This window comes from Streptomyces sp. NBC_00647 (genome assembly GCF_045207245.1).
Lineage (GTDB): Bacteria > Actinomycetota > Actinomycetes > Streptomycetales > Streptomycetaceae > Streptomyces.
The window spans coordinates 4,012,744-4,070,414 of sequence record NZ_CP109040.1 but is presented as its reverse complement, the minus strand read 5'-3'; the positions used below and the strand labels follow the sequence as shown (position 1 = coordinate 4,070,414).

The 57,671-nt window shown below is 71.8% G+C and carries 47 protein-coding genes, 1 tRNA gene and 1 pseudogene (2 of these 49 only partly in view); 22 read left to right on the top strand and 27 right to left on the bottom strand.

Annotated elements, in window-relative coordinates; all coding sequences use genetic code 11:
- The 8 genes from OG788_RS17810 to OG788_RS17775 all read right to left on the bottom strand — a co-directional run.
- Positions 1–205, bottom strand: partial view of a lipopolysaccharide biosynthesis protein gene (locus OG788_RS17810; RefSeq protein ID WP_406371946.1) — the 5' portion only. 452 nt of this gene lie to the left of the window's left edge; the window shows 205 of its 657 coding nt (coding positions 1–205); it begins with the start codon at positions 203–205; its stop codon lies beyond the left edge, outside the window.
- A gap of 16 nt (positions 206–221) precedes the next feature.
- Positions 222–1,334 (bottom strand): glycosyltransferase, encoded by a 1,113-nt coding sequence (locus tag OG788_RS17805; RefSeq protein WP_406371944.1) that lies wholly within the window; start codon positions 1,332–1,334, stop codon positions 222–224.
- Positions 1,334–2,026 carry a polysaccharide deacetylase family protein gene (locus tag OG788_RS17800; protein ID WP_406376781.1) on the bottom strand — a complete coding sequence of 231 codons (693 nt, stop codon included), beginning with the start codon at positions 2,024–2,026 and terminating at the stop codon, positions 1,334–1,336. The genes OG788_RS17805 and OG788_RS17800 overlap by 1 nt, the downstream gene beginning before the upstream one ends.
- 52 nt (positions 2,027–2,078) lie before the next feature.
- Positions 2,079–3,797, bottom strand: a complete 1,719-nt coding sequence (locus OG788_RS17795; RefSeq protein ID WP_406371942.1) for a lipid II flippase MurJ — start codon at positions 3,795–3,797, stop codon at positions 2,079–2,081.
- A 434-nt stretch (positions 3,798–4,231) separates the two neighbouring features.
- Positions 4,232–5,644, bottom strand: coding sequence for an O-antigen ligase family protein (locus tag OG788_RS17790; RefSeq protein ID WP_406371940.1), 1,413 nt, complete (start codon positions 5,642–5,644; stop codon positions 4,232–4,234).
- A gap of 4 nt (positions 5,645–5,648) precedes the next feature.
- Positions 5,649–7,085 (bottom strand): exopolysaccharide biosynthesis polyprenyl glycosylphosphotransferase, encoded by a 1,437-nt coding sequence (locus OG788_RS17785; protein ID WP_406371938.1) that lies wholly within the window; start codon positions 7,083–7,085, stop codon positions 5,649–5,651.
- Positions 7,082–8,281, bottom strand: coding sequence for a glycosyltransferase (locus OG788_RS17780; protein WP_406371937.1), 1,200 nt, complete (start codon positions 8,279–8,281; stop codon positions 7,082–7,084). The genes OG788_RS17785 and OG788_RS17780 overlap by 4 nt, the downstream gene beginning before the upstream one ends.
- Before the next feature lie 40 nt (positions 8,282–8,321).
- Positions 8,322–9,491, bottom strand: coding sequence for a DUF3344 domain-containing protein (locus OG788_RS17775; RefSeq protein WP_406371935.1), 1,170 nt, complete (start codon positions 9,489–9,491; stop codon positions 8,322–8,324).
- Between the two features lie 315 nt (positions 9,492–9,806).
- Between OG788_RS17775 and chpG the strand changes: the two genes are divergently transcribed.
- The 8 genes and pseudogenes from chpG to OG788_RS17735 all read left to right on the top strand — a co-directional run bounded on the left by chpG (position 9,807) and on the right by OG788_RS17735 (position 14,469).
- The gene (chpG, locus tag OG788_RS17770; protein ID WP_356469027.1) at positions 9,807–10,046 is read left to right on the top strand and encodes a chaplin ChpG; all 240 of its coding nucleotides are present in this window, start codon (positions 9,807–9,809) and stop codon (positions 10,044–10,046) included.
- 269 nt (positions 10,047–10,315) lie between these two features.
- Complete coding sequence (locus OG788_RS17765) at positions 10,316–10,618, top strand: hypothetical protein (RefSeq protein WP_356755356.1); 303 nt, start codon at positions 10,316–10,318, stop codon at positions 10,616–10,618.
- An 85-nt stretch (positions 10,619–10,703) separates the two neighbouring features.
- Positions 10,704–10,943, top strand: a complete 240-nt coding sequence (locus OG788_RS17760; protein WP_406371933.1) for a chaplin — start codon at positions 10,704–10,706, stop codon at positions 10,941–10,943.
- Positions 10,944–11,106: 163 nt separating this feature from the next.
- Entirely contained in the window at positions 11,107–11,604 is a 498-nt protein-coding gene (locus OG788_RS17755; protein ID WP_406371931.1) for a DUF5949 family protein, read from the top strand.
- Positions 11,604–12,233 carry a vitamin K epoxide reductase family protein gene (locus OG788_RS17750; protein WP_406371929.1) on the top strand — a complete coding sequence of 210 codons (630 nt, stop codon included), beginning with the start codon at positions 11,604–11,606 and terminating at the stop codon, positions 12,231–12,233. The genes OG788_RS17755 and OG788_RS17750 overlap by 1 nt, the downstream gene beginning before the upstream one ends.
- Positions 12,234–12,351: 118 nt before the next feature.
- Positions 12,352–12,870, top strand: a complete 519-nt coding sequence (locus tag OG788_RS17745; RefSeq protein ID WP_351546821.1) for a hypothetical protein — start codon at positions 12,352–12,354, stop codon at positions 12,868–12,870.
- A gap of 236 nt (positions 12,871–13,106) precedes the next feature.
- Positions 13,107–13,493 (top strand): annotated as a pseudogene (locus OG788_RS17740) (tyrosinase family oxidase copper chaperone); the annotation flags it as partial.
- Between the two features lie 109 nt (positions 13,494–13,602).
- On the top strand, positions 13,603–14,469 hold the full coding sequence (locus OG788_RS17735; RefSeq protein ID WP_406371927.1) for a tyrosinase family protein: 867 nt from the start codon (positions 13,603–13,605) through the stop codon (positions 14,467–14,469).
- Between the two features lie 82 nt (positions 14,470–14,551).
- Here the strand turns inward: OG788_RS17735 and OG788_RS17730 are convergent, their stop codons facing one another.
- A complete protein-coding gene (locus OG788_RS17730; RefSeq protein ID WP_356755346.1) occupies positions 14,552–14,827 on the bottom strand; it encodes a chaplin in 276 nt (91 codons plus the stop codon).
- 258 nt (positions 14,828–15,085) lie between these two features.
- The gene (locus OG788_RS17725) at positions 15,086–16,045 is read right to left on the bottom strand and encodes a D-2-hydroxyacid dehydrogenase family protein (protein ID WP_406371925.1); all 960 of its coding nucleotides are present in this window, start codon (positions 16,043–16,045) and stop codon (positions 15,086–15,088) included.
- A gap of 128 nt (positions 16,046–16,173) precedes the next feature.
- On the opposite strand from OG788_RS17725, the gene OG788_RS17720 reads away from it, so the two are divergent.
- Positions 16,174–16,761 (top strand): hypothetical protein, encoded by a 588-nt coding sequence (locus OG788_RS17720; RefSeq protein WP_406371923.1) that lies wholly within the window; start codon positions 16,174–16,176, stop codon positions 16,759–16,761.
- Between the two features lie 31 nt (positions 16,762–16,792).
- Positions 16,793–17,545 (top strand): YcnI family protein, encoded by a 753-nt coding sequence (locus OG788_RS17715; protein ID WP_406371922.1) that lies wholly within the window; start codon positions 16,793–16,795, stop codon positions 17,543–17,545.
- A gap of 207 nt (positions 17,546–17,752) precedes the next feature.
- Here OG788_RS17715 and OG788_RS17710 read toward each other — a convergent pair whose 3' ends face one another.
- From OG788_RS17710 to OG788_RS17695, 4 genes are all read right to left on the bottom strand, one after another.
- Positions 17,753–19,159 carry a Cys-Gln thioester bond-forming surface protein gene (locus tag OG788_RS17710; protein ID WP_406371920.1) on the bottom strand — a complete coding sequence of 469 codons (1,407 nt, stop codon included), beginning with the start codon at positions 19,157–19,159 and terminating at the stop codon, positions 17,753–17,755.
- A 257-nt stretch (positions 19,160–19,416) separates the two neighbouring features.
- The gene (locus OG788_RS17705) at positions 19,417–19,884 is read right to left on the bottom strand and encodes a single-stranded DNA-binding protein (RefSeq protein ID WP_351546841.1); all 468 of its coding nucleotides are present in this window, start codon (positions 19,882–19,884) and stop codon (positions 19,417–19,419) included.
- Positions 19,885–20,016: 132 nt separating this feature from the next.
- Entirely contained in the window at positions 20,017–22,089 is a 2,073-nt protein-coding gene (locus tag OG788_RS17700; protein WP_406371918.1) for a GTPase, read from the bottom strand.
- 5 nt (positions 22,090–22,094) lie between these two features.
- The gene (locus OG788_RS17695; RefSeq protein ID WP_406371916.1) at positions 22,095–23,702 is read right to left on the bottom strand and encodes a dynamin family protein; all 1,608 of its coding nucleotides are present in this window, start codon (positions 23,700–23,702) and stop codon (positions 22,095–22,097) included.
- Positions 23,703–24,012: 310 nt separating this feature from the next.
- Between OG788_RS17695 and OG788_RS17690 the strand changes: the two genes are divergently transcribed.
- From OG788_RS17690 to OG788_RS17680, 3 genes are all read left to right on the top strand, one after another.
- Positions 24,013–24,088: transfer RNA gene (locus OG788_RS17690), tRNA-Arg, on the top strand.
- Positions 24,089–24,880: 792 nt separating this feature from the next.
- A complete protein-coding gene (locus OG788_RS17685) occupies positions 24,881–25,033 on the top strand; it encodes a hypothetical protein (RefSeq protein WP_406371914.1) in 153 nt (50 codons plus the stop codon).
- Positions 25,034–25,505: 472 nt separating this feature from the next.
- Positions 25,506–25,991, top strand: coding sequence for a hypothetical protein (locus OG788_RS17680; protein WP_406371912.1), 486 nt, complete (start codon positions 25,506–25,508; stop codon positions 25,989–25,991).
- Positions 25,992–26,196: 205 nt separating this feature from the next.
- Here the strand turns inward: OG788_RS17680 and OG788_RS17675 are convergent, their stop codons facing one another.
- Together OG788_RS17675 and OG788_RS17670 are read right to left on the bottom strand one after the other, a co-directional pair.
- A complete protein-coding gene (locus tag OG788_RS17675; RefSeq protein WP_351546855.1) occupies positions 26,197–26,601 on the bottom strand; it encodes a hypothetical protein in 405 nt (134 codons plus the stop codon).
- A 257-nt stretch (positions 26,602–26,858) separates the two neighbouring features.
- Positions 26,859–27,143 (bottom strand): DUF1876 domain-containing protein, encoded by a 285-nt coding sequence (locus tag OG788_RS17670; RefSeq protein ID WP_266758884.1) that lies wholly within the window; start codon positions 27,141–27,143, stop codon positions 26,859–26,861.
- A 328-nt stretch (positions 27,144–27,471) separates the two neighbouring features.
- Between OG788_RS17670 and OG788_RS17665 the strand changes: the two genes are divergently transcribed.
- From OG788_RS17665 to OG788_RS17650, 4 genes are all read left to right on the top strand, one after another.
- Positions 27,472–31,206: a S8 family peptidase gene (locus tag OG788_RS17665; RefSeq protein WP_406371910.1), complete on the top strand. Its 3,735-nt coding sequence runs from the start codon at positions 27,472–27,474 to the stop codon at positions 31,204–31,206.
- 137 nt (positions 31,207–31,343) lie between these two features.
- The gene (locus tag OG788_RS17660) at positions 31,344–32,348 is read left to right on the top strand and encodes a winged helix-turn-helix transcriptional regulator (protein WP_406371908.1); all 1,005 of its coding nucleotides are present in this window, start codon (positions 31,344–31,346) and stop codon (positions 32,346–32,348) included.
- 244 nt (positions 32,349–32,592) lie between these two features.
- Positions 32,593–32,841: a hypothetical protein gene (locus OG788_RS17655; protein WP_406376780.1), complete on the top strand. Its 249-nt coding sequence runs from the start codon at positions 32,593–32,595 to the stop codon at positions 32,839–32,841.
- A gap of 720 nt (positions 32,842–33,561) precedes the next feature.
- A complete protein-coding gene (locus OG788_RS17650; RefSeq protein ID WP_406371906.1) occupies positions 33,562–34,803 on the top strand; it encodes a calcium-binding protein in 1,242 nt (413 codons plus the stop codon).
- Between the two features lie 960 nt (positions 34,804–35,763).
- Here OG788_RS17650 and OG788_RS17645 read toward each other — a convergent pair.
- The gene (locus OG788_RS17645; RefSeq protein ID WP_406371904.1) at positions 35,764–36,261 is read right to left on the bottom strand and encodes a hypothetical protein; all 498 of its coding nucleotides are present in this window, start codon (positions 36,259–36,261) and stop codon (positions 35,764–35,766) included.
- Positions 36,262–36,864: 603 nt separating this feature from the next.
- On the opposite strand from OG788_RS17645, the gene OG788_RS17640 reads away from it, so the two are divergent.
- The gene (locus OG788_RS17640; RefSeq protein ID WP_406371903.1) at positions 36,865–37,089 is read left to right on the top strand and encodes a hypothetical protein; all 225 of its coding nucleotides are present in this window, start codon (positions 36,865–36,867) and stop codon (positions 37,087–37,089) included.
- Positions 37,090–37,388: 299 nt separating this feature from the next.
- Here OG788_RS17640 and OG788_RS17635 read toward each other — a convergent pair whose 3' ends face one another.
- A complete protein-coding gene (locus OG788_RS17635; RefSeq protein ID WP_406371901.1) occupies positions 37,389–38,039 on the bottom strand; it encodes a DUF6928 family protein in 651 nt (216 codons plus the stop codon).
- Positions 38,040–38,367: 328 nt separating this feature from the next.
- On the opposite strand from OG788_RS17635, the gene ettA reads away from it, so the two are divergent.
- The 3 genes from ettA to OG788_RS17620 are packed head-to-tail and all read left to right on the top strand — an operon-like array spanning position 38,368 to position 41,159.
- Positions 38,368–40,032, top strand: a complete 1,665-nt coding sequence (gene ettA, locus OG788_RS17630) for an energy-dependent translational throttle protein EttA (protein WP_351546881.1) — start codon at positions 38,368–38,370, stop codon at positions 40,030–40,032.
- A 6-nt stretch (positions 40,033–40,038) separates the two neighbouring features.
- Positions 40,039–40,449, top strand: a complete 411-nt coding sequence (locus OG788_RS17625; RefSeq protein ID WP_351546884.1) for a thioesterase family protein — start codon at positions 40,039–40,041, stop codon at positions 40,447–40,449.
- A complete protein-coding gene (locus OG788_RS17620) occupies positions 40,446–41,159 on the top strand; it encodes a hypothetical protein (protein ID WP_406371899.1) in 714 nt (237 codons plus the stop codon). The genes OG788_RS17625 and OG788_RS17620 overlap by 4 nt, the downstream gene beginning before the upstream one ends.
- A 131-nt stretch (positions 41,160–41,290) precedes the next feature.
- On the opposite strand, the gene OG788_RS17615 is transcribed toward OG788_RS17620, so the two are convergent.
- The 4 genes from OG788_RS17615 to OG788_RS17600 all read right to left on the bottom strand — a co-directional run bounded on the left by OG788_RS17615 (position 41,291) and on the right by OG788_RS17600 (position 49,560).
- A complete protein-coding gene (locus OG788_RS17615; RefSeq protein WP_406371897.1) occupies positions 41,291–42,286 on the bottom strand; it encodes an ABC transporter ATP-binding protein in 996 nt (331 codons plus the stop codon).
- 551 nt (positions 42,287–42,837) lie between these two features.
- Entirely contained in the window at positions 42,838–45,708 is a 2,871-nt protein-coding gene (locus OG788_RS17610) for an ABC transporter permease (RefSeq protein ID WP_406371895.1), read from the bottom strand.
- Position 45,709: 1 nt separating this feature from the next.
- On the bottom strand, positions 45,710–48,970 hold the full coding sequence (locus OG788_RS17605) for an FtsX-like permease family protein (protein WP_406371893.1): 3,261 nt from the start codon (positions 48,968–48,970) through the stop codon (positions 45,710–45,712).
- 185 nt (positions 48,971–49,155) lie between these two features.
- Entirely contained in the window at positions 49,156–49,560 is a 405-nt protein-coding gene (locus OG788_RS17600; RefSeq protein ID WP_351546899.1) for a globin, read from the bottom strand.
- A gap of 132 nt (positions 49,561–49,692) precedes the next feature.
- Here OG788_RS17600 and OG788_RS17595 point away from each other — a divergent pair, with 132 nt between their 5' ends.
- A complete protein-coding gene (locus tag OG788_RS17595) occupies positions 49,693–50,670 on the top strand; it encodes a methyltransferase domain-containing protein (RefSeq protein WP_406371891.1) in 978 nt (325 codons plus the stop codon).
- Between the two features lie 44 nt (positions 50,671–50,714).
- On the opposite strand, the gene OG788_RS17590 is transcribed toward OG788_RS17595, so the two are convergent.
- The 5 genes from OG788_RS17590 to OG788_RS17570 form a co-directional block, all read right to left on the bottom strand.
- A complete protein-coding gene (locus OG788_RS17590; protein ID WP_406371889.1) occupies positions 50,715–52,010 on the bottom strand; it encodes an FHA domain-containing protein in 1,296 nt (431 codons plus the stop codon).
- A 73-nt stretch (positions 52,011–52,083) separates the two neighbouring features.
- Positions 52,084–53,430, bottom strand: a complete 1,347-nt coding sequence (locus tag OG788_RS17585) for a VWA domain-containing protein (protein ID WP_351546906.1) — start codon at positions 53,428–53,430, stop codon at positions 52,084–52,086.
- Between the two features lie 100 nt (positions 53,431–53,530).
- Positions 53,531–54,967, bottom strand: a complete 1,437-nt coding sequence (locus OG788_RS17580; RefSeq protein ID WP_351546909.1) for a protein phosphatase 2C domain-containing protein — start codon at positions 54,965–54,967, stop codon at positions 53,531–53,533.
- A 3-nt stretch (positions 54,968–54,970) separates the two neighbouring features.
- Positions 54,971–57,457: a tetratricopeptide repeat protein gene (locus tag OG788_RS17575; RefSeq protein ID WP_406376779.1), complete on the bottom strand. Its 2,487-nt coding sequence runs from the start codon at positions 57,455–57,457 to the stop codon at positions 54,971–54,973.
- Positions 57,458–57,545: 88 nt separating this feature from the next.
- A protein-coding gene (locus OG788_RS17570; protein WP_351546913.1) for a hypothetical protein crosses the window boundary here: on the bottom strand, positions 57,546–57,671 show its final stretch. Its footprint extends 1,209 nt past the window's final position; only the last 126 of its 1,335 coding nucleotides appear in the window; its start codon lies beyond the right edge, outside the window; its stop codon occupies positions 57,546–57,548.

Here is a 57,671-nt window from a genome sequence, read left to right as displayed (position 1 = left end):
CGGCCGACGGGTCGCCCTTGTCGGTCGGTACGGCGATGACGTAGCTCGTGGCCGTGTAGGTCGGGGTCTTCACCACGCCGTACGCGCCGCCGAGCAGGCCGCCGAGCACGACCCCGGCGGCGAGCACCGACCACGGCCGCAGGGTCTTCGCCCCGGCGAGGGTCGTTCCCGGGGAGCGGTGGCCCCTGGTGAGGTTTTCGGACATGAGGAACTCACTCCAGTCAGGTGCGCGAGACAGCGGCCGCGTACACGTCCATGAGCTGTGCGGCGCTGCGGGTGATGCAGTAGTGGTGGGCGGCCTCCGCGGCCGAACGGGGGGCCGGAGCCTGCGCTCGGACGCCGGACAGGGCGCGCGCGAACGAGTCGGCGCCGCCCTGGATCCGGACGGCACCGCGGGCCGCCTCGGGCGGCAGGTCCTCGACGGCCGGGCAGGAGACGTACAGCACCGGAAGCCCGGCCGCCAACGCCTCCACGACGGCCAGTCCGAACGCCTCTTCGGGGCTGGGCGAGGCGAGGACGTCCATGGCTCCTATGAGCGACGGCAGATCGGCGCCGGGAGCGCCGCCGGTGGGGCGCTCGCCGGTGAACAGCACCCGGTCCGCGACACCGGCGTCGTGCGCCGCGCGCCGCAGCACGCTCTCCTCGATACCGCCGCCGACCAGCAACAGCCAGCAGTCGAGAGGCAGTTCGGCCAGCGCGCGGATCAGGACGTCGAACCGCTTGCCCGCCGCGAGCCGGCCGACGCCGCCGATCACGTACGCGCCCTCCGGCAGCCCGAGCCTGCGGCGGGTGCGTTCGCGCAGCACCGGGTCGAAGCGGAAGCGGGCGAGGTCGACGCCGTTCGGCACGATCTCGATGCGCGGTCCGGGCACACCCCAGCGGCGCAGCCGTTCGGCCACCGTGGGCGAGACGGCGACGGTGGAGCGGCCGAGCCGCTCGCTGGCCAGATACAGGGCGCGCACGCCCGAGCTGAGCCGGCGGCCCTCCATCTGCGAGTCGCCGAGGGAGTGCTCGGTGGCCACGACGGCCTTCACCCCGGCCAGCCGGGCGGCGAGCCTGCCGTACACGCAGGCCCGGTAGAGGTGGGTGTGCACGAGGTCGTAGCGGCCCGCGCGGATCACCTTCACCAGGCGGGGGAGCGCGGCGAGGTCGCGGTTGCCCCTCATGCCGAGATGGATGACGCGCACACCGTCGTCGGTGAGCCCGTCGGCGACCGAGCCCGGGTTGGTGAGCGTCACGACGTCGCATTCCACGGGCAGGTGCCGCAGCAGCAGCCGCAGTTGCTGCTCGGCGCCGCCGACGCCGAGACCGGTGATGATGTGCAGCGCCTTCATCAGACACCCACGACCGGGCGCCGGCGCAGGCGGTGCAGCTTGTGCTTCAGGAACAGGCGTACGGGGGTGTCGTTCTCGCCGATGTGCAGGCGGGGGAGGGCGTACGGGCCGGTCAGCGGGCCGGGGTCGATCGCGCAGCCGTAGCTGTATCCGGCGTCGCGGACGGCGTCGACGACCCGGCGGTCGATGGTTCCGTACGGGTAGCAGAAGCCGTCGACGTCGGCGCCGATCAGCTCGGAGAGCACCGCTCTGCTCTCCGCGACCTCGGTGTGCAGCACGGTGTCGTCGGCCTTGGTCAGATCGACATGGGTGAGTCCGTGCGAGCCGACCTCGATGCCCTCGGAGGCGGCGGCGAGCCGGATGCCCTGTTTGCTCAGCAGCGGCTTGCGGGGGCCCAGCGGATCCCAGGCGTTGTCGCCGCCGAGCCGTCCGGGCAGGACGAACAGGGTGGCGCCGAAGCCGTGGCGGTGCAGGAGGGGCAGGGCGGTCTCGACGAAGTCGGCGTACCCGTCGTCGAAGGTCAGGCCCACCAGATCCCGCCCCTGGCCGCGGGCGCGGGCCGCGAGCAGTTCCGTCATACGGACCCCGCGCAGACCGCGCCGTCGCAGCCAGCCCAGCTGCTGGTCGAGGCGGTCCGGCGAGACCGTGATGCGGTACGGGTCGTCGGAACAGTCCCCGACGGAGTGGTACATCGCCACCCAGGGCGGCGCGTCGAGGGAGCTCGTGCCGGTACGTCTGCTGCTGTCAGCGGAAACGGGCATGCGAAACCCTTCGTGTGACGGAACGGAGTGCGGATGCGAACCCCTCGACCCGGAAGACCCAGGCCAGCAGGGCGAAGACGACGGTCACGACCGTGCCGCCGACGACGAGTCCGAGCAGCGGGGAGTCCACGCGGCTCGCGCACAGACCCCCGGCCGCCGCGGCGACCAGCGCGGCCCGCAGGGGTTTGCCGATCTCGGCCACCACCCGGCGGGTGCGGATCGGCACACTGCGCGGCCCCATGCCGTACAGCAGGAGCACCGCGCTGATGGTGATGCCGGTCGCGTTGGCGACGGCGATCCCGCACACCCCCCAGGGACCGACGGCCAGGACGCCGATCCAGGAGGTCGCGATGATCCCGGCGGTCATCGCGAACAGCGGGTACCAGGTGGGCCGGCCCGAGCAGAAGTAGGAGCGCACGAGCGCGCCGACCAGGGTGTGGCCCAGCAGTCCGAGGGCGTACACGCGCATGACCGTCGCCGTGGCGGCCGTGTCCCCGGCGGTGAACGCGCCCCGCTGGAACAGGAGCTGGATGATCTGCGGGGCACACGCGACGACCGCGGCCGTGCCCAGGAGCACCGTGCAGGAGACGAGCGTCAGATCGCGCTCCACCCGGTCGCGGGCCCGCTCGGTGTCACCCTCGGCGATGGCCTGCGCGACCACCGGGAAGGTGACCGTGCACAGCATCAGCGAGAGCACCATCGGCATCTGGGCCACTTTCTGGGCGTAGTTCAGATGCGAGATGGCTCCGGAGGGGAGCGAGGAGGCCAGGAAGCGTTCGACGAGGACCTGGGACTGCCGGCACAGCGCGAAGAGCAGGACCGTACTGACGAGGGTCAGATCCATCGGGCGGGCCGGCTCGTCGTCCAGGCCGTCGCTCGTCGACCGCCCGCGCCGGAGCTGCCGCCACAGCGAGGGCCACTGGGCCACCACCATGAGCGCGCCGCCGACCGCGACACCGAGGGCCGCCGAGCGCACGCCCCAGCGGCCACCGAGGACGAACATCGCCGTGATGATGCCGGTGTTGTACGCCACGTAGATCGCCGCCGGCGCCACGAAGCGCCGGTGCGCCCGCAGGGCCGCGCTGCAGTATCCGGCGAGTCCGAAGGAGAACACACAGGTCGCGGTCAGCCGTGTGCAGTCCACCGCGAGGCGGGGATCGGGCAGTCCGGGCGCGAGCGCCTCGACCAGGTACGGCGCCCCCGCGATCAGCAGCGCGCCGACGGCCGCGAAGGCGAGCGTCAGCCGGGGCAGGGTGGCGGCGACCAGGGCACGTACGGGATCACCGGCGGCTCCCCGCGCGCGCCGCGTCACGGCCATGCTGAACGCCGGGATCAGCACGAAGGCCAGCCCGTCCTCGATCAGCAGCGTCGCCGCGAACTCCGGCACCGTCCAGGCGACGAGGAACGCGTCCGTGTCCGACCCGGCCCCGAACAGATGCGCCAGTGCCTGATCCCGGCCGAGTCCCAGCAGGGCTCCGGCGATGGAGAGCGCGACGGTGACGAGAGCGGCCTTGGCGAGGAACCGGTTGGAGGCCGCCTCGGGCCGGCCCGCTCCCTTCCGGGGGGCATGGTGCCCTCCCCGGGGACCGGGAGGTTCGGCGGCGCCGGAGGGAGCGGTGCGAGCGGAGGGCAGAGGGAGGGAAGGGAGGGAGGCATCGGTGCCGACCCCGGTCCCGCTGCCGACCCCGGTCGCGGTATGCACGCCGGTCCCGGGATGGACACCGCCGCCGGCCGCGGTCCCGAAGCCGGTTGCGGCCCCGTCGGCTGCCGCCCCGAAGCCGGCCGCGGTCCCGAAGCCGGTTGCGGTTGTGCTGTCCGGTCCGGGTCCGGGTCCGGTGGGGATGTCCGGCGCATGGCCGATCCGGGGTGCGGAATCCGTGCCGGCCGCTGGGCCGATGGCCGTCGGGGGTCCGAAGGCTGCCGCCGTGCCGGTGCCCGCTGTGGTTGCGGAGGGGTGGGCGGGTTCGTCTCCGGGGCCCGGCCCGCTGCCCGTGACCTGCCGTGCGGTCCCACCCGTGTCCGTGTCGGGCCGAGTGTCCGAGTCCGCGTCCGCGTCCGTGTTCTGGTCCGGGCCCGTTCCGGTGTCTGTCCCCGTGGCCGTGTCCGGGCCTTCCCCCGCCCTGGGAGGCGTCACCGTCATCGCGCCGCGGCCTCTTCCGGTACGGAGGAGGCCGGCGCCGTCGCGTCCACGTCGGCCGGCGTCGACGGATCCATCAGCGCCCACCAGCCGATGAGGCCGAAGACCACGGCCGTCAGGACCGTCGAGGGGCCGCCGATGTCCGCGTAGACGAAGTCGACCAGCTGCCAGACGAGCAGCCCGCACGCGACGAGCGCGCAGTCCGTGCCGGGCGGGGTCCGGCCCGAGGGGAGGCGGGGACCCGCGGTGTCCGGTGGCGTGCGGCGCACACGGACGAGCCCGCGCAGCGTGCGGACCAGGAGCGCGAGCCAGCTGCCCACGAGGGCGAGCAGCCCGATCAGGCCCTGTTCGCCGAGGACGAGGAGGTACATGTTGTGGGGGGAGAGCAGCGGCTGCTTGTGGTAGGCGGCGCCCGCGCCCGCGATGTCGCTGCCCGAGGAGAGGGCGAGCGAGGCGTGACCGTCCCGGTTGTCGGGGAATCCCTTCAACCCGACACCCGTCAGCGGGTGTTCGCGCCACATGTCGACGGCCGCCGCCCACATCGTGTACCGGTCGACCACCGACTGGTCCGGCGCGTCGGCGACCTGCGTGATGCTGGTGATGCGCTCCTGGAGCATCGCCGTGCCGACCCCCAGCCCGCCCACGAGGATCACTCCGGCCGCGGCCACCACCGCGCCCACCTTCACCGCGCGCCGCAGTCCCGCCAGCACCAGTTGCGCGCCGCAGGCCACGGCCGTGGCGATCCACGCGCCGCGGCTGAACGACAGCGCGAGCGGCGGCAGCAACGCCAGCGCGCACAGCACGGCGACCGCGCGCTGCCGCGCGGCACAGGTCCCCAGCGCCAGCGCCACCGCGCACACCAGCCCGAACGCGACCACCGACGCCATTCCCATCACGTCGGTCGGCCCGAACGTGCCGACCGCCCGGACGTCCTCGCCCTGGTACGAGGCGCCGGTCCCGGTGACGTACTGGTGCACCCCGATCGCCCCCTGCCACAGCGCCAGGGCGATGAACGACCAGGCCAGCAGCCGGAAGTCACGCCGGTCGCGCACGAGCAGCAGGACCGCGGCCGGCACCAGCACGAAGATCTGGAGGTAGCGGGCCAGGCCGGTGATCCCGGCCGCGGGGTCCGCCGCCCCGGCCGCAGCGACCGCGATGCCGATCACCGGGAGCCCGATGACCAGCGCGGCGGTCGTGGACAGGGGGCGCCGGCGGGCCCGTACGAGATGGATCGCGCAGCAGACCACCACGAGACCGGACATCGCGTCCGCGAAGTTCGCGCCGCCCTCGTCGGTCGGAGCGATCGGCAGCCCGAGCAGCGCGATCACCGCGACGACGGGCAGCACCGGCAGCGCGCGCCGGAGAGCGGCGGTCAGGGTGTCCAGGGGAGTGACCGGCAGGGCGTGGCTCATCGGCTCAGCTTCCCGTCGGGCGGACGAGCGCGGCGACCGTGCGCAGCAGGATGCAGATGTCCTGCCACAGAGACCAGTTGTCGATGTACGCGTTGTCGAAGCGGCAACGGTCCTCGATCGAGGTGTCGCCGCGCAGCCCGTGCACCTGGGCGAGTCCGGTGATCCCGGTCTGCATCCGGTGACGGGCCGCGTAGCCGGGATAGGTCTGGCTGAACTTGGCCACGAAGTAGGGCCGTTCGGGGCGCGGTCCGACCAGGCTCATGTCGCCCCAGAGGACGTTCAGGAGCTGGAGCAGCTCATCGAGCGAGGTACGCCGGAGGAACTGGCAGAAGCGGCTCATCTCCTGTTCGTTGGCCACGCTCCAGCGGGTCGCGGCCTCGTGCGCGTCGACCGGGCGGTGGGTGCGGAACTTCAGCAGGGTGAACGGCTGTCCGTCCTTGCCGATGCGCTCCTGCCGGAACACCACGCCGGGTCCGTCGGTCAGTCGCAGGACCGCCGCGCACACCAGCAGCAGCGGACTGACCAGCAGCAACAGCGTCCCGGAGACGGCGACATCGAGGAATCGCTTGCCGACGCCGGTGCGCCGCCGGAGGATCGACAGCCGTCGGCAGGAGAAACCGGCCAGCGTGTGCCGGCCCTCCCGGTCGTACGAAGGGGAGTCCGCGTCGACCGCCCACAGCTCGCACCCCGCCTCGGCCAACGCCCGCAGCATCGGTCCGCGTTCACCGCGTGGCTCCACCACGAGCACGGTCCGCACACTGTTCTGGATGAGCGCCCGCTGCACCTCCTCGCCGGTGGTGAGGACCGGCAGTCCGTCGAAACCGGTCGGCTGGTCCGCGACGACACCGACCGGCCGTACCCCGCAGCTCGGATGGCGCAGAAAGGCCGCGGCCACCCGCTGGGCCGTCCCCGCGGGACCGATCACGAGGGCGGCGCGGGGGCGCAGCACGAGGACCCGGCGACGCCGCCACTGCACCGTGCCGCGGCCCGCGCAGCTGATCGCCGACTGCGCGGCGCACCCCAGGATCAGCGTCCGGGCCGACAGTGTGCCGTCCGGGGCGAACGCGGCGATCACGGCGGCCAGCGCGCACCAGGCGGTCGCGATCCGCGCGCAGACGGCGGGCAGTTCGTCGAGTAAGGCGGGCACGGGTGCGGGCCGGTACAGCGACGCCCGCGCGTTCAGGGCGACCACGCCGAAGAGCAGCGCGACGACGAACAGGGGGTGCCGCTGGATCTCCGCGAACGCCTGTCCGGTCGCGAGCACCGCGACGGCGTCCGCGGCGGCGGGCGGCAGCCAGGAGGCGCGCCGGGCGGCGGTCCGCTGCCCGGCCGGGAATCTGAAACCGCCGCCGGCCTCGCGCGGAGGGATGACCGAGACGGGCGAGAATCCGTACTCCCGGGGCTGTCCGCCGGGGGAGGGAACGGTGCTTTCCGCAGTCACGAGTGGATGGACTCCCTGCACTCGGTGTGGTCCCCGCACATGACGCCCCCGGCGTGCCGTGCCGTCCGTCCGGCCAGCAGTTCGCGGTACACCCCCGCGACCGCGTCGGCCGTGAGGCGCACGTCGTGCGTGGTCAGTACGTGGCGGCGCCCCTGGTGGCCGAGCGATTCACGCAGCAGCGGATCGGACAGCAGCGCGCCGATCGCGTCGGCCAGCGGCTCCGGCTCCCGCGAGGGCACCAGGCAGCGGGCGTCGTGATCCCGCGGCAGGCTCTCGCGGGCGCCGTCCACGTCCGTCATCACGACCGGGCGACCGCAGGCCATGGCCTCCAGCGGAGCCAGTGCCATGCCCTCCCAACGGGACGGCAGCACCACCAGATCGGCGGACTGGTACCAGGGCACGGCATCGGCGGCGGCCCCGGCGAACAGCACGTCACGCGGTGCCCCGGCGCGCAGCCGGGTGGCGTCCGGACCGTCCCCGACCAGCACGAGCCGGGCTCCGGGCACCCGCCGCAGCACCGAGGGCCACGCCTCCAGCAGTACGTCCTGCCCCTTCTGCCGGCACAGCCGCCCCACGCACACCACCAGCGGAGCCGCCGGATCGACCCCTTCGAGCAGCGGAATCCCGGCTCGTACGGTGTCCACCGACGCGGGGTGGAAGCGCTCCGGGTCGACGCCGTTGGGGATCACCCGCCAGGGGGCGCGGATTCCGGCGCGTACACCGGTCGCGCGCTCCGCCTCACTCACACACACCAGCCGGGACGCCCAACGCGCCCCCCATCGCTCCCACCGCAGCGCGAGCGCGGCGGCGGCACCGTCGACGGCCTCGAACGACCAGGCGTGCGGCTGGAACACCGTCGGCACCCGTCCGCGCAGCGCCAGCCGGGCCGCCAGCCCCGCCTTGGCGCTGTGCGCGTGCACCACGTCGGGCCGCACCCGTGCCACGACCCGGCCGAGCCGCCGTACCTCCTGAGCCAGCTGCGGCCCCGGAGCCCGCGTCGCGTGCCAGGGCCGTACGTCCGCGCCGAGCGCCCGCACCTCGCGGGCGAAGTCGTTGCCGTCCGGGCAGGCGAGGGTCACCCGCGTTCCGGCGGCGAGTTGGGCCCTGATGAGGTCGGTGACCACCCGGGCGACGCCCCCGTCGATCGGCTGCGTGACATGAAGGACCCGCGGCGGAGGGTCTGTTGGCAGATGCATGCGCGGTTCCTTGCTCACGGGCGGCGCGCCGGGGCGCGCGTCACTGCTTCGCGTCGACGGCGGCGAACAGTGCTCCGATCCAGGCCGCGTCCCGCTGCGAAACGATCCGGAAGGCCAACTGGTCACCCCCGCGGCGGATCCCCTTGCCAAATTCGAGGACGTCCGAGTCGTAACCGAGCGTGTTCGAGTACGCGGGCACCCGTTCGATCGCGGCGGGGCCGGATCCGCCGATGGTCGAATTCAGCACGTCGTCCCGGGGGTTGGCGGAGTCGCCCAGCACGGTCGGCGCGCCGGGGCCCGTCGAGACGGCCAGCGAGTCGCCCTTGCTTCCGCGGTCGCCGTTGTACGCGACCAGGCCCACCCGGCCCTTCACGCTCTCGGGGAGGGACATCGGGCCGAGCGGGACGACCTGCGCCTCACGCGGGCCGAGCGCCTCGAAGCCGTCCCAGATCGCCAGATGCCTGAGCGGCTCGGCCTTCTTCTCGTACGCCACCATCAGCGTCCAGCCGCCCCACGCCCCGGCGGCCGACCGGCCCTTGGCCACATTGACCTGGGCCACCGTGTAGAGCCCCGAACGGCTCGCCCGCACCAGCTTGGTGACGTCCGCCGAGGCCTGGAACGCGTCGGCCCCGTGCGCCACCCGGTGCCCGACCACTCTGTCCGCGTGCAGATCCTTGTACGCGCCGCCGGGCTCGGCGATCAGCACCCGTCCGTTGCCCTTCGGCGGCTTCTGCTCGCCGACGCGGAGGTTGCCGCCCCAGTACAGCCGTGCGTACGTGACGCGCGCGCTCTTGGGCAGACGGACCTCCGCGCGGCTGGAGTTGTAGGTGTTCGGGTCCTTGTCGACGTCGATGTAGAGCATGTCGAAGTCGCCGTTCGCGGCCGGTCCGCCCGCGCGCGCCCCGGGGCACGTGAGTGCCGTGGCGCGGGCGGTCCCGGCCGTTCTCACGGGGCCGTGGGGCTGGGTGGACGTCGAGGAACCCCGGCAGCTGATCGAGGAGTTCGCGGCCCGCACGATTCCGCCGTGCTGGAGGGCGCGGTACCGCTGCGTGAACGCCAGCCTCTCCGCCTCCGCGGCGGGTGCCTTCGCGGCGGGCGGCGCCGTGTCGGGCGCCGCCGCGGTCGCGGGGACGCCCGGCGCCCAGAGGGTCGCGAGGGCGGAACAGCCCACGATCGCACGGCGCAGCAGCAGGACCGGGGAAATACGCATGACCGGCGGTGCCCTTTCGGGGGAAAAGGTTCTGGACCAACGGACGGACGGAGATCTGCGGATCGGATGGTGTGCGCCGGCTCCCCGTCCGCTTCCGACGCCGGTCGGCGCCTGCTTCCAGGCGCCTTGGAGGTGCCCGACTCTAGCGGCTGTCCATATTTATGCGCGAAAGTTGTGATGTGTGTCGGAATCGTGAAGCTCGACCACGCGCGAGATCACCCCTTTGGAGGCACAACCCGCGTGGGCGCCGCGCGTTGAATCCAGAGCCGGGCATCCCGCCCGGATGTTTGGTCGACTTCCAAGGAGCACTTCTCCATGTCGCGTATCGCGAAGGGCCTGGCCCTGACCTCCGTTGCCGCTGCCGCTGTGGCCGGCACCGCCGGCATCGCCGCCGCCGACAGCGACGCGCACGGCGCGGCCGCCCACTCCCCGGGCGTCCTGTCGGGCAACGTCCTGCAGGTTCCCGTTCACGTTCCGGTCAACGTCTGCGGCAACACCGTGAACGTCATCGGTCTGCTGAACCCCGCGTTCGGCAACACCTGCGTCAACGACTGACGTCAGCGCGGACCCTTCTGCCGGCCGTCCTCCCGAAAAGGGAAGGCGGCCGGTTCGCATTTCCCCGAGCGGGGGACCCGACGCGGACAACGGCCGGCTCCCCGCCGATCGGACGGCACGGCTCGGTCGGTCCGTCACCCTCCCCCGCGTTCATTCGGGTGGGGTGCAGGAAATTTCTGCACGCGGAGTTTCCGTCGCGTTCGGGGCTCGTTAGGCAGCGCAAAGAGAAATTCCCTCGGGTGACATGAGTCGCCGAAGAAAGGAACACGATGAAGTCTCTCAAGGCCGCCGCTGTAGTCGCAGGGTCCCTGGTCGTCGCCGGTGCCGCCGCGCCCGCGTTCGCCGCCGGAGCCTCCGACCTCACGCCCTCCAGCCTCAACGGCGCCCTGGAGACCCTCACCAGCCAGCGTTCGCTCAGCGCGCAGGACGTGATGCCCCTGCAGCACCAGTCGAACGCGCTCGACACCGAGAACAAGAGCTCCCTGCTCGGCACCGTGAGCGGCGCGACGAAGACGCTCAACGCGTCCGGCGGCCCCGCACAGCTTCTCGGCGGGCTTCCCCTTCAGGGCTAGTCGTTTTCTTTCGGTGCGTGTCTTTCCGCATCGCTTGCGGGCATTTCCATAGGCTCTGGATAAACCTCCGATGAAAGGGCTGACAATGAACACTGCCAAGAAGGCCGCGCTGATTTTCGCCACCGCCGGAATGGCCGCTGGTGCCGCCGCTGGCAGCGCCGTCGCGGACTCCGGTGCCGAGGGTGCCGCGGTCAAGTCCCCGGGTGTCGCCTCCGGAAACGTGATTCAGGTCCCCGTGCACGTTCCGGTCAATCTCTGCGGCAACACGGTCTCCGTCATCGGCGCGCTCAACCCGGCATTCGGCAACGCCTGCTTCAACGACTGACGTCGTACGCCGATGCGGCGAACGGGCCGATTCCGCACCCGTGGAATCGGCCCTTCGCGCTGTTCGAGCCGGGTCCCTCGTTCGTGTGGTCACCCGTCCGGTCATCGCCCGTGCGGGTGAGATCGGGGCCGGACCCGAACGGGTGCGTCGATAAGGTTCCGCGGTGACCTCAACCTCAAGCGAAATGCGCCCTCTTCGGGCTGCCGACCTCGGCACGCTCGCCGTCATGGCTTTCAGCGGTGAAGCCCCCGACGGCGACATGCCCTATCTCCTCGCCTATTCCCTGGGTGACGGCGAAGGCGGCCCGGAAGGATCGGCGGCCGCCATCCGGCAGCTGCTGATCGACAACGGACTGCCCGTGGGCGACACGCTCATCGACGCCTCCCGGCAGCCGAGCCTGCCGCTCACCCTGCTCGTCGAGGCCGGCCAGGCCGTCGTCACGATGCCGCACCTCAACGCCCAGTGCATCGCCCCGCCGGAGTGGCTCGCCGCGGTGGGTGAACGCGGATACGCCTACTTCCTGTTCGCCACCCGCGCCTGGCCCGTGGCCGAGCCCGGCAAGCCCGTCGCGCCGGAGAGCCTGACGGCCTTCGCGGGCGACGAGGAGACCCTGCTCAGCGCGTCGCACGTGCTGCTGCCCGCGCGCAGGCTGCGCGGCTGATGACGGCCGCCGCGGGGCGGGGGGCGGGCGGTGGCAGCGATGCGCACGGGCGCACCGTCGGCGGCAGCCGTGCCCTCGCCCTGCTGCTGGTGATCACAGGGGCGGCCGGTCTCCTGGCCGCGTGGGTCATCACGATCGACAAGTTCAAGCTGCTGGAGAACCCGAACTTCGTCCCGGGATGCAGCCTGAACCCGGTCGTCTCCTGCGGCAACATCATGAAGAGCGACCAGGCCTCGGCCTTCGGGTTCCCGAACCCCATGCTGGGTCTCGTCGCCTACGGCATCGTCATCTGCGTCGGTATGAGCCTGCTCGCCCGGGCCACCTTCCCGTGCTGGTACTGGCTGACCTTCAACGCGGGAACGCTCTTCGGCGTCGGATTCTGCACCTGGCTCCAGTTCCAGTCGTTCTACCGGATCAACTCCCTGTGCCTGTGGTGCTGTCTGGCCTGGGTCGCCACCATCATCATGTTCTGGTACGTCACATCGTTCAACGTGCGGAATGATTTTCTGCCTGCGCCGGAATGGCTGAAGGGATTCCTCGAGGAATTCACCTGGGTCATTCCGGTTCTGCATATCGGTGTCATCGGGATGCTGATCCTGACCCGCTGGTGGGATTTCTGGACGAGCTGATTCTCCATATCGGACGACTAATGAGTCCGTCGGGGGAATCTTGAGCTGATGGCGTTCCCGGAATCGTTACGCGGTACGGACGCTGAGCCCCCGAATCCTGAAAGGGACCGTACCTGAGATGAAGCCGACCACACGAGGAACTCTTGCCGCCGTCATGACCGGTGTGGCGGCGGCGGTGGGTGCCGCCGCCGCGACCCCCGCCGTCGCGGCCGAAACGGTCCCCATCCCCGTGCCGCTGAACGGAGTCGAGCAGGCCCTCGGCCTGAAGGCACCCAGCATCGCGGGTGAACTGCCGGTTCCCCTCCCGGGCGGGCTCGAGGGGCCCCGGTACGTCGAGGGCCGGATGATCCCCGAACGGGCGGTTCCGCAAGTGCCGGTCAGCGGCGGGCTGCCCGGGGCGGACGTCCGTGCGCCCCTCCCGCACGTCCTCGGCGACGGTTTCGACCACCTCGGTCTCGCCGCACCGGCGGCCGGCCTGCGGACGCTGACCCCCGGACTGTCCCTGGACTCCCCGCTCGGCGCGCCGAACCCCGACCACCTCGGCCTTCCCGGCCTGAAGCTGCCTCAGGCCGCCGTGCTCGCACCGCTGCTGAAGACCGTGCCGGGGGCGAACCTGGAGATGGGCTCGGGGGCCTAGCCCTTCCGGGGGAGCAGGCCCGGGTGTCCGGACCGGGCCTGCCGACCGAACCATCGGGGCCCGCCGTCGTTGAACCCTGCTGAAGCCCGCCGAATCCGCCTGAATCCGTCGAGGAGAGAAGCATGTTCGTCAGCTGGGTGTCGAGCAGAGTGCCGAGGCGTGAGCCAGATGTCCGGGGACGCGGCCGCGGGGCGGCGCGTGTGGCGGTCGGAGCGGCGGTGACCCGGCGCGGCGCGATGCGAGGACTGCTCGTGTCGGCCGTCGGCGTGGCGCTGGCCCCGGTCGTCGCGGCCTCGCGGCCGCCGCACCCGCTCCGGTCCGAGGACCTCTCCTTCGACGAGGTGTACCGCGGCCGGCACATCCTCGGCACGAAGAGCGGTTCGGACGGCACGGCCGCGTTCTCCGGCGGCGAGTGGCAGGTCACGGTCGACGGCAGGCCGCTGCATCTGATGCGCCGCGCGGACGGCAGCTATCTGAGCATGGTGGACCACTACGAGTCGTATCCGACTGCGCTGGCGGCGGCGCGTGCCGCCGTCGACGAGCTGGGCCCCGCCGAGCGTCTCCGGGCCACGGAGGACGAGGAGGCCGGCGCGGACGCGGGCGGCGCGCGGGGGAGCGAGGCGGAGGAACCAGGCCTCGGCGGACCGGGCGTCGGCGGACCGGGCGTCGGCGGACCGGGCGTCGGCGGAAGTGGCGCGCGGGAGAACGGTACGGAGGGGAGCGGCCACCACCATGGTGTACACGCGTAAGAACGTCAGCACCCTCACGAGCGCGGAGCGGCGCCGCTTCGTCACCGCGATGCTGGAGATCAAACGCCGCGGAGAGTACGACGAGTTCGTCCGGATGCACATCGAGTACTACGTCTCGGACGGAGACGGCGGACTGCGCTCGGCTCACATGGCGCCCTCCTTCCTGCCCTGGCACCGGCGGTTCCTGCTGGACCTCGAGCGGTCGCTGCGCCGCGTGGACTCCGGGGTGAGCGTCCCCTATTGGGACTGGACGCGGGACCGTACGACGAAGTCCGTGCCGTGGACCAAGGACCTGCTCGGCGGTGACGGGCGGCGCTCGGACCGGCGGGTCATGACCGGACCCTTCGCCTACGCGCAGGGCAACTGGACGATCAAGGAGGGGGTGACCGACGGTGAGTTCCTCACGCGCGAGTTCGGCCGCCCGCGGCAGCCGCTCCAACTGCCCACGCGGCGTGACCTGAACACCGCCCTGGAGGACCCCGTCTACGACACGGCTCCCTGGAACTCGACATCCACGCGGGGCTTCCGGAACCGGCTGGAGGGATGGGGGCGCGGGTCGGGCAACTCCGCCTGGGGCAACCACAACCGCGTCCACCGCTGGGTCGGCGGCCACATGCTGGGCGGAGCCTCCGTCAACGACCCCGTCTTCTGGCTGCACCACGCCTTCGTCGACCTCCAGTGGTCCCGCTGGCAGAAGCGGCACGCGGGCGCGCGCTATCTGCCCGAGCGGCCCCCGGGTCTCGGCAACTCCCAGCACGGCCGCATCGTCGCCCGGCACGAGAAGATGCCCCCATGGGGCGTGACGCCGGACTCGATGGAGGACCACAGCCGCATCTACCGGTACGCGTGAGCCACATCCACCGGCAGGCGTAACGGCCACGACGAGGCCCCCGGCAGCGACTTCCCGCCGGGGGCCTCTCGCGTACCGGGGCTCAGTTGCCGTAGCCGCCGTGGTCCTTGTGGTGGCCACCGTCGTTCACGCAGGTGTTGCCGAACGCCGGGTTCAGCAGACCGACGATGTCGATGGTGTTGCCGCACACGTTGACCGGCACGTGGATCGGGGCCTGGATGGTGTTGCCCGAAAGGACACCGGGCGAGCCGACGGCCTCGCCCTGAGCGCCGGCGTCAGCCATGGCCAGACCGGCCCCGCTGAGCGCCACGGCACCCGTGCCCACGGCGACTGCGGCGGCCTTCGCGATGCGAGACATCACTTCTCCTTTGACTCGATGAGTGCGGTGGCCCGAAACGCGACCGCACTCCCCCTTCAACGCGTCCACCCACGGCTGGTCACGGGCGTTCACCGGGGGATCACCCTTCAACCGGGAGCGGACGGGCGGCCGTACACGCGCTCGAGCCCGTGCCGCCCAGCCGACCGGCCTGCCGGGCAGAGCGGCCGAACAATCGGCCTGCGGGGCAAACCCGCAGACCGGGCGCCCCTTCGACCGGGAACCCTTCGACCGGGCCGGTCAGCCGAGGCGGCGCAGCGGTGTGCCTGCCAGGAACGCCTGGATGTTCTCGACCGCCGCGCCGTAGTACGTCTCGTAGTTGGAACGCGACACATAGCCGAGGTGCGGGGTGGCCAGCAGGCGGGGAGCCGAGCGCATCGGGTGGTCGGCGGGCAGGGGCTCGACGTCGAACACGTCGAGGCCCGCTCCGGCGATCCGCCCCGCGTGCAGCGCGGCCAGCAGCGCGTCCTGGTCGACGATCGCCGAGCGCGAGGTGTTGACGAGAAAGGCGGTCGGCTTGAGGAGGGCCAGTTCGGCGGCGCCGACGAGGCCCCGGGTGCGGTCGCCGAGCGCGAGGTGGACGGAGACGAAGTCGCTGTCCGCCAGCAGCTCTTCCTTGGAGGGGGCGAGCTCCACCCCCACCTCCTCGGCGCGCTCCGCGGTGAGGTTCTGGCTCCACGCGCTGACCCGCATGCCGAAGGCGAGGCCCACCGCCGCCACCCGGCCGCCGATCTTGCCCAGACCGAGCAGGCCGAGCCGGCGGCCGTGCAGATCGGCTCCGACGGTGCTCTGCCAGGGGCCGCCCGCCCGCAACCCGTCGTGCTCCGCGACGATCCCGCGCGCGAGGCCGAGCAGCAGCGCCCAGGTCAGCTCCACCGGGGGCGTCGAGGAACTCGGGGTGCCGCACACGGTCACCCCGTGCGCCTCGGCGGCCGCGTAGTCGATCACCGTGTTGCGCATCCCGGAGGCGATCAACAGCTTCAGCCTGGGCAGCCGGGCCAGCAGAGAGGCCGGGAAGGGGACGCGTTCGCGCAGGGTGACGACGATGTCGAAGTCCGCCAGCGCGGCGGCCAGCGCGTCCTCGTCGGCGAAGTGGCGGTCGAACGCGGTGACTTCCACGGTTTCCGCGACGGGTGACCAGTCGGCGATCTCGGTCGCGACGCTCTGATAGTCGTCCAGCACAGCACAGCGAAGTCGCATGTCAGGTCCCTCCCGGACTCAGCCGGACCCTACCCGAGCGGTGACCCGGGAGGCCGGGCGGTCCGTGACCGACGCCTCGGGGGGAAGCCGCGACGGTCACTCGCTCCCCATGGCAGTATCTGGGCTTCATGAGGGCGTCCCTGGCGGTACGGAGCTTGCGCGCGGCGGTCTTCGCCGCGCTGTGCGTACTGCTGGCCGCAGGGGGGCATGTGCTCGCCACCGGACAGGCGCCGCCGCGCTGGGCGGACGGTGCGGGACTTCTCGCCGTCTTCGCCGTCGGCTGTCCGCTGGGCGGCCGGGAACGGTCCCTTTTCGGGATAGGCGGCGCCATGCTGGCCGCGCAGGCCGGACTCCACCTCGGGTTCGAGGCCGCACGGCCGCGCATGGCGATGACCATGCACGGGTCGTACATGACGCATCCGCACGCCCACGCCCTGACCCCCCATGCCACGGCCGCGCATGTCGCCGCCGCCCTGCTGGCGACCTGGTGGCTGCGGCGCGGCGAGGCCGCCCTGTGGTCCCTGCTGCGCCGCGCGGTCGCGTTGGTGCCGGGGCTCGCCGCCTGGTGGAGGGTGCGGAGGGGGCTGTCTCCCGTCCGGCCGCCGGAGGACGCCGCGGGCCGGACACCGGCCGAGCCGTGGTCGCTTCGGCAGGCAATGCTGCGGCACGCCGTCTCCCGTCGGGGACCGCCGGCAGTGCTCGCGTACACGCCCTGACCACGTTCCCCTTCCGTACGGAGTTCCCCAGATGTCCCCGATGAGCACCACCCTGCGCCGGACCGGCACGCTCGCCGCCCTCACCACCGCGGGTGTCCTGGCCGCCGCCGGCGCGGCCTTCGCGCATGTGACGGTCCACCCCGAGAGCTACGCCAAGGGAGCCACGGACGGTGTCCTGAGCTTCCGTGTCCCCAACGAGGAGGACACCGCCAGCACCACCAAGGTGCAGGTCTTCCTGCCCACCGATCACCCGGTCCTGGGTGTCCTGGTCACCCCGCAGGCGGGCTGGACCGCGAAGGTGACGACCATCAAGCTGAAGAAGCCGATCAAGACGGACGACGGTACGATCACCGACGCCGTCTCCGAGATCACCTGGACCGGCGGCAGGATTCGCCACGGCGAGTTCCAGGACTTCGACGTCGCCTTCGGCCAACTGCCGGACGACACCGGCCAGCTGACCTTCAAGACGCTCCAGACCTACTCGGACGGCAATGTCGCCCGCTGGATCGAGGAGGCGAAGAAGGGCGGCGAGGAGCCGGAGAGCCCCGCTCCGGTACTGACCCTCACCGACAAGGGCGCGGCCGAGGAGAGCTCGGACGGGGCGGCCGGATCCGAAGCGGCCTCCTCGTCCTCGTCCTCCTCTGAGGGCGAGGAATCGACCGCGAGCGACAAGAGCGGTGACTCCACCGCGCGCGCTCTGGGCACGGCGGGCCTCGTCGTCGGCGTCCTCGGGCTGATCGCGGCCGGTTTCGCCGTCGTGCGCGGCCGGAGCGCCCGCTCCTAGCACCTGTCCGGTGCGCGGCCGCGGCCCTGCCGGTGTCAACTCCCGTCGGCGGGGCGGCGGCCCTCACGGTCACGCTCCGGTACCTCGCGGATCACCGCAGCAGACGCCGTGCCGTGGCCGGAACCCTGCCGCGTGACCGCGTGACCGCGTGACCGCGTGACCGCGTGACCGCGTGACCGGTCGGCTGGGGCCTGGGGCCCGGGCGGTTCAGTCCTGCGGCGGGGTCTGCTTCCTGCGGAGGAGCACCACCACTGCCCCGCCGATCACGACGAGGGCGATGGCCACGCCCGCGATGACCGGAGTCGCGTCGGAACCGCCGGTCTCGGCGAGGTCGGTGCCCCCGCCGGACCCGCCGACCGACGCCGGGCTCGGCTCGCTGAGCGTCTGGGTCGAGATGTCGCTCGTCCCTCCATGGGTCTTGCAGTCCAGTACACCCTTGAAGCGCTTCTCGACGCCGTTCGGGCCGGCGATCGTGAAGTCGTACGCCTGGTCCTCCTGCAGCGGGATGGTGATCCGCTGGGACACGCCCGCCTCGATGGTGTGCTCGATCCCCATCAGCTCGAACGTGAAGGGCTCGTCGCCCTTGTTGGCGGCCGTGATGTCCACGCCGCCCTTGGCGCAGTTCTTCTGGGCGGAGAGGGCGGGTATCGCGCCCTTCTCCGCCCAGTCGGCGACCGCGGTGGCGGAGACGGTGGACTCGCTGGAGCCCGCGAGGATCTGCGTCTGGCTACGGGTCTCCGAGGTGAAGGCGCGGCCGACCGGCACGGTCGTGGAGGCCTGCACGGTGAGGGACGCGGAACCGTCGGGGCTGTCCTTCGGGACGTCGAAGAAGAACTTGCTGCCATTGGCGGCGGAGGTGACCGCCTTGCCGTCCTTGTCGACGACCTTCACGCCGCTGGCGGCGGCGTCCGCGGGCGGCGTCACCGTCACGCTGCCCGCGTTGGTGTGCACCGTGACCGGGCCGAGCAGCTCGCCCGCGTGGCCGGAGACCGCGGCCGGGTCGAGCGTCAGCGAGGCCGCGGGCTCAGGAAGGCTCCGCGCGTTCTTCTGCAGATAGTCCGCGAGCTTCTCCGCCTGCGGGTCCGCCGCGTCCACGTCGGCGCCGTCCGAGTACCGCCAGATGGCCACCTGGGTGCCGGCCGCCGCGTCCTGCTCGGTGAGGCCGGTGACACCGGCCTTCTCGGCCAGCGCCGCCAGGTCGTTCACCTGCGGGTAGGAGTTCTGCAGGATCCAGCGGATCCTGCCCGCGTCCTTGTTGCCGTTCAGCGATGTGCCGCTCCAGGAGGTCTCCTGGTACTTGGCGTCCCGCTGTGTCGGGTTGTGGAGGTCGACGCAGTAGGTCTGCAGCATGCCGCCGTCGTCGACGGACATCTCGAACAGTCCGGCCGAGACCCAGGAGTCCTCGCCGTTGTCGTGCACGACCGCGGAGCCGTAGGTCTTCAGCTCGCCCAGGGTGGCGGTCGCTCCCCCCGGGCTCTGCGGTGTCCCGTCGGCGACGGCCGTACCGGCGCAGACGATCGTCCCCGCGGCGGCGAGCCCCCACACCAACGTCGCGGCGGCGAGGCGGGCCGCCCCTCGCCCGCGCGTGGACGACACCGAGAACGCAGAAGACACAGAATTCCCCTTCAGGCAGGACTCTTTGCCATGGGGGACGGTCCCGCCAGCAGAATCAGAAGCCCCGAGAGCTGTGTTGGGCATCCTAAAGAAGCGCCGCATCGCACTCCCCGGTCATGTCGTCCGATAACCGATCCGACTCGGAATCGTTATCGCGAGCACGCCCTTGAGCTGCGCCTATCGACAAATCCACGAGAATCGGCGGAGCGTATTTGTCGATAAGCCGCAGTTCGGTCAGATCGTGGCTGTCTCTGACATCACGTCACCCCGGCCGGTTCGGGACGGTGTTGGGGCGCGTCGTCCGGCCGAGCGTCCGGCGCCGATTCCCAACTGGGTTCAGGCCGCTGCGCCGAAGCCGGCTCGCTCTCCCTGGCCGGACGCCGGAAGGCCGACGTACCGCGGGAGAGGTCGTGGCCGATCGCTACCGCGTCGATGTCCGCCGACGTCCAGCTCTGCCCGTCGCGCGTCTCGGTGCGCACCTTCAGCCTGCCCTGCACGATGACGGGATCGCCCACCGACACCGAGGCCCCCACGTTCGTGGCGAGCGCGCGATTGGCCCACACCGTGAAGAAGTTGGTGTGTCCGTCCGTCCATCCGCTCTTCTCGCGGTCCCAGTACCGCGAGGTCACCGCCAGCCGGAACCGCGCCGACGCGCCGTTCGCCAATTCGCGGTACACGGGCCGTGTGGCCACATTGCCCACCGCGCACACCATCGTCTCGTTCATCGTGAATCCCTCCCGTGCGAATGCGTCTGCCGCGGCGAGCGCATGCGCTGCGATCGCCGCGGGATCAGACTGCCTCCGCCGGGCCGGGCCCGCCGAGCGCTGTGCACTACCGGCCGGTTGTGGAAAACCGCGTCACCTGACCGGGGCAACCGCCGTCGCCGTTCCCATGACCCGCCCGTACTGCTCCCGTACCTCGCGGTACCGCAGCAGCTCCGCGGCCACGGGGTCCAGTACCCGGGCTCTTCCGCATCCGGAAGCCGCCTCGCGCAATCGTCGTTCCGCTTCGAGGCCGTAGCGCCTGGCCGGCCCGCGCGCCGCCATCCTGCTGCTCCACTCCACGGCCGGACCGCCGACGATGCCCGCCACCATCAACAGCACCGGAACCCCGAGATTCGGCGACATGACGCCGACGATCTGCCCCACCAGCCAGAGCCCGCCGATGACCTGGAGGATCGTCATCGAGGCCTGTGCGAGCACCGCGACGGGCCACCAGCCGGGCCGCGGCGGCCGTCCGCCCGGTGTCGTCGCGCGCGTCGCCATGTCGTCCAGCGCCTCGGGCAGCCCCTGCGCGCCGCGTACGGCCGCCTCGCGGACCGCCTGGGCCCAGGGCGCGGGAAGCCCGTACGCGGCCCGGTCCGCGACCGTCCGCACCGCCTGCTCGACGCGCTGGCGCGCGGTGGCCTCCTCGTCCGCGGGGGTGCGCACGGGCAGACGACCGGTCGCGGGTTCGAGCCGGTCCTGGTACCAGCGCCACAGCCGCAGCCAGGGCGTGCCGCACGCGCGGTTGGCGTTGCGGCGCCAGGCCCGCTCGGCGGCCTCACCGGTCGCGACGGCGCCCACCGCGTCCGCGAGCCTGTCCGCGAACTCGTCGCGCGCCTCCTCGCTGAGCCCGACCCGCCGCCCCGTCGCGTAGACGGGCCGCAGTCGCGCGGCGGCCGCGTCGAGATCGGCCGAGATCCGCCGTGCGGCGGCACCGCGCTCGGCAACGAACTGGCCGAGACACTCGCGTAGTTCGGGGACTCCTTCCCCGGTGAGCGCGGACAGCGAGAGGACGGTCGCGCCCGGTTCGCCGTACTCGCCGAGCGCGATGCCGTCCTCGTCGAGCAGCCGCCGCAGATCGTCGAGCACCTGGTCGGCGGCTTCGCCGGGAAGCCGGTCCACCTGGTTGAGGACCACGAAGGTGACCTCCGCGTGCCCGGCCAGGGGCCGCAGATAGCGCTCATGGAGGACGGCGTCCGCGTACTTCTCCGGATCCACCACCCAGATGACCGCGTCGACGAGCGCCAGGACGCGGTCCACCTGCTCGCGGTGCTGGACGGCCGCGGAGTCGTGGTCGGGCAGGTCGACCAGGACCAGGCCGCGCAGCTGCGCCTCCGCCTCCGCGCTCTGCAGCGGGCGTCTGCGCAGCCGGCCGGGGATGCCGAGCCGGTCGATGAGGGTGGCCGCGCCGTCGCTCCAGCTGCAGGCGATGGGGGCCGAGGTCGTCGGCCTGCGTACGCCGGTCTCCGAGATGGCCACGCCGGCGAGCGCGTTGAAGAGCTGCGACTTGCCGCTGCCCGTGGCCCCGGCGATCGCGACGACGGTGTGCTCGCCGGAGAGCCTGCGGCGGGCGGCGGCCTCGTCCAGGACCCGGCCGGCCTCCGCAAGCGTCCTGCTGTCGAGCCGGGTACGGGAGAGACCCACCAGCTCGCGGAGCGCGTCCAGGCGCGAGCGCAGCGGGCCGTCGTACGCGAGGGGGGCGGGCAGGGCAGGGACGGCGCTCGCCGTCTCCACCACCGGCGTCTGGTACCTGCCGGGGGCCGTCTCGGTCACGCGGCGTGCGATGAGGCCGTCGTCCCAGACGGGTCCGTCCTCCGCCCGCGCCGGGTCGTCGCCCTCCCCGCGCGCGCGGGGTTTCGCTTCGGAGGCGCCCTCCGGGGCGTCCTTCCCCGACGCGTCGTCGCTCCGCGCGGCCCGGCCGCCGTCGCCGCTCGTGCCGCTCCCGGTGTCTTCGGCGTCGTCCGGGGACCCGGCCCCGGAACTCGCCGCATCCGGGCGACCGTTCTCCGAGGTGTCCTCGGCGCGGTCCTGGCCCTCGGCGCCCGCCGCGGAGGGAACGTTCTCGGGGGCGCCGTCCTCGGAGCGGTCTTCTCCGGGACGGCCGTCCCCGGGGCGCTCGTCTCCGGGACGGTCGGCCTGATCCGTGTGGTCAGTGACGGCAGTCACCGCGGTCACCTCTCCTTCTGCAGTACGGACAGCGCGGCGATGAGTTCGGCCTGGGGTTCTGGGTGGACGTCGAGAGCTTCGAGGGGCGCGAGACGGCGCTCGCGCTCGGCGTGCAGGGCCGTGTCGATGAAGTCCGTGAGCAGCCGGCCGCCCTTGTCGCGCAGCCGCAGCGCGCCGTGGGCCCCGATCCGCTCGGCGAGCCCCTCGCCCGCGCTGCGTGCCCTGCGGCCGCCCAGGAGTGCCGTGGCGACCAGCGCGGCCACCACGGCGGCGTCCGGGGCGACACTCTTGTCGAGGTCGCGCACTTCCTCCTCGGCGTACTCCTCCAGGACGCGCCGCCAGCGTCGTACGGCCAGGCCGATCCGGTGTTCGGCGCTCTCCAGGGCCGGATCACGATCCGTCAGCCCCGGCGCTCCCGAGGCCGGTTCGCGGCGCCAGGCCTCGTCCACGCGTTCGTCGGCGGCCGTGACGGAGCACAGCAGCAGGGCGGACAGGCTCTCCACGAGCGCGTCCAGCAGTTCGTCGGCGGTGCAGTCGAGGGGATAGGCGCGCCAGCGCTTGAGGGCGTCCCCGGAGAGCACGGCCCCGGCCTGCAGACGCCCTTTGGCACGCGTGTGTTCGCTGTCGTACGCCCCGTCGACGGCCGCGGTGAGCCGTGTCGCGGCGGCGTACTGCGCGGCGGTGGCGCCGGCCAGTTCCGGCATCCGCGACTTGAGGGAGTCGAGGACTCCGTGGGCCGTACGGGCCATCGCGCTGTGCCGGGCGCCCGGGTCCTGGGCCTGGTGCGTGAGCCAGGTGCGCAGCGGTGCGACGGCGGTGGCCGGCAGCAGGCCACCGCCCCAGGCGGACTCGGGCAGTTCGGGCACGGTGAAGCGGGGTACCTCGCCGAGTCCGGCCTTGGCGAGCAGCGCGCCGTACTGCCGCGAGACCTCGGAGACCACCTGGTGCGGCACCCGGTCCAGGACCGTCACCAGGGTCGCCTTGTGTTCCTTGGCGGTGCGCAGCAGATGCCACGGCACGGCGTCGGCGTACCGAGCGGCCGTGGTGACCATCACCCAGATGTCGGCCGCGCAGATCAGTTCGGCGGCCAGTACGCGGTTGTCGGCCACCAGGGAGTCGACGTCGGGCGCGTCGAGGAGGGCGAGACCGCGGGGGAGTGTGTCGGCGGTCTCGATGCGCAACACCCGCTCTCCGCGGTCGGTGAGGGCGGGGAGATCGTCGCCGGGCTCCCGATGGGGCACCCACACGCGCGTGAGCTGGGGCAGTACGCGCATGCCGCTGAACCAGTGATGGTCCTCCGGATGGCACACGAGCACCGGCGTACGGGTCGTCGGGCGCAGTACGCCCGCCTCGCTGACCCGGCGCCCCACAAGGGAGTTGACGAGGGTCGACTTGCCCGCACCGGTGGATCCTCCGATGACGGCGAGAAGGGGTGCTTCGGGTTCTCTCAACCGGGGCACCAAATAGTCGTCGAGCTGTGCGAGCAGTTCGTCGCGGTTGGCACGCGCGCGTGGAGCCCCCGCCAGGGGCAGCGGAAAGCGTGCGGCGGCGACACGGTCGCGCAGGGCGGAAAGTGCATCGAGCAGCTGAGGCCGTACGTCCAAGGTCACCACATGTGAAGAATGCCCAATTTTGGAGTCTTTCTGAAGCATATGGGTATGTCTGCGCGCCGACAGGACACACGGGGCGGAAGGGACGACTGGGGCGCAGGCATAACGAGTGCACAACACCCGATGCGCGAGACGCCAAAAGCGGTGCACGATTCGTACCTGCCTGCGATTATCAGGACCGCTTCACTGAACCTCCACATCGAGCCACGGAGGCGAAGCACGAGGGACAGGGATGCGGGAGCCCTATCCTTGTCCCCGGCAAGGTCACGGATCAGCCCACACCCGGGCACCAGGACACAGGCCGACACAACCGGCCCCCGTAGCTCAGTGGATAGAGCAGGCGCCTTCTAAGCGCTTGGCCGCAGGTTCGAGTCCTGCCGGGGGCGCCAGTCTCCGCCCTCCCCTTTGGGAGGGCTTTTTGCTGGTCAGAACATGTTTCACTCGATACGACGAAGCCCCGAACGCCTCCCTGATGATCAAGGGGAGGGTCTGGGGCCGTCCGGCTGTCACCGGGTTTTCGCGGCCGGCCGTGTCGCATCCGTGTCGAAGTTTTCGGCGAGAAGCCTTGGCCCGTGTCGGGCGACTCGGGGAGATCCCCGGCGGCTTCGAGGCGCCTTTTCAAGTCAGGGAGCCGTCCCTCGACGCATCGGGCGTAGGCGCCGTGCGGGGGAGGGCGGCCTTGCGTGCACTGCGCCGCGCCCGGCGGATGACCGGCCCGGCGAGAATCCCGCCCGTCTCCCCCAGGAACAGCGGATCGCCGGGCTCGAACTGTTCGTCCTCGATGTGCCGCCGTCGCAACAGCGCTTCGCCTGAGGGGAGGCTCTGAGCGCAGTACGGATGGCCAGGATCCCGATCATGGACAACGGGGGCGGGAGGTACGCGCAGCAGGACCTGGGCTGTGGCGCAGACGCGCGGTTCGTCTACCGGCTGACGATCGAGGACTATGAAGGGGCGATCCTTGTCCAAGCCCGCCGTGCACCGGGCAAGTTGATCTGCGCCTGGGTCCTTTTGCTGTCCGGCTGGGTTTGCAGTGCCCTGTTTCTCGAACTTCCTGTTTACGGGTGGATCGGCACGTTGGTGGCTGCTGTGGGCGTGATGCACCAGAGCCTCGTTTCGGAGCGACGTGCCAAGGCTCGAAAGGCAGTCGGCGTAGCCGAACGGCACGGACAGTTCAGTTCCGCATGGTCGCCAACGATCACGGCGTCGTGCTCGGCTCTCCCGGGCGAGGCTCTACTGTCGCCGAATGGACACACTTTCGCGCGCACCTGGAGACACCGAGGCTTTTCGTGCTCGTGCTCGTGCTCGTGCTCGTGCTCGTGCTTGGCGCGCGCTAGGACGACGACCTTGATTGTTTTCCCTAAGCGGGGAGCTCGGAGTCCTGGGGACATGGAGCGACTCCGGGCGCTTCGGGACTGGAAACTCCAGCGGCTCTAGGTCCTTGAGCCGGAGATCCGTCGGTGGATTTACCCGTTGCGGAATTCGAATTTCCGCCCCCGGTCAGGCGTTTCCACCGCCGGAGGGTGCACCGGGACCGCCTGGAAAATTCGGCGCATGACGCCAGCGGATGCTCTACCTCTTCGGCGGAGGCCAGTTTTCCGTAGGGGCCGAGGATGGCATCCGCTTCCAGGTCGCGAGCTGAAGGCCGGTCCAGCCTGCAGTGAAGCGCCGCATATCCAGCCGTACGGGGGGACTTCCTGTCTTATGTCCCCGGGCTTTCCTTCAGGCTCGAGTGGTGAATAGAGTAATCTGGCGGCACCCTGCATCATGCAGTGAAGCCGCCAGTACGTTCCGGGAAGTCGATTGTCAATGAAATCATCCTTCAGGGGCGCGATGCTGTCTGTCGCAACGATTCTCGCCACCTTTTCGGTTGCGTCGTGTGCATCTACTGCAGAGCAGCAGCATCACTGTCGGAGCAGTATTTCCGCCCGTGATGCCAAGCGTTTTGCGCTGCCGCCTCTCCCCGACGGCGCGACAGTTCGACTCTGTACGAGTTCGGACAAGGATGGAATACGCGGGAACCTGGAATTCGATGCCGACCCGGGTGCCACCAGACTGTACCTGGAATCCATGGGAATGGATTGGGGCCGCTTCTTTGAGGCTTCAGCCGGTAAAGTGAAAAACCTTTCGACGCCGCGCAACGGGAGTTGGAATCTGAAGGAGGGAGAAAGGTACCGCTGGAATTTCGCCTCCGGCGCACGGGGGGAAGGGTGCCTTATGGACTACACGGCTTTCGTCCGTGCGGAAAAGCAGTGGGACGGGAAGGCTTATATCGGCTTCTACTGCATGCAATGACTCAGATGTTGCATCGCATGTGATCGCTGCGGCAGCGCAAGCTCCAACGTGCTCGAGCGGCGCGAATCTCCGACCGGGCGGCGACGTCGTGGTGCACGCTGCCGCCCTCGGCGTCGTCCTCGGCCCCCTCCGGTATCGGGTTCGGCGCGATCACTCCGGAGTCGTTGCTGTCCGGCGGTGAAGGACGGCGGACCGTGCCCGGACGTCAATGTCCCAGGGGTCGCCCGCCCTGTCGTACGGCTGAGGCGATCGCGGAGACGACGCCGGTCACGGCGAGGCTTCCCATCATGACCAACACCACGCCGACCATGAAGAGGCCGCTGGAGTCGTCCGACCAGTCGTAGTAGGCAGCAACGGTGAGGCCGGCCGTGGTCCCGAGCACAGCGGCCGCGACATACCGCCGGGATGCCGCCCAGTACACCGGTGCCAGCAGAACCAGCGCCAGCCCGATCACCTGCCACGCCTCGTACGGACCGGTCGTCGAGCCGTCGGGCTGCACGTCACGATGCTGGTCCCAGCCCAGCCAGGCAGCCCACACCGCCAGCGACACCCCGGCCAGCAGGAGGATCGACACCAGTTGGGGAACAGGTTTCCGTGGTCCTTGATTCATGACCCAAGCGTCTCCGCTCACACCGTCACCGACCAGAGCGCAAGTACTCAGCTCCGCCCGAGTACATCAGCCATGGACAGACCGAGTACGCCGAGGCCGGATCCAGGTCGGCCGTCCGGCAGTTGAGGGAGCCGAGCGGCCTCGCTGCGGCCAGAACCGCCTTGTCGAATGAGGAGTTCTCTTGCCGCCCGGGGCAAATCTGCCCCGGGCGAACCCCCTTCGGGTGGGCGGCCGGACGGCGCGCGATGGCGCCCCGGTCACCTCAGTGTGTGGGACGTCCTGCCCGATGCCGCGTCGATCTCGTCGTGGGCCTTGGTCAGCAGTTGCATGGCGAGTTCGTTCAGCGCCCTCGCGCCCGCGACCTCCTCGCCGACCCTGGGCTGGTTCGAGTCGGAGGGGTGGCGGCTGGCGTATCCGTGGGCGCGCACCTCGCTTCCGTCGGGGAGCCGCAGAAGGGCGGCCGCACGGGTGCGGTGCTCGTCCTCCTGGAATTCCATCTCGACGTGCCATCCGACCGTGGTCCGTGTCTGCGTCTGTGTCATCGCGATCACCTCCGAAGCCGCCGCCCCCGGTGAAAACCCCTAAGAAGAAGTGTGCTCCTCCAGCCGCCCCGGCACGAGGTGAGAGCGCGGAGGGTCACGCGACGTGGTGCGCCTGTGTCTGTGCTGCGACCGCGGCCGCAGCACCTCGGAGCGTGAAGCCGGGTCGCCGTGCCCGAGGTACGGCTCAGTGCCTGGACCGAATGCCCGTGTCCGAAAAGTGCACGTCGCCTGGACGTGCGCGGTTTGCGGTCGGCAAGTCCTTGCCATGGCGAGGACTTGCCGTCGTCCGGCCTTCACGTCGGCGTGAACCGGCCGATAGACCCTTGGCATGTCCTCCCCCTCTCAGTCCTCCGCCTTCCGGCGCAGACGCCGGCGGCTCGTGTCCGCCGCCACCGCGTTGCCGCTGCTGGCGTCGGGGCTCGCACTTCTGCAAGCGCCCGCACAAGCCGCTCCGGCCAAGCCCGCGGTTCCCGCCAGGCCCTCGGCGACTCACAAGGTCACCCTGGTCACCGGCGACGTCGTCACCGTCACCACGATGGCCGACGGCAAGCAGGCCGCCGACGTCCACCGTCCGGACAGCGCCGTCGGGGGCGTGAAGATCCAGGAGATCAAGGGCGACCTGTTCGTCGTCCCGGACGAGGCGGCTCCGCTGCTGGGCGCCGGGAAGCTGGACCGGCGGCTGTTCAACGTCACCGACCTGATCGAGATGGGCTACGACGACGCGAAGTCGGCGGCGGTGCCGCTGATCGCGGCGTACACCCAGCCGAAGACCCGCGCCGCCGTCGAGCCGACGGCCCCCCGCGGCAGCAAAGTGATCCGCAAGCTCAAAGGCATCCACGGTGCCGCGCTGAGCACCGAGAAGCGGCGGGCCCGCACCTTCTGGACCACCGTCGCACCGCAGGGCAGCGCGAAGCTGGGCGCGGGTGTGTCGAAGCTGTGGCTCGACGGACGCGTGAAGGCCAGCCTGAAGGAGAGCGTGCCGCTGATCGGCGCGCCCGAGGCCTGGAAGGACGGCTACACCGGCAAGGGCGTCAAGGTCGCGGTGCTCGACACCGGCATCGACGTCAACCACCCCGACTTCGCCGGCGTGATCGACGGCACCACCAGCTTCGTGCCGGGTGAGGGCGTCACCGACGTCAACGGGCACGGCACGCATGTGGCCAGCACGATCGTCGGCTCCGGCGCAGCCTCCGGAGGCGACAACAAGGGCGTCGCCCCCGGCGCCGACCTGTTCGTCGGCAAGGTGCTCGGCGGCGCGGAGGGCTCCGGCCAGGACTCCTGGGTCATGGCCGGCATGCAGTGGGCGGCCGAGTCCGGCGCGGACGTCGTCAACATGAGCCTCGGCGACACCTACCCGACGGACGGCAGCGACCCGATGTCGCAGACGGTCGACGCGCTGTCCGAGCAGTACGGCACGCTGTTCGTCATAGCCGCCGGCAACGCGGGCCCGGAGAGCATCTCCGCCCCGGGCGCTGCCGCCTCGGCGCTGACCGTGGCCGCCACGGACAAGCAGGACCGGCTCGCGTCCTTCTCCAGCACCGGCCCGCTGGCCTCTTCCGGCGGTATGAAGCCGGACATCGCCGCGCCCGGCGTGGACATCACCGCGGCCCGCTCGCAGGACATGACCGACGGTGGTGAGGGCCTCTACCGCACCCTCAGCGGCACCTCCATGGCCACCCCGCACGTGGTCGGTGCGGCGGCGATCCTGGCCCAGCGGCACCCGGACTGGACCGGCGCGCAGCTCAAGGAACACCTGATGAGCACCGCGAAGGGCCTGGACGGCGGGTACTCGCCGTACGAGGTCGGCACCGGCCGTGTCGACGTGGCCGCCGCCGTGCGCACCACGGTCCGCGGCACCGGATCCCTCTTCTTCGGCAACTACACATGGCCGCACGAGCCGAGCGACGCCGCCGTCACGAAGGACCTGACCTTCACCAACAACGGTTCCGCCGACGTCACGCTGAACCTGGCGCTGACCGACGACGGCGGCCCGTTCGCGCTGGGCGACACCAAGGTGACCGTCCCGGCGGGCGGCACCGCCGCCGTCCCGGTGACCGGTGACCCGCGAGCCGCCTCGGCCGGCCGGCACGTCGGCTACGTGACAGGCACCGACGAGGCCACCGGGAAGCCGGTGACCCGCACGTCCGTGGCGCTGCTCAAGGAGGAGGAGCGCTACGACCTGAACATCAAGCTGGTCGGCCGGGACGGCAAGCCCGCCGCCGGCTGGGTGGGCATCAACCTGGCCGGCGACGTCTGGCCGTGGAGCGTCTACGTCGACGGCTCGACCACCATGCGCATGGCACCTGGCACGTACACCGTCGCGGGGTACATCGACGTGGCCGGTGAGAAGGCGGACCGCTCGGGTCTGGCCGTGCTGGTCGACCCGGAGACGGTGCTCAAGGACAGCTCCGCCGACGTGGTGCTGGACGCCCGCAAGGCACACCTGCTCCGGACCGAGGCGCCGCAGCGCACCGAGGACCGCCAGCGCAAGGTCGACTTCAACGTCCACTACAAGGGCCTCGACCCGTACCTGGACTACCGCAGCGCGTACGTGCTGCCGCCGATGTACGACGACGTCTACGTCGCGCCGACGGAGCCGATGAAGCAGGGCGAGTTCATGCTGACCACCCGCTGGCGCAAGGGCGAGCCGTCGCTCGGCCTGAGCGCGTCGGGCGGACGGCTCCCCTTCGAGACGCTGGTGCAGGCAGGCAGCACCCTGGGCACCCGCACGGACAAGCTGGACGCCGTCTACGCGGGCAACGGCGCGGCGGCCGCTTACGAGAAGGTCAAGGCGAAGGGCAAGCTCGTCGTCGTCGAGCGCAGCGACGAGGTCTCGCCGCAGGAGCGCGCCGAGGCCGCGGCCGCGGCCGGCGCCAAGGCGCTGATCGTGGTCAACGACGGTGTGGGCGCCCTGACGGAGTACGTCGGCGAAACGGCCATCCCGGTCGCCACCGTGCACCGCGACGCGGGCAGGACCCTCATCGCGATGGCCAGGACCGGCAAGGTGAAGCTGACCGCGAAGCAGACCGAGTACACGCCGTTCGTCTACGACCTGACCCGGGACTACCCCGGCCGGGTGCCGGACCGGCCCCTGGTCTACGAGCCGGCCAAGCGTGACCTCGCCCGGATCGACGCCCGCTACTACTCGGCCACCGGCGGCACGTCGGCGGAAGGCTACCGGTCCGACTTCACCCTCAGCCCGTCGTTCAACCTCCCCGAGGCCGAGTGGCACCCGGGCACCCGCACCGAATGGGTGACCCCGGGCCAGAACTGGAGGGAGTTCCACGCTCAGGGCGTCGACGGAGACCTGCCGTGGGTGATGGTGTCGGGCGACAACACGTATGCCAAGGGCAGCGCCACCCGTCTGGACTGGTTCGCTCCGGCGACCCGGCCCGCCCAGAGCGAGTCCTTCGGCGTGTACAACTCCCGTTGGGAGAACTACATGACCTGGAACGTGCAGGCGTGGGCCTCCGCCAGCGACACCATGCGGCTGGGCGGCTACCTGCCGTGGGGTGAGACGCCGTCCCACCTGAAGATCTTCCAGGGCGACACACTCATCCACGACAACCCGGTCAGCGGGGACATGCAGTGGCAGGAGGTGCCGGCGGGCGACCTGCCCTACCGCGCAGTCCTCGACGCGGAGCGGCCCGGCGACGTCTTCCGGCTGTCGACGCGCACCCACTCCGAGTGGACGTTCAGGTCCGGCACGGTCGACTCGGACGACTTCGAGCCGTTCTCGGTGCTGAACCTGGACTACAAGCTGGAGTCGGACCTGCACGGTGACGTGAAGGCCCGTGCGACCCAGCGGATCGCGCTCAAGCCGGTGTCGATGGACCTCGGCACCGTGCCGGGCAAGGTCACCACGGTGAAGCTGGACGTCTCGTACGACGACGGTGCCACCTGGCAGAAGGTGACCCTGGCCAAGGGCGCCGACGGCTACTGGAAGGGTTCGTTCAGGACGGCGAACAAGCCCGGCGGCTTCATCTCGGTCCGCGCGAGCGCCGGGACGGACCGCGGCTACAGCGTCAAGAACGAGATCATCCGGGCGTACGGCCTGCGATGAACCGCACTGTCGGGCCCCGGGGAGGCGACTCCCCGGGGCCCTTCCCGTCACACCTGCTCCCAGCAGGCACTATTCAGGGTCTGCCGCCGTGGCGCATACTCTCCCCGCTGCGGCAAGTGGAAGAAAGTCGGTCGCCGATGCTGGACGTTCTGGGCCTCGAACCCGATGACGAGCGCGTCTACCGGACGCTGGTCGGACGGCCGAACTCCACCGCGGTGCTCCTGTCGGATCTGCTCGCCGCACCGCTGGCCCACGTCGACAAGGCCTTGTCCCGCCTGGTCGAGTGGGGACTGGTGATCGGGTCGGCGGACGAGCAGTTCACCGCCGCGCCGCCGGCCATGGCGTTCGGCGCTCTCCTCACGCAGCGCCGAGAGGGGCTGCGGAGGGCCGAGCAGACACTGGTGACCCTCGCCGAGGAGTACCGGGCGGCGATGACCGGGAACAGCATCAACGATCTGATCGAAGTCATCACGGGCCGCGACGCCATCCGTCACCGCTTCCTCCAGGTGCAGCAGGCAGCCCGTACGCAGGTCCGCAGCTTCATCACCGCGCCGTTCCTCGCCGTCCCGCCCGACGAGAACACGGCCGAACCCATGGCCATAGGCCGCGGCGTGCACTTCCGGGCCGTACTGGACCGGGCCGTGCTGGCCGAGCCGGGCATCATCGCCGATGCGATCGCCTCACTGCGCAACGGCGTGCAACTGCGTGTCGCCGACCAACTGCCGATGAAACTCGTGCTGGCCGACGCCGACCTCGGCCTGGTCCCGCTCGCCGTCACACCGGCCGGAGAGCCCGGCGCCGTGCTGCTGCACCGCAGCGGCCTGCTGGACGCGTTGGACGCGCTGTTCGAGACGGTATGGCGCACCGCCCACCCGCTCGAGCTGTCGGGCACCGGCACAGAAGCCGAAACCACCGTGGAGCGTGGTGCGGAAGGCCCGAGCGACCTCGACCGAAGGATCCTCGCGCTCCTGCTGGCCGGCCTGACCGACCAGACGACCGCCGCACAGCTGGGCCTGTCACCGCGCACCCTGCACCGACGCCTGCGCCACCTCATGGACATGGCCGGAGTCCGTACCCGGATGCAGCTCGGCGGTCACGCCGTCCGGCACGGCTGGGCGGCGCCACCGGTGCCGAGCCGGTAGGCATCCTCTCCTGGTGCGCACGGTGATCCGGACGAACCCGCCTGGCAGGCTCAGGCCGTGCCGTGCCGTGCCGGGCCGGGGAGCGTGAGCGCGTCGGCGCCGGGCCGTCCCCGGTGCCGTGCGAGCCGCTCGGCACCGGCCGGCGGCGACCGGCGGCGACGGCCAGTGACAGGCCGGCCGCCAGCGCGGTCGGGGAAGCTCCAGGTCACAGCTCCCCAACCGGCTCCGCGCGGCAGCAACTGACCTGAGCGACATCACGGTCGACTCCCACACCGGCGGCCTGCTGGTCGACTACTGCCGCCGAGCCGGAATCGACGTAGTGATCCGCGGAGTCCGCAACGTTCACGACCTGGACTACGAAATGCCGATGGCCCGCATGAACCACGAACTGGCCGGAGTCGAAACGTTCTTCATCGCCGCAGACCCCGCCCTGGCCCCCATCTCCTCCACCCTCGTCACTGGGATGAGTCGACAGCCCCGTGTCCCCGAATGATGACTTGGGAATTTCTCCCCCGAACGGGCTCTGCGAACGCGCCCTCAACCGCTCCCGCAAGAGGCCATCGCGCACCCACACCGGCGACGTGGCGGACATCGCCAGCCGGGCATCGAGCGAGGCTTCCCACTCCGCGGTGAGGTTGACGAGCAAGTCCTGCCGCATCTCGCGGGTGATGTGCGTGTACCGCGCCTGTACTGAGCCGTCCATGTGGCCGAGGCGCTCATCCGTGAGCTTCGTCGGCGCGCGGAATCCCTCCATGCGCGTCTTGTGGGGTTCAAGCACGTCCTGACGGAGGCGTCTGCGCATCGGCGATCCGGTTGGCTCGCGCGGCGGCCGTCGGACGCAATCTCACTCCCGGATCGGCTCTTGGCCGTTGGCGGGCCTGACATCAACGGCCGCACACACTGACGCACAAACGCGGACCGACGAATGAGGACAGTCCTTGCTCACCGGCTCCGGACCGCGGGGATGCTGGTGTCCGCCTACGGCGCGCACCCGCCAACGGATCACAGGACCGAGTTCGAGGTCGGGCAGCGGCTGGTCGGTGGATCGCGGGCGGTATGACGGTGTGTCTGTACGGTCGCGCAGGGCGGGTGTGGGTTGATCGTCGGGCGGTCCCGGCAGGGGCCTGAACATCAACCGACGTCCGTGGCACGTGCTGAGTGCCGCGCTCTTTGTCGAGGAGTCCCCATCGTGAGACCGACCCTGCAACATGCCATGCTCCATCGACGTGGCGCGGGAGCCGAGGGCGAGCGGCGGCGCCCGGCCAGGCGTGCTGCCGTCCTGCTCGCCACGGTGGCGCTGCCGGCGGCCCTGGTGGTGCCCACGGCCACGCCCGCTGCTGCGGCGCCCGTGACCGTCACCTTCAACGCGGGCGCCGACCAGCCCTTCACCGTCCCGGCCGGAGTCACCCAACTGACCGTCACCGCCACAGGCGCCGCGGGCCAGAACGGGGGCAACGGCGGCACAGGCGGCAACGGCGCCACTGTCACCGGCACCGTTCCCGCCACCCCGGGCAACACCCTGTTCGTGAACGTCGACACCGGCGGCGGCACAGTCACCGGGAGCGCCGCGGGCGGTGTCGGCGGCGGTTCCAGCGACGTCCGCACCTGCAGCTCGGCCAACGTCAGCTGTGTCCTGACCGGCGTCCCCGGTACCGACCCCCGCCTCATCGTCGCGGGCGGCGGCGGAGGCGGCGGCCACGGCGGTTTCACCATTTCCGGGCCTGAGTCCACCGGCGGAGACGCCGGAGACACCGGCCAGCCCGGCGGCGACAGACCGCAAGGCGGCGTCGGCGGTGGCGGAGGTACTCAGACCACCGGCGGCACCGGCGGAGCCACATGCCCGCCGAACCCATCCACCGCCGGCACCAACGGTGCGGCCGGCGCCGCCGGAACCGGCGGGAGCGGCTTCGGGGGAGGCGGCGGAGGCGGCGGCTGGTTCGGGGGCGGCGGAGGCGGAGGCTGCAACGCCATCGCCTCCAATGGCACGCTGGGTTCCGGTGGTGGCGGCGGTGGGTCGAACCTCGTTCCGTCGGGAGCTACCTCCGGACCTGCGGCGGGAGCGGCCCAGGTGACCATCACCTACGAGCCGGTGCCCCCCACCTGCGCGACCGCCACGGCCACCATCACCGGTACCAACGGCAGCAACTTCCTGGTCGGCACTCCCGGCAATGACGTGATCTTCGCTCTCGGCGGCAACGACGTGGTCGACGGCCGCGGTGGCAACGACATCATCTGCGGCGGCGACGGCAACGACGCGCTGTCCGGCGGTGACGGCAACGACCGCATCGAAGGCGGCAACGGCGCCGACAAACTGAACGGCAACAACGGCAACGACGCCCTCTTCGGCGGTCCCGGCGACGACGCGCTCTTCGGCGGCCCCGGCACCAACACCAACGACGGCGGCCCCGGCCGCAACGCCTGCGTCAGCCCCTCCACCGGCCCCGGCTGCTTCTGACCCACCCCACACACCTCCGACCTGATCGACGAACATCAGAAACGGGCCCCGGCACATCCCTCCGTCGCAGCGGCGACCGACGCACGAGGCCCGTTTCAAGCTTTGTCCAACCGAGGCGAGTAAGCCTGCTCGCACGCGGAGCCGAGTCCAGAGGCAGGCGTACAGCAGTGAAGTACCGCAACCAGCAGCAGCCCCGGCCGGGGCGGAGAGAGCCCGGCCAGCTCAGGCAGATCTACCGAAGTTCGCCCTGGGGGCCAAACGGGGGCCAAACGGTGAAGGGCGGACAGGGACCATCCCGGACGCTGGTGGACTGCCGCAGAGTGAACACGCGGAGCACAGCGCGCCGAACCATGGTCACGTAGGGGCCGCATCGCGTTCGGGACGAAGCGGTCGTACTGCAATGCGGCGCGGATCCACGGTCGCGTTCCGTCAGGGTGCGCCGCATGACCAGCGACGTCCCGGCCTGTCCTGGGTGCAGCCAGCCCTCGAAGTCTGGTGGCCTCGTGCTCTCCAAGCGCGAGGACGAAGGCCGGCGGACCTGTCGATCGCTGTGGGGGTGTGCCAGTAGGCCCTTCTGGTGGAGTTGGGCGGATCGGCCGAACGAGCCCTTGGAGATCTGCCCTGTGCCGGAACTGTTCCGCTGACATCCAACGCTGGCATCAACGAGCACGGACAGCTGCGGCCTTGGGCGGCTGCAGATGACTCCCGTGCGCGCAGCTCGGCCCAGCCAAGGCTGGGGTAGGGCGAACTTGCAAGGCGGATGCCGGCGGTTCGAAACCGTCGGCGCCCACCAGTCTCAGGACACGAACAAGGCCCAGGTCAGCCGGTGTGAAACCGGCGATCTGGGCGTCTGTCGTTTCCGGTCGTTTGGGGCCGTCGTGCCACTTACGCGAGGAGTTGCACGCAGCGGCATAAGGAGAACCCTCAACACTGCCGCCCTGGAAGCGCAGGGCCCCTCAGTCAGGTGCCGCGGCGCTGTTCCTGGACGGCCCTCATAAGGTCCTCGATGGCGGACTGGGTGTCGCGGTCACGCCCCTCGTCAATCGCTCCGAGAGCGGCGGCCGCGGCCTCACGAATCTGATGGGGAAGCCCGTCGGCGGCCGTGAGTTGGTAGGCGGCCTTGCGGCGCGCCATGCGCTCGGCGGCGTCTACTGCGTCGGGGCCGGACAGCGGAAAGACGGAGGCCCTGTATGCGGATATCCCCAGCACCATCATGTCCGCGATGCCGTCGGCGTACCCGAGCGCGGCGGCCTGCCCCTGGCCTTCCCGAATGGTTGCGACGATGCGACGGCGGGACAGGGCCGTGCCCACGGCGGCGCCGCCTCCCACGGAAAGGCCGCAGGTGACGGCGAGGAACGGTCCGCCCCAGGCGAAGCCGGTGAATCCTCCGAGGACCGCGAGCGCGACCGTCCATGCGGCGGCTGTCCGGGAGCTTATTTGCTCGGGCGTGGTGTCCATGGTGGCAGTGTGCCAGCCGGGACGGACAGCACCGGTACGGGATGGCCCGCCGGTCTCGGATCTTGAGCAGTTACGCCCGGAGGGCAAGCCGCACGGGCCGTTGTCGTTCCCGCCCGTGCCACGGCCGTGCCACATCGGGCGGTCAGCCACGGTCAACGACGGTTCATCGCAGTCGACATGACTTGCTGAGCTGGGACTCATCAAACCTGACTTGACCTGCACACCCTCGACGACCCTGACCACCAGGCTTACGAGGCCACGGTCGAGGAGCCTCCGGTGCAGTCATGCTCGGGCCGGTGACCGTCGACGCTCAGTGGGAGCCCTTCAGATGATTCGGGCGTTTTGGCCTCAAGGCCAGGGCGTTGTTTCCAGGCTGAATTCTTTCGGAGCCGCGTAAGTCGGGGGATCAAGTGGGTGCTGAGATCGTGCAGTTGGTCGGGCAGGCGGCTCCGGCCGTGACGGCGGCGGTGGGGGCATACGGGGCGGCGGTGCACCCGTGCGCAGGATGCTGCGGCCGACGCCACGGTCGGTCTCGGGCAACGGATCCTTCAACTGGTCTGGCGGCGTAGGGACGAGGCGGGCCAGGCAGAGCTGGAACGGGTGGTGAGCGAAGCCACCGACGAGCAGGACGACGCGTATTCCACAGCTGTGCTTAGCCGCCTCCTCAGGCAGGCATTGCAAAACGACCCCGAGCTGCGGGAGGAGCTGGCGTCCGTGCTGTCCGCCGCGAGCACGGTCACCATTACGGCTTCTGGTGAACGGTCGATCGCAGCGCAGCACATCGGCACCGCGATCACCGATGACGGTCACACCCCGCCACGGGTGTGACCATGGACGAGGCCGCGCCCGGGCTGGGGATCGAGGCGTCCGGAGACCGGTCGATCGCAGCCCGGCAGATGAGAGACGCCTACACAGGCGACATGATTCTGTCGGCCGAGGCGTTGCATACGCCAGAGCGGGTCACTGCGGACCTGGGCTACTTGCCCTGGCGATCAAGCAGGCCGGCGCTTACCTCGCCCAGAACCGCGGCATCAGTCTCGACGACTACCGTCGGCGTCTGGACACCAAACTCGGCAAAGACGCCCACGGCACCGACACCGAACCCACCGTTGCCCGCATCTGGAACGTCACCTTCCACGCTCTGGAGAAGGCCCATCCGCACCGCCAGGCCAGAACAGCACCACCGAGACCCAATGGGACACCCTCACCCCGCATCTCGTCGCCCAGAGTGCCCGCAACGCGTCTTCGCCCAGATCCATGGGGTGAAAGGGCAGGGCGTAGGGCTCTTCCGTCTTGCCAGGCCACGGGACGATGTCGGCCGGGCGGTCTCCGGCCCAGTGAGGCAGCTCAGAGGGGAGTGGCTCGCCGATGTTCTCGATGATGCCGCTGTCCGGGGACAGGCTCAGGGAGCGGACGAGGAGCCCGTCCTCCCATACGGCGAACGCCAGCCAGTCCGCGACGCTGTGCATGGCGTGCAGGACGAGCCGTCGGCCGGCGCTCGCTGCGACGAGGTGCTCCGGGAGCTGAGAGGGGGCGTCGATCATCACCCTCTGATCACCGATGACCTCCACGCCCGGCCAGCTGGCTGCGTACGCCGTTCCCTTCGAGGGGTAGACGCCGTCCCAGAGATTCGAGCCCTCGCACTCCTCGATCTCCCAGCCCGGGTAGAGCCGGCGCATCATGCTGGTCGTCCGATCAGGGTCTGCCGCGCCCACATGCCGCAGCAGCTCCGGCACGTCGCCGTCGGCGTAGACCAGAAGTCCTGTCTTGGCCCCCAAAGCCCCTCCCCAGGGTGTTGCCCTTGCCGGCGGATGCACCGAAGCCGCCCCCTCTGACAACGGAGTCGACTCAGTCCGCGGGTCCGGCTGAGCCGTCTCTGGGCCGTCTCTGGGCCGTCTCTGGGCCGTCTCTGGGTCGTCTCTGGGCCGTCCGAGGCTGGCCGAGGCCGATCGAGGGCGACCGACAGTGACAGACGAGCCACGGACGTCGGCGACAGAACCCCAGGTCGGAGCCCCCTGACCGAACGCGTTTCCCCCGAGGGCTAGCCGTCAGGCAAGATGGGGTGTATCTGCCCACTGCCGATTTCAAGCGTCCGGACGGTTTCTCTTGGCTGAGTTCATTTACACCATGCGCAAGACGCGCAAGGCGCACGGCGACAAGGTGATTCTCGACGACGTCACCTTGAGCTTCCTCCCGGGTGCGAAGATCGGTGTGGTCGGTCCGAACGGTGCCGGTAAGTCCACCGTTCTCAAGATCATGGCGGGCCTCGAGCAGCCCTCCAACGGTGACGCGTTCCTGTCTCCCGGCTACAGCGTCGGCATGCTGCTCCAGGAGCCCCCGCTCGACGAGTCCAAGACGGTTCTGCAGAACGTCCAGGACGGCGCCGCCGAGATCATGGGCAAGCTGAACCGGTTCAACGAGGTCGCCGAGCTGATGGCGACCGACTACTCGGACGCGCTCATGGAGGAGATGGGCAAGCTCCAGGACGACCTGGACCACGCCAACGCGTGGGACCTGGACACCCAGCTGGAGCAGGCCATGGACGCCCTGGGCTGCCCGCCCGGCGACTGGCCCGTGACCAACCTCTCCGGTGGTGAGCGCCGCCGCGTCGCCCTGTGCAAGCTGCTGCTCGAAGCCCCCGACCTGCTGCTCCTCGACGAGCCCACCAACCACCTGGACGCCGAGTCCGTGCAGTGGCTGGAGCAGCACCTCGCGAAGTACCCCGGCACCGTCGTAGCCGTCACCCACGACCGGTACTTCCTCGACAACGTCGCCCAGTGGATCCTGGAGCTCGACCGCGGCCGCGCCATTCCGTACGAGGGCAACTACTCCACGTACCTCGACAACAAGGCCTCCCGCCTCAAGGTCGAGGGCCAGAAGGACGCCAAGCGCGCCAAGCGGCTCAAGGAAGAGCTGGAGTGGGTGCGGTCCAACGCCAAGGGGCGTCAGGCCAAGTCCAAGGCGCGTCTGTCCCGCTACGAGGAGATGGCGGCCGAGGCCGACAAGATGCGGAAGCTGGACTTCGAGGAGATCCAGATCCCGCCGGGCCCGCGCCTGGGCTCCATCGTCGTCGAGGTCAACAACCTCTCCAAGGCGTTCGGCGACAAGGTCCTCATCGACGACCTCAGCTTCACGCTGCCGCGCAACGGCATCGTCGGCGTCATCGGCCCGAACGGCGCCGGCAAGACCACGCTCTTCAAGATGATCCAGGGCCTCGAGACCCCGGACTCCGGCACGATCAAGGTCGGCGAGACCGTCAAGATCTCGTACGTCGACCAGAGCCGCGAGAACATCGACCCGAAGAAGTCGCTGTGGGCCGTCGTCTCCGACGAGCTGGACTACATCAACGTCGGCCAGGTCGAGATGCCCTCCCGCGCCTATGTGTCCGCCTTCGGATTCAAGGGCCCCGACCAGCAGAAGCCGGCCGGTGTCCTCTCCGGTGGTGAGCGCAACCGCCTCAACCTGGCGCTGACCCTCAAGCAGGGCGGCAACCTGCTGCTCCTCGACGAGCCGACGAACGACCTCGACGTCGAGACGCTGTCCTCGCTCGAGAACGCGTTGCTGGAGTTCCCGGGTGCGGCTGTGGTCGTCTCCCACGACCGGTGGTTCCTGGACCGGGTCGCGACCCACATCCTCGCGTACGAGGGTGACTCCAAGTGGTTCTGGTTCGAGGGCAACTTCGACTCGTACGAGAAGAACAAGGTCGAGCGGCTCGGTGCCGACGCCGCGCGCCCGCACCGGGCCACCTACAAGAAGCTGACCCGGGGCTGATCGGTCTTGCGCCACATCTACCGATGCCCGCTGCGCTGGGCGGACATGGACGCGTACGGCCACGTCAACAACGTGGTCTTCCTCCGCTATCTGGAGGAAGCCCGTATCGACTTCCTGTTCCGCCCGGAGAAGGACTTCAAGCAGGGGTCCGTGGTGGCGCGTCATGAGATCGACTACAAGCGGCAGTTGGTCCACCGGCACGCGCCGGTGGACATCGAGCTCTGGGTGACGCAGATCCGGGCGGCGTCCTTCACGATCACCTACGAGGTGAAGGACCCGGACCAGGTCTACGTCACGGCCTCGACGGTGATCGTGCCGTTCGACTTCGAGTCGCAGCGCCCGCGCCGGATCACCGCCGAGGAGCGCGATTTCCTGGAGTCGTACCGCGACGACGAGGACGAGGCCGTCGCGGCATGAGGGTCCTGCACCTCGGCGACGCGGGGGAGGCGGCGGATCTCGCCGCCTTCCTCTCCCGGCTCGTCCACTACGACCGCGCGGCCGCCGTGCGCCTCCAGGCGCGCGGCACCACGCTCGCGGTCTTCGGCCGCCCGCCGTCGTTCGAGGTCCTCGCGATCCGCACGGCGCGGCTGGCCAAGCCGTACGAGAGCGGGCTGGAGGTCACCCTCGACGTGACCGTGTCGGCCGGTGAACTCCTGGAGTCCGTCGACGAGTCGGCGGCCACCGCCGCCGTGCCGGGCGCCGTCACCGGGCCACCGTGGGCCGGCGTGCTGCCGCCCCGCGGCGGCTGGCGGCAGGAACCGGGGCTGCCCGCTCCGGACGCCGTACGGGCGATGGTCGCCGCCGCCGTGACCGAATTCCGTTCCCGCACCGAAGAGTTGGCGCCCGAGCGGCGCACCCGTGCCGAACTCGACCGTGTCGGGCGGGAGATATGGTCCCGGCCGATCGGTGACACCGGACTTCCCGTGCGGGCCGCGCACGCCGCCCAGTCGCTGGGATTCTTGCGGCCCGTCCCGCCCGCGGCTCCGTCCGCCGCACAGCGAGTCCCCTCCGGTGAGAGCCCGTTGGCGCTCTACTCGTCAGGGGCCTGGCTGCGCCTGCGCACGCCGTTCGGGTCGGTCGCCGTCCGCAGGGCGGGACTCGGGGCCCTGGACATCAGCGTCCGCTGACCGCGCCGTTGCGCACGCGGTCGTAGTGTGGGCCTTCTCGTTCGCGTGATCTTCCCCTGGTGGCGTGGTCTTCGGTGGCGTGATCTTCCCCTGGCGGTCGGCCGTCCCGTCCGGCCCGCCTCGCGACGGTGTCACTCGGGTGGGCGCTCGTCCGGCCATACGCCGATGTGGTCCTGCTCCAGTTCCAGTGCCACGCGGTCCCGCATGCCGAGTGCCCGGGTGTACTCGGCGGGGAGCTGGAGGCGGCCGGCCCGGTCGAGCATCGCGTACTCGCGGGCCACGACCGCTTCCTGACCGGTCGCCGCGTCGACTTCCGTGCGGCGCAGGACCTCCGTGGAGGTACGGCCGTCGCGGATGGCGACCGTGCGGCGCACCTCGGAGGCGACCGCCTGGTCGTGGGTGACGATCACGACGGTGGTGCCGAGGCGCTCGTTCGCGGTGCGGAACGCGGCGAAGATCTGCTCGGCGGTGTGGGAGTCGAGCTCGCCGGTGGGCTCGTCGGCGAGCAGGACGGCGGGGGCGTTGGCGAGGGCCACGGCGATCGCCACGCGCTGCTGCTGGCCTCCCGACATCTCGTAGGGGCGACGGTCGCGGCAGTCGGCGACCTCCAGCAACTCCAGTAGTTCCAGGGCGCGTTCGGACCGGGCGCGGCGGCTCGTGCGGCCACCGGCCAGTTGCATCGGCAGGGTGACGTTCTGGGCCGCCGTCAGGTACGGCAGGAGGTTGCGTGACGTCTGTTGCCAGACGAAGCCGACGACCTCCCGCTGATAGCGCAGGCGCTTCTTCGCCCCCATCGTGAGGAGATCACGGCCCGCGACGCGCGCCGCGCCCGCGGTGGGGGTGTCCAGGCCGGCCAGGATGTTCATCAGCGTCGACTTGCCGCTTCCCGACGCACCGACCAGCGCCATCAACTCGCCCTTTTGGACCAGCAGATCGAGGCCCTGGAGCGCCTGCACCTCCACACCGTCGGTGGAGAAGATCCGGACCAGACGGTCGCAGGTGATCAGGGCGTCGTGGCCGTAAGCGGGAAGGTCACGGCGGGCGGCCGCGCGATCGGCGAGGTCGGCGAACGTGGGGTCGGCCGGGTTCGCGGGGCCGGCGGCGTCCGTGGGGCGGGCGGTGGTCATGACCGACTCCTGGTGACGCCGCTCGATCGGGGACCCGAAGCGGTACGCGAAGCGGTGCCCGGAGCGGTGCCCGGAGCGGTGCCCGGAGCGGTAAGCGAAGCGGTGCTCGGGTCAGTGCCCGGAGCGGCGGTCGGGGCGGTGCTTGGGACAGTGCTCGGGGCGGTGGCCGGGACGGTGCGCGAAGCGGTGCCCGGAGCGGTACGCGAAGCGGTGCTCGGTGCAGTGCCCGGGGCGGTGCTCGGGGTAGTGCCCGAAGCGGCGGCCGGAGCCGCACCCGGAGCCGCACCCGGAGCGGTGGTCGGGCCCCGGTTCGAGGTGTGGGTGTGCGCGGGAGGAGTGGCGCCCGCCCCGGGGCGGGCGGTGAATCCGGCCGCCCGGGTGCCCGCCACCGCGACGGGCGCCGGACCGCTCCGCGCCGACTCAGAGGTGCTTCGCATCAGTTGTCCTCCGCCTCTCCCCATCGGTTGCTCCTCGCTCCGCCTCGTCACGTGCCCTCGGTTCCTCCGCGTCAACCGTCCCCGGCCTCTCCTCAGCCGTTGTCCCCCGCCCGCTCATCGGCTGTCCCCCGCCCTCAGCTCCCGGACCGATCCGCGTCTCCCCGTCCACCACGCCTGCGCCGCCGCGATGCCCGTCGCGAGAGCCAGGACGGTGGCCGACGGCACGAGCAGCGACAGCGTGTCCGTGCGGAGCCGGGCGGTCCCCGCGGGCGTGCTGTGGGCGGCGAGGGCGATGGCCGTCAGGTCGATTCCGGGTGACAGGAGGCGGATCGCCGCCCAGCCCGTGAGCGCGCCGCCGGCCGCCGCGAGCAGGGCCTGGGGAAGGGACTCCAGAACCAGCAGGCGGCGCCCCTGGGCACGGGTGAGACCCATCGTGCGCAGCCGGGCGAGGAGCGCGGCGCGTTCGGGGGCGGCGCGTACGAGGGCCAGCAGCAGGGCGAGAAGGGCGTAGCCGGCGCCCGCCGCCACCGCCGCCGTGTAGATCTGCTCGGCGCCGGACTGCAGGGGTGAGTCGACGTACCGCGCCCGCGACTCCGCTCGCAGCCGTACGTCCACGCCGGTGCCCGCCGCCTCGCGCAGCGCGCCCCCGTCGAGGTGGTCGCCGGTCACGAGCAGCGCGGTCGGGCGGGCGGCACGGGGGGTGAGGCCACGCCGGTCCACGACCAGGAAGTCCAGGTCGGACACGGCGGGCGTCAGCTCACGCACCGCCGCGATGCGCACGGTCACGTGACTGCCGTCCTCCATCAGCACGGACACCGGGTCGGTGCCGTAGAGATCGGCGACCGCGGGGGAGGCGATGGCGGGAAGCGCAGTGCCGCCGGAGCCGGCTCCGGTGCCGGTGGAGTCGTCGGTGGAGGCGTCGGTGGTGTCGGCGCTGGTCCCGCTCCGGCCCGGGCCGGACCGGGGTGCCCGCAGGCTCTCCTCCGGGAACCCGCCGAGTCCGACCTCCCGGGCCAGGCGTCCGTAAGCCCCCGGTTCCACGCCCACCACCGCCACCGTCTCGCCCGCGGTGCCCGACCCCACTCCGGTCTGGGCCCGGTAGGCGACGCTCACCGGCGTGACCTCGCGCACGCCGGGTGTCCGGCGGACCCGGTCGGGGAGAGAGGCGGGCAGGGCATGGGTCGCCTCGACGCGGGCGTCGGCTCCGGTGGCGAGGAGGGCCGCGTGGTCGCGGGCGTCGTGGACGCCCGCGAGGACCGAACCGCCGAAGGCCGCCGTGGTGAGAGCGGTGAGCAGCGCCAGCAGTGGCAGCGCCGTGGAGGTGGACGTGCGGCCCGCGCGGGCCAGCGAGAGATGGGCGACCGCTCCCCGCAGCCGCCCCGCGGGGCCGGACAGGCGCCGCAGGGGCAAGGGGTAGAGCCGCACCAGGACCAGGGCGGCGATGACACCCACCAGCACCGGTGCCAGGGCGACCAGCTGATCCCCGGAGGCTCCGGCGGAATCCGTCGTGCCGGTTCCCCTGCGCCGCAGGGCCGCGACCGCCCCTGTCGCCAGCACCAGCAGGGTGAGTTCCGCGACCGTGCGGCGCCGTGAGGGACGTACGGACGCGATGTCCTCGCGCGCCCCGTGGACGCTCACCGCGCGGTGGGCGAGCGCGGCGCGTACCGGCAGGGCGAAGCAGGCCAGGACCGTCACGGCGACCGCGGCGGTCACCGCGTGGTCGGCCCGGCCGTGCGGGACGGCGAGCAGGGCGGCGACGAGACCCAGGGCTCCGGCCGGGACGGCGACGACCGCCGTCTCGGCGAGCAGACGCCCGAAGACGCCGCGCAGCGAACCCCCGCGGGCCCGCAGCAGGCGGAGTTCGGCGCGGCGGCGGTCCTCGGCGAGACCGCTCGCCATGAGGAGCACGACGGCGGCGACCGTGCCCGTGCCGAACGTGGCCACGGCCACCAACGGGGCGATGCCGGAGCGCAGTTCGGTGAAGGACTTCAGGACGTCGTCCAGATCCGTGTTCGCGTCGGCCAGCGGGTCCACGTGTTCACGGACCCGCGCCAGGCCGGGGCCCGACTCCAGAGCGGCGATCGCGGAGGCCAGCCGGGGCACGTCGTGGGCGGCCGGAGCGGATGGGTCGGGGGCCAACTGCCAGTACCGCTCGGGCCGTGCGGGCGTGCCGAGCAGGACGGGCGCCGCGTCCGGCGGCAGCAGCAGGGCGCCGAGCCAGTACTTGTCCGCGTCGCCGCCCTGGTCGGGCAGCTGGACGAGGGACGGCTTGCGGACCACCGGCTGGGCCGTCCAGTACGCGCCGCCGGGCTCGCGCGGTTCGACGACTCCGGTGATCCGTACGGCCAGCGGCGCACGCTCCACGGCGGTCACATGGACCACCGAACCCGCCTTGATGTGCAGGGTCCTGGCCGTCTCGGCGGTGACGGCGCCCTCCACCTCGGGCGTCGCCGCGGTCACCGTGCCCGTCGAGCGTGGAAGACGCCCGGAGACCGGCCGGGAGTGATCGCCGAGGCCGTTCTGCGCGACGAGAGCGATACGGGTGGGCAGCCCGGTCGGCCGCGGCAGCCAAGGGTCCAGCGCGGCCGTGGGGTTGGTGGTGAACACCCCGTACGAGGACTGCTCACGGTCGATGACCAGGGGCTCGTCCACCGCGGCCAGCACGTCGGCGTACCCCTCGCGCAGGGCGGCGGGGCGCAGGGCCTTCTCCCGCTGCTCCTGCGGGAGTTCGAGACCGGGCTGCGGGGCGAACAGGTGGATCGTGGTCCGCCGGGCCGAGGCGTCGTCGAGGACCCGGCGCAGCCCCGCGTCCTCGTACCGGTCGAGCTCGCGCGGGAAGGCGGCGGCGAGGCAGGCGGTCAGCGCGACGAGCAGAGCCAGGGCGAGGGCCGCCCCGGGCGCGGCGCGCAGCCGGGTGCGCACCCAGGGTGCCGCGACCCTCGTCCGGCCCCCGCGGACCGCCCTTCCCCCACCGGTCCCGGCCATGTCACTCACCTCCCAGCCGGCGCAGCGAACCAGCCGCGTCCGGGCGGCGCAGCGCCAGGGCCGCCGTGATGGCCAGCGGTGTCACGGCCACGGCCGCGAGCAGCACGACGACGTGCGCAGGCGGGAGTTGGACCAGGACCCCGGGGACCGGCCGGTCGGCCTCCGACGTCAGCACGATCAGCGGGACGACCGCCCGGGTCAGCACCGTGCCGAGCGCGACCCCCACCACCAGCGCCAGGGCGACCAGGACGCCCTGCTCGGCGGCGATCAGACGGGCCAGCTGGCGGCGCGGGGCACCCAGCGCCCTGAGCACCGCGAACTCGGCGCCGCGCTCGCGCAGCGATCCGGCCGTGCTCACCGCGAAACCGACCGCGGCCAGCGCCGCCGCCACGACGGCCGCCGCGGCGAACGCGGCCTGGGGGCCCGCCCCGAACGGGTCGTCGCGCAGCCGTTCGGCGATCTCGTCGCGCACGACGACCTGCGAGGGATCGATGCCGGGCAGTGCCCGCAGCGCCGCCGCCACCCGTGCCGCGCCGCCGGGCTCGGAGTGCAGCCACCACTCGGTGGGCGCGACGCTCAGCCCCTGGCGCGACTGCAGCACCCGGTTCACGGACCGGAGATCGACCAGCAGCGCCCCGCCCCCGCCGTCGCTGTCCGAGGTCGTCGGCAGCGCCCGTACGGTGTCCACGATCCGTACCGGGACCGTCGTACCGGCGAACGGCACGTCGAGGCGTTGGCCCTTCCGTGCGCCCGCCGACTTCAGGAAGCGGTCGGTCGCGATCGCGCCGATCTGCGGAGCCGGTGGTCTGTGGGCCTGCAGACGGACCGTCAGTGAGGTGATCTGCCAGCCGAAGTCGTGCGGGACGTAACCGGTGCCGTAGCGGACCGAGAGGTCCTTGTCCGAGGCATGTGCCGTCTCCGGGGGTGCGGGACGGGTGGACGCGTCCGGTGACGCCGCCGTGCTGTTGGTCACCGAGGTGGTGTCCCAGGCGGTCGGCAGCGGGAGCCGCCGCCGCGTCCCGTCGCCGTCCGTCACGCTCAACTCATCCACATCGAGCCGGTGTCGCTGTGCCTTGTCGACGGGCTGGGTCATGTCGAGCTGGAGTCCGGTGAACTTCAGCGGGCCCGACGGGAGATCCAGCGACAGCGGGTGCCGCCTTCCGTCGCCGGGCAGTTCACCGGTCCCTACGGTGTACGGCGTCCCGAAGCCGTCCTCCAGCGTGACCGACACGTCCGCGGTCGCCCCCTCCCCGGAACTGCGCAGCCGCATCGTCAGGCCGAGCCGCGTCGAACCCTTCGGGATCTTGGTGCCCTCGGTGGCGTCCTTCGGGGCGAGCCCCGCCAGCAGCGGTTTCACCGGCCGGCCGGCCAGATCGCCGCGCAGCAGGACCCCGTCCGCCGCGTGCGTCGTGTCCAGCGCGAGGACCGTCGCCGTACGGCTGCCGGACAGCGGCAGCGTCGTCCGCGCGGCGGGCGCCGCCGCACGGACGTCCGGGAGCGCCGTGTACGTGGCGGCCTGGCCCGGGCCGGTGTCGTCGCCCGCGGACACCCGCACGGCCGTGCCGGCCCGGAAGTCCGCCTGGTCGTCCTGCGAGCGGTCCCAGGAGGCGCCCTGACCGATGGCGAGCATCCCCATCGCCACGGCGAGCACCAGGAGCAGGACCGGTCCCGCGCCGCGCATCGGGCGGCGGCCGATCTGCCATCCCGCGAGGGCCGCGGGCAGTCCGCGGCCGCGCGCCGCCCGGTGCTCGGCGAGCCGGGCCACGGGGGGCAGCAGCCGCAGGGTGAGCACGGTTCCGGCGAGCAGCGCGAGGGCGGGTGCCGAGACCAGGAGCGGATCGATGCCGAGGGTGTCCCGGCCGGTACCCGCGGCCCGGGAGGCGTCGCCGCTCAGGGCACCGGAGGTCTGCCGGTCCAGCTGCCAGTAGGCGACCGCGGCGATCACCAGCAGGCCGACGTCCGCGCCCGCGCGCACCGGGGCGGGCAGCGGACGCGCCCGTCCCGCAGGCCCGTTCCCGGAGGTGAGCGCCGGGACCGTCACGGCCAGCGCGCACCCGAGCGCCACCCCCGCCGACACCAGCCACACCCCGCCGCGCCCGGCGGCGAAGTCGAGGTGCAGTCCGATCCGGGCGGGCGCGCCCAGTCCGGCGAGCAGCCGGGTCAGCGGCCCGGCGGCCAGGGGCGCGCAGAGGGCCGCGGGCACGGCCAGCAGCAGCGCCTCCAGGGCCGCGAGCCCGGCGATCCGGCCCCGTGAGGCGCCCCGGGCCCGCAGCACCCGTGTCTCGCCCGTTCGTTCGGCGCTCAGCAGCCGGGCGACCAGCAGCAGTGCGTATCCGGTGAGCAGCGCCAGTTGCAGGGCGACGATCAGCAGGGTGGAGCGCGATACGAGCAGTGAGCGATCGACGCTGTCGAGGACTTCGGGAAGCGAGGTCGTCACGGCCGTGGCCCCGCTGAGGGCGGGGTCCTTGCGCAGCTCCGACTGGCCCGCACGGGCCGCGCCCCGCAGGGCACCGATCCCGGCGGGCGTCAGGGCCGAGAAGTCGGCCGACGCCAGCCACGCGGACTCCCCGGCGCTCACCCGGCCGCCGGTGAGGGTGCCGCGGTCGGCGAGCAGGGGGCCGTACGTCGTGAAGTCGACCTTCCTGATCCCGCGTCCGCCCAGTTCGTCCAGCCGCCAGTAGGCCGCGGCGGGCCGGGCGGGCCGGTACAGGCCGGAGATCCGGACGCGCACCTTCGGGCCGCCGAGCCGGTCGACGAGCGTGAGGCGCGCTCCCGGTCCCAGGCCCAGCCGGTCGGCGGCCGTGGCGGGCAGCGCGACATCGAGGACGGAGCTGTCCGACGGCGCGGGCAGCCGCCCCGCGGTGATCCGGACCTGGGCGTGGTCGAGGGCGGCGAAGTGGGTGAGGTCCGGGTCACCGGCCCGTGCGGCGGGCGCCTGGAGGGAACGGGGGAGTGCGTACGGGCCCGAACGCACCAGGGTGCGCACGGCGACCGGGAATCCGTCGAAGGTGCTCCGGGCCCCCGCGCGGACCGCTTCGTCGGCGGCGGCCCGCCGGTCCGAGGGGACGTCCGCGCGGACGAGCAGCGAGGTGTCGGCGGCGTTGGCGGGGTCCTGGAGCGCGTGGCGCAGTGAGGCGTCGCCGATGGCGCCCGAGTACGCGGTGAGCGTCGCGAGAACCGCGGTGGTCAGCAGGACGGTGAGCAGCGCGGCGAACAGCAGCAGACGGTGTGCCCGCGCGCGCAGTAGGACGAACCCCGTCACCCGGCCCCCCGCCGTTCGTTCCGGATCTCTGGCTGTCGCGCGATGCTTTCAGAGGGGAGGGCCCGGAGGTAAGCGCTTGTAGGGCGGCCTTGACCGGATTGTGACCGGAATCCGACGTCGCGCGACCGGAATGCGCGCGTCAGCGACCGGTGATCAGCTTGCCGTGTTCATCGTCGGACCGGTGATCAGCTCGCCGTGTTGACCATCGAAGCGGCCGCGTACGTCAGGTAGTTCCACAGGGTGTGCTCGTGCTCCTCGGAGAGGCCGAGCTCGTCGACGGCTGCGCGCATGTGCTCGAGCCAGGCGTCGTGCGCGGCCTGGTCGACCTTGAAGGGCGCGTGCCGCATCCGCAGCCGGGGGTGGCCGCGGTTCTCGCTGTACGTCGTCGGGCCGCCCCAGTACTGGATCAGGAACAGGGTGAGGCGCTCCTCGGCCGGGCCCAGATCCTCCTCGGGATACATGGGCTTCAGCAGCGGGTCCCCGGCGACACCCTCGTAGAAACGGTGCACGAGGCGCCGGAAGGTCTCCTCGCCGCCGACCTGCTCGTAGAAGGTCTGCTCCTGAAGCGTGCCGCGCCGAATCTCTTTCACGTCCCCATGCTCTCAGACGGGGTGACCGAGGACTCAAGGCTTAGGACCACGCGCAGCGCGGGGGACGGACCCGCTCCGGACCGGCCGGGTCCGGCGCTCGCCTCGCGGCCCGTCCCGCAGCACAGTGGAGGTATGGCGCACGCTCTCGACACCGACCCCGAGGACCTCGCCGACCAGGCGCGGGCGTCCCTGGTGCGCGAGATCGAGCGGAGCGGCGCCTGGGAGAGCGACCCGGTCTGGCGGGAGGCCTTCGAGGCCGTCCCGCGCCACCTCTTCGTGCCCTATTACTACATCGGCGTCACCGGAGGCTTCGAGCGCGTGTGGGGAGAGGACCCGGACCCGCGGGCCAGGGACCGCTGGCTGCGCGGCGCGTACGCGGACGCCCCGCTGGCGACCCGGGTGCGGGACGGGGAGCTGGTCTCCTCCAGCAGCCAGCCGTCGCTGATGGCGAAGATGCTGACCGAGCTGGCGGTACGGGACGGGGACGCCGTCCTGGAGATCGGCGCCGGGACCGGCTACAACGCGGCCCTGCTCGCCCACCGCCTGGGCGACGACCTGGTGACCACCATCGACCTCGACGTGGAGATCACCGAGGCCGCGCGACGGCATCTGGCCGTCGCCGGGTACCACCCGACCGTCGTCACCGGCGACGGCGCCCGCGGTGTGCCCGAGCGCGCTCCCTTCGACCGGATCGTCGCGACCTGCACCCTGACCACGATCCCGCGCGCCTGGCTGCCCCAGTGCGGCCCCGGCGCCCGTATCCTCGCGCCGATGGCCACCGGCCTGATCGCGCTGCGCGTGCGGGACGCCGAGCACGCCGAGGGACGCTTCCTGCACACGCCCGCCTTCTTCGTGCCGCTGCGCGGCGCCACCCGGTCCGAGCCGGAGCCGCCCCGGCTCGGCGGGCTGCCGCGCCGGGCCCGCGGGCACGACCTGTTCCGGTTCCTGGTGGCCCTGACGGCGGGCAGCCTGGACCCGCACGACGCCTACGCGCTGTGGGAGCGCGAGGGGCAGCCGACGCGCGAGCGGTACGGGATCACGGTCGGCGAGGAGCGCGCCTGGGCCTGGCTGGACGACCCCGAGGGGCCGTACGCCTGGCCGCTGCCGTGAGCCCGCGGGCGACCGGGGTCCGGTGCGCGGACCCCGGAGCCCGCTCAGCCCCGGCGGATCGTGATCGTCGTCCAGGCGCCGACGTGCACCCGGTCCCCGTCCTGCAGCGGCACCGGCACGAACGGCTGGATGGGCTCCTCGCCGCCGTTGACCGTGGTGCCGTTCGTCGAGTTCTGGTCGACGACGGCCCAGCTGCTGTCCGGCTGCTGGACCAGGACCGCGTGCTGGTGCGAGACGCCCGGGTCCTCCGGGGGCACCGACAGGTCGATGTCCGGGGTGTCGCCGGTGGAATGCCGGCGGCGGCCGATGGTGATCTGGTTGCCGACGAGCCGGCGCTGCTGCTCCGGCGAGTACGCGGGCAGGTTCAGGCCCGCGGCCTCGGGCCCGGAGCGCTGCATCATCGCCATGAAGTACTCGCGGTCCGGCCCGATGGTCGCGCTCCAGGACAGCGGCTGCTGCTGTTGCTGCGGTTGCTGGTAGCCGGGCGGGGCCTGGGTGGTGCCGGGCTGCGGGTAGCCGTAGCCGGCGCCCTGACCCGGGCCGCCCTGGCCGCCCGGAGAACCGGACGACGGCGGGGGGATCACCCAGTCGTCGTCACCGCCGAAGCCCGACGGACCGCCGGACTGCGGGCCGCCCTGCTGGGGCGGTCCGCCTTGGGTGAAGGGCGCGGCGGGCTGCTGGGTGTAGGCCTGCTGCGGGGCACCGGGGCCGCCGGGAGTGGGTCCGGGCGGCGGCGGGACCGGACGCGACGGGTCGCCGCCGAAGCCCGAGGGGCCGCCGTACGGCTGGGCCTGCGGGCCCGGCGGAATCGGTTCGGCGGGCCGGTTCATCTGTGAGGGCCGCGAGCTCTGGTAGTCGAACGGGTCGTGACCGGGGCCGCCGGCACCCGGACCGCCCGGCTGCCCCGGCCCCTGCTGCTGGAACCGCAGCGCGGGGTTCGGGCCGCCGGGACCGCCGGAGCCGCCCGGACCACCGGGGCCGCCGTACGGCGAGGCCCCGCCGGGACCGCCCGGCGCGGAGGCGGGCGGACGCGGTGCCGCCGGTGTGTACGACGTCGCGGTGTTGGTCAGGAAGTTCCACCGGCACTCCTCGCAGAACGGCGCGGCGCCCTCACGGGGCGTACGGCACTGCGGGCAGAGCTCCGGCTCGGATTCCGGCACGGCGGACAGGTGCGACCGGCCGCCGGGGCCGGGAGGCGGTGAACCGGGCGCCGGATAGCCGTAACCGGCGCCCTGCGGCGGCGGGGGAGGCAGTGGGGGCACGGCACCGGCCATGCGGTGGCCGCAGACCTCGCACCAGTCGTCGGAACCCGACTGGTGTCCGTTCGGGCATGTCGGCATGTCGGTGCTTCCCCCTTTCCTTTTCCGGCCGTTGTGACCGGATTTCTCCGGTTCCCCGCGGGAACCGGGCTCGCTACTTCTTTACACGAACAGTCTTTGTGGACCGTGTCTCGAGGGTCATTTCGTCAGCCTCTTCGACCCTTGCCTTCAATCGCACAGTACCTGCCGCGGCGTCTACCACGTCCACCACCTTCGCGAGCAGTTTCGCAGTATCGGCGTTGCCGGAGGCGCTGGCGAGCTGAACGGCCCGTCCCAGCTTGGCCGTTGCTCCATCGACATCTCCTGATTTGCGGAGATCGAGACCCTGTTGGATGACTTGCGCCAGTTCGGCCTGGCCTGTGTAGTGCGCGACCTGAGGGTTGATGGACGTCGAGGCGACCATGTCGTCGGTCCACACGGCCCGTACGAGCCCCTGCGCGCCGAGGTTCTGCACGCTGCCGTCGCCCTGCGGGATCACCAGCGACACCCGGGCGGCGAGCATCTCCTGGCCCAGTCCCGCAGTCGGGACCTGGACGCACACGTGGTAGTCGCGGGACTCGTCGCCCCAGGAGCCGGTCGGGTAGTCGCCCGCGCGAGGGCCGGCCTCGGTGCGACGGTCGGTCAACTCCCCGACCGTGGGCGCCACTTGCTTGACGAACTTGATCTCGGTGCCGACCGGCGTCCACAGCCGCAGGGCCACGTCGGCGACCTCCTTGCCCATGGCCGTCTCCATCATCTGCGTGAAGTCGGCGGCGAGGGCGGCCGGGTCGGCGACGATGTCGGCGGTGCCGAGCAGGGCCGAGGCGATCCCGGTGACCTCCTTGACCTCCCAGTCGGTGCCGACTCCACGCGCGTCACACGTGAAGCGTCCGGCGCAGGAGTCCAGGGCGGCCTTCAGGTCCTCGGGCGACTCGTGCTCGTTGCGGCCGTCGGTGAGCACGATGCCGTGCCGGATCGACACCTCCGCCGAGGACAGCAGCCGGTCGGCGAGCCGCAGCCAGGTGCCGATCGCCGTACCGCCGCCCGCGCTCAGCTTGCGCAGTGCCTGCTTGGCCTGGTCGCGGGTGGCCGTGCCGGCCACCGCGAGCCGTCCGCCCCCCGGGTAGACCTCCTTGGCGACGTGTGTGCCGCCGATCACCGCGAAGTGGACTCCGTCGCGCAGGGTGTCGATCGCGGCGGCCGTCGCGTCGCGGGCGTTGCGCATCTTGGTCGGCGGGTAGTCCATCGAGCCCGAACAGTCGACCATGATCGCCACGGCGGCGTCCGGGCCCTGACCCGCGGTGTACAGATGCGGCGCGCCGACCGCGCTTCCGATGGTGCCGCCGCCGGTCGAACTCACCGTGACGATCGCGTTGACCTCGCGGCCGCCCTCCGGCAGGTACTCGTTCTGGTACACGTCGACCGAGAACTGCGGCACGTTCGACTTCGAGAAATTGGCCATGCCTTGTCTGTCCCCCTCGGGCCTCCGGCTCTGGCGGAGGTGATGACTGTGTGCGGACCGGTCCCCTCCGGTCCGCGGCCGCCCCCGTTCGTTCGCGGCCTCAGGCCGATCCTGCCCCCTGAGAGGGGGCGGGGAACGGCATGACGGCCACTGTTACGTTGTCGTGGCCCCCGCCGTCCAGGGCGTGGCCGACCAGGACCTGGGCGCTGTGCAGCGGCCTCTCGGCGGCGTCGAGGGGGACGACCTCGGCCATGTCCTCCGCCGCCTCGGCGTAGTTCCACAGTCCGTCGGTGCACACCACGACCACACCGGGCCGGTCCGGCTTGAACGAGACGGTGTGCGGCTCCAGTTCGTAGGCGTCGGCGCCGAGCCAGCCGGTGATCGCGTGGGCGCGCTCGTCGGCGTACGCCTCGGCCTCGTTCATCAGACCCGCGGCGACCATCTGGGCGGCCCACGAGTCGTCCTCGGTGAGCCGGGCGGGCAGCGAGGAGCGGTCGACGGGAACCCAGTAGACGCGGCTGTCGCCGACCCAGCCGACGATCAGCAGGGCGGGCGTGACGACGGCGCCGACGATGGTGCAGGCGGGCGCGTTCACGTGCGGGGCGTGGTCGCCCTGCGCGGTGGACGGGTCGGCCAGCGCGTTGACGGCCTCCGCGGCCGCGACGATCGCCTCGTGCATGGCCTGCTGCGGATGCGTGCCCAGCGGAAGAGCGGCCAGGAGCGACTCGTTCGCCGCACGGGAGGCGGCGAGCGAGGCCTCGTCCGGGCGGGTCGCGGAGGAGACCCCGTCGCAGACGATCGCGACGACCGCGGGGGAACCGTCGGGCAGCGCGGTCGAGGAGATCGCGAAGGCGTCCTCGTTGCGGTGGTGGCGCAGACCCCGGTCGCTGACCGCGGCGACCGCGCCCAACTCCTGTTCCATGTGATCCCGTTCCCGTGGCTGCGCATGCCCGCAGTTCTCGCAGTAGCCGTCCGTGTCGACATGCCCCTCACGGCAGGCCACACACAGCTTGGCACCCGCGGGGGGCGCGGGGAGATCGCCGGTCCGGGGATCGGCGGGGATCTCGGGGTCCGGACCCTCGGCCGGACGGCCCTCCGCCGTCCGGGCCTCGCCGGCCGGTGGAGCGAGCGGGTACTCGTCGGGCTCCGGCGGCCGGTCGAACCGTACGCCCGACGGCTGCCCGCCGGACCGCTTGGGAACGGACGGCCGGACGCCCGCCGGATCCCCGTGCGGGTGCTCCGGACGGGGGAGTTCGGAATCACCCGAATCGGTGCCCCGGATGTCGGCGGCGCGGTGCACCGGCGCGGGCAGGTCGGAGCTGTCGACCTCCGGCGCGACGGGCCAGTCCACGGACGGGCCGGCGGGCGGAGGACCTGCCGGGGTGCCGTTCATGGCGATCGTGGGGTGGTCCGGCGGCGGTGCGGGCACCGCCGACAGGTCGTAGCCGCACGCACCGCAGAAACGGTCAGCCGCCTCCAGCGGTTCCTCGCAACTGGGGCACCGCGAAAGGGCCGTCGGCTGGGGCATCTGGGACATCAATCACACCCACGTCCGGGGGCGGTAACGGTTGGCACGTTCCACCAGGTCGATCCTCTCCTCGCCGCCTGGCGCGAGCCGGGCCAGCGTGCGGTACGAACGTTCGAGGCCGAAGCGGAGGCCGCGCTCGTCCAACGCGCTGCCGAGCAGCGCGGGTCCGCCTCCGGAGGCCGGAGCGGAACCCTGGCTACCGGAGAGTACCCAGTCCAGCGCGCAGCCGAGGACCTCCGTCGACAACTGCTCGCGTCGCATCGCGTCCAGGCCGAATCCGCCCAGGGCCTCGACCTGCCCGGCGGCCGCCGTCAGATCGTCCAGGAACGGCGGAGCCGCCGCCTCCGCCGCAGGCCGCTGCCGCAGCCGCGCCCGTACGGCCGCGACCCGCGCCGCCGTGTAGTGGATCGACGACTCCGGTACGGACTCCAGGGTGTGCACGGCGCCACGGCGGTCACCCGCCGCGAGCTGCACACGGGCAAGACCGAACGCCGCGCTCACATAGCTGGGGTCGGTCGTCCACACCAGGCGGTAGTACTCGGCGGCGTTGTCCAGCTGGCCGAGCACCTCCGCGCACAGGCCGAGCGCCAGCTTGGGCGCGGGCTCGCCGGGGAACGCGTCGTAGATCGCGTCGAAGGACAGCGCCGCGATCTCGTTCTGTCCGGTCGCCAGCGCCGTGACACCGCGATACCAGACGACCCGCCAGTCGTCCGGGTGATCCGTCTCCAGCGCCTCGACGGCCCGCCCCGCGCCGACCAGTTCGCCCATCTCCAGCCGGGCCCGCAGCTCCCGCAGCCGCAGCTCCGGCGAACCGGCCGGCGCCGCGTGCAGCGCGGCGATCAGCTCCGCGGGCGCGGACGCGATGAGTCCCGCGAGGAATCCGGCGTTCGGGTCCGCGGGGTCCACCCGCGGAATGGGCAGCGCGAGGGCGGTGACCGCGGTCTGGACGGGCTTGACCAGGGCGGTGACCGAGGCCGGAGCGGCAGGCGGCGGCAGAGCGCCGTTCGTCCGGGCGGGCGGCCGGGACGCGCCCTTCCTCGCCCGTAGGGGGACCACGCGGGCCCCCAGCCGCGACACGTCCTCGGTCGCCTTCCCGAACAACTCCGTGTCCGTGACCCTGGTCTCCGGTCCGAACAGGGTCGACAGAGCCGGCCGCGCCCGCCCCGTCTGCAGGGAGACCACCTCGCGCAGCACACCGGTCAGCTGCTCGGCCATCTCCTGCGCGGAGGCGAAACGGCGGGCCGCGTCCGGGTCGGTGGCCCGGACGAGGAGCCGGTAGAAGGACTCGTACTGGCGGAAGACCTCGATGTTGTCGGGGTCGGGCAGGGAGTCCACGAAGACGTTCGTGTAGCCCTGGAAGTCGAAGGTGAGGACGGCGAGCGTGCGGGCGACGGTGTAGAGGTCGGAGGCGACCGACGGGCCGGCCTCGGCCACCTCGGGGGCCTGGTAGCCCACCGTGCCGTAGATGGCCGACTCGTCGTCGTCCATCCTGCGCACCGCGCCCATGTCGATCAGCTTGAGCTGGTCCTCGGTCTGGATCGCGTTGTCGACCTTGAAGTCGCAGTACAGCAGGTTGCGGCTGTGCAGATGGCCGAGGGCCTCCAGGGCCTCGATGCCGTACGCGCAGGCCTGCTCCACCGGCAGCGGGTCGCGCTTGCCGTCCGCCGTACGGCGTCCGTTGGCGATCTCCTTCAGCGATTTGCCGCCGACGTACTCCATGACGATGTACCCGTCCAGCGAACCCGTCCGCTGGTCCAGGTGCTCGACGAAGTTGTAGATCCGCACGATGTTGGCGTGCTCGATCTCCGCGAGGAAGCGGCGCTCGGAGATCGCGGCCGCCATCGCGTCCTGGTCGCCCGTGTCGAGCAGACCCTTGAGGACCACCCAGCGGTCGGACACCGCGCGGTCGACGGCGAGGTAGACCCAGCCGAGCCCGCCGTGCGCCAGACAGCCCACCACCTCGTACTGGCCGTGCACGATGTCACCGGTGTGCAGCTTCGGCACGAACGAGTACGGGTGGCCGCACTTCGTGCAGAACCCCTCCGTGCGGCCGGGCCGGTCACCGCGCGAACGCCCGACCGGGGCACCGCAGTCGGAGCGCGAACAGAACCGTTTGCGCTCGGGCACCTCCGGGTTCTCCAGCACCATCTCGCGCGGAGCCGGCCGCGGCACGTCCGGGACCTGGACGAGCCCGGCACCGAGCCGGCCCCGGCCGGAGGACGACGTCGTCGAGCCGGAGCTGCGCACCGACACCGAACGGCCCGTCGAACTGCCCGACAGCGACCGCGACAGCCGGCCGGAGACCGAGCGCCGCGACTGCGAGGAGCGCGACGACGTACGCGAACTGGCACGCGAACTGCTGCGCGTACTGCTGCTGTTGGAGCCGCGCGAACCCTTGCCGCCCGCCGTCATACCGGTCGGCGGCGAACTCAGCGACCCCTTCGACGACACGACCGGGGCGAGCCCGCACGTGTCGCAGTACAGCTCGCCGCCGCCCATGTCCTCGTACGACCCCTCGCAACCGGGCCGCTGGCACTTCCGCTCTTCACTCACAGCCTGCTCACTCACGCCGCATCCCCTTCAACGCTCACGCGTCGGGCCCCCTCCGGTCCGCACGGTCATGAGGCCCGCCCTGCTCGGGCACCCGCGGGCTCAGCAGCTCGGCGGCCGCCCGCTGGTAGCGCAGCACCGCCTCCTCCGCCACCCGCAGATC

Bases quoted from the DNA above. Each gene is read 5' to 3' on its own strand.
- OG788_RS17805 (WP_406371944.1), bottom strand. From the start codon at position 1,334: ATGAAGGCGCTGCACATCATCACCGGTCTCGGCGTCGGCGGCGCCGAG.
- OG788_RS17800 (WP_406376781.1), bottom strand. From the start codon at position 2,026: ATGTACCACTCCGTCGGGGACTGTTCCGACGACCCGTACCGCATCACG.
- OG788_RS17790 (WP_406371940.1), bottom strand. From the start codon at position 5,644: ATGAGCCACGCCCTGCCGGTCACTCCCCTGGACACCCTGACCGCCGCT.
- OG788_RS17780 (WP_406371937.1), bottom strand. From the start codon at position 8,281: ATGCATCTGCCAACAGACCCTCCGCCGCGGGTCCTTCATGTCACGCAG.
- OG788_RS17775 (WP_406371935.1), bottom strand. From the start codon at position 9,491: ATGCGTATTTCCCCGGTCCTGCTGCTGCGCCGTGCGATCGTGGGCTGT.
- chpG (WP_356469027.1), top strand. From the start codon at position 9,807: ATGTCGCGTATCGCGAAGGGCCTGGCCCTGACCTCCGTTGCCGCTGCC.
- OG788_RS17765 (WP_356755356.1), top strand. From the start codon at position 10,316: ATGAAGTCTCTCAAGGCCGCCGCTGTAGTCGCAGGGTCCCTGGTCGTC.
- OG788_RS17760 (WP_406371933.1), top strand. From the start codon at position 10,704: ATGAACACTGCCAAGAAGGCCGCGCTGATTTTCGCCACCGCCGGAATG.
- OG788_RS17750 (WP_406371929.1), top strand. From the start codon at position 11,604: ATGACGGCCGCCGCGGGGCGGGGGGCGGGCGGTGGCAGCGATGCGCAC.
- OG788_RS17745 (WP_351546821.1), top strand. From the start codon at position 12,352: ATGAAGCCGACCACACGAGGAACTCTTGCCGCCGTCATGACCGGTGTG.
- OG788_RS17735 (WP_406371927.1), top strand. From the start codon at position 13,603: ATGGTGTACACGCGTAAGAACGTCAGCACCCTCACGAGCGCGGAGCGG.
- OG788_RS17730 (WP_356755346.1), bottom strand. From the start codon at position 14,827: ATGTCTCGCATCGCGAAGGCCGCCGCAGTCGCCGTGGGCACGGGTGCC.
- OG788_RS17725 (WP_406371925.1), bottom strand. From the start codon at position 16,045: ATGCGACTTCGCTGTGCTGTGCTGGACGACTATCAGAGCGTCGCGACC.
- OG788_RS17720 (WP_406371923.1), top strand. From the start codon at position 16,174: ATGAGGGCGTCCCTGGCGGTACGGAGCTTGCGCGCGGCGGTCTTCGCC.
- OG788_RS17715 (WP_406371922.1), top strand. From the start codon at position 16,793: ATGTCCCCGATGAGCACCACCCTGCGCCGGACCGGCACGCTCGCCGCC.
- OG788_RS17705 (WP_351546841.1), bottom strand. From the start codon at position 19,884: ATGAACGAGACGATGGTGTGCGCGGTGGGCAATGTGGCCACACGGCCC.
- OG788_RS17685 (WP_406371914.1), top strand. From the start codon at position 24,881: ATGGTCGCCAACGATCACGGCGTCGTGCTCGGCTCTCCCGGGCGAGGC.
- OG788_RS17680 (WP_406371912.1), top strand. From the start codon at position 25,506: ATGAAATCATCCTTCAGGGGCGCGATGCTGTCTGTCGCAACGATTCTC.
- OG788_RS17675 (WP_351546855.1), bottom strand. From the start codon at position 26,601: ATGAATCAAGGACCACGGAAACCTGTTCCCCAACTGGTGTCGATCCTC.
- OG788_RS17670 (WP_266758884.1), bottom strand. From the start codon at position 27,143: ATGACACAGACGCAGACACGGACCACGGTCGGATGGCACGTCGAGATG.
- OG788_RS17665 (WP_406371910.1), top strand. From the start codon at position 27,472: ATGTCCTCCCCCTCTCAGTCCTCCGCCTTCCGGCGCAGACGCCGGCGG.
- OG788_RS17660 (WP_406371908.1), top strand. From the start codon at position 31,344: ATGCTGGACGTTCTGGGCCTCGAACCCGATGACGAGCGCGTCTACCGG.
- OG788_RS17650 (WP_406371906.1), top strand. From the start codon at position 33,562: ATGCTCCATCGACGTGGCGCGGGAGCCGAGGGCGAGCGGCGGCGCCCG.
- OG788_RS17645 (WP_406371904.1), bottom strand. From the start codon at position 36,261: ATGGACACCACGCCCGAGCAAATAAGCTCCCGGACAGCCGCCGCATGG.
- OG788_RS17620 (WP_406371899.1), top strand. From the start codon at position 40,446: ATGAGGGTCCTGCACCTCGGCGACGCGGGGGAGGCGGCGGATCTCGCC.
- OG788_RS17615 (WP_406371897.1), bottom strand. From the start codon at position 42,286: ATGACCACCGCCCGCCCCACGGACGCCGCCGGCCCCGCGAACCCGGCC.
- OG788_RS17610 (WP_406371895.1), bottom strand. From the start codon at position 45,708: ATGGCCGGGACCGGTGGGGGAAGGGCGGTCCGCGGGGGCCGGACGAGG.
- OG788_RS17595 (WP_406371891.1), top strand. From the start codon at position 49,693: ATGGCGCACGCTCTCGACACCGACCCCGAGGACCTCGCCGACCAGGCG.
- OG788_RS17590 (WP_406371889.1), bottom strand. From the start codon at position 52,010: ATGCCGACATGCCCGAACGGACACCAGTCGGGTTCCGACGACTGGTGC.
- OG788_RS17585 (WP_351546906.1), bottom strand. From the start codon at position 53,430: ATGGCCAATTTCTCGAAGTCGAACGTGCCGCAGTTCTCGGTCGACGTG.
- OG788_RS17580 (WP_351546909.1), bottom strand. From the start codon at position 54,967: ATGTCCCAGATGCCCCAGCCGACGGCCCTTTCGCGGTGCCCCAGTTGC.
- OG788_RS17575 (WP_406376779.1), bottom strand. From the start codon at position 57,457: ATGGGCGGCGGCGAGCTGTACTGCGACACGTGCGGGCTCGCCCCGGTC.